Source organism: Streptomyces sp. NPDC100445, from assembly GCF_044759735.1.
Lineage (GTDB): Bacteria > Actinomycetota > Actinomycetes > Streptomycetales > Streptomycetaceae > Streptomyces.
In genome coordinates this window covers 343,730-401,400 of the sequence record NZ_JBIVZV010000007.1, presented here as the reverse complement: position 1 = coordinate 401,400, position 57,671 = coordinate 343,730, and the positions used below count along the sequence as shown (strand labels likewise).

At 73.7% G+C, this 57,671-nt stretch carries 37 protein-coding genes and 1 pseudogene (2 of these 38 running past the window's edge); 17 read left to right on the top strand and 21 right to left on the bottom strand.

Features of this window, described 5'->3' with window-relative positions; genetic code table 11:
* The 4 genes from ACIQVT_RS19680 to ACIQVT_RS19665 form a co-directional block, all read right to left on the bottom strand.
* Positions 1–7,640: the 5' portion of an SDR family NAD(P)-dependent oxidoreductase gene (locus tag ACIQVT_RS19680; RefSeq protein ID WP_403754892.1), read on the bottom strand. The gene continues 1,906 nt to the left of window position 1, outside the view; 7,640 of the gene's 9,546 nt are visible here — the first part of the coding sequence; the start codon lies at positions 7,638–7,640; the stop codon falls past the left edge of the window.
* A gap of 986 nt (positions 7,641–8,626) precedes the next feature.
* The gene (locus ACIQVT_RS19675; protein WP_403754889.1) at positions 8,627–11,161 is read right to left on the bottom strand and encodes an amino acid adenylation domain-containing protein; all 2,535 of its coding nucleotides are present in this window, start codon (positions 11,159–11,161) and stop codon (positions 8,627–8,629) included.
* Between the two features lie 42 nt (positions 11,162–11,203).
* Complete coding sequence (locus ACIQVT_RS19670) at positions 11,204–12,130, bottom strand: GNAT family N-acetyltransferase (RefSeq protein WP_403754886.1); 927 nt, start codon at positions 12,128–12,130, stop codon at positions 11,204–11,206.
* A 105-nt stretch (positions 12,131–12,235) separates the two neighbouring features.
* On the bottom strand, positions 12,236–12,673 hold the full coding sequence (locus ACIQVT_RS19665) for a type II 3-dehydroquinate dehydratase (protein WP_403754883.1): 438 nt from the start codon (positions 12,671–12,673) through the stop codon (positions 12,236–12,238).
* A gap of 303 nt (positions 12,674–12,976) precedes the next feature.
* On the opposite strand from ACIQVT_RS19665, the gene ACIQVT_RS19660 reads away from it, so the two are divergent.
* From ACIQVT_RS19660 to ACIQVT_RS19625, 8 genes are all read left to right on the top strand, one after another.
* Complete coding sequence (locus tag ACIQVT_RS19660; protein WP_403754880.1) at positions 12,977–14,140, top strand: DegT/DnrJ/EryC1/StrS family aminotransferase; 1,164 nt, start codon at positions 12,977–12,979, stop codon at positions 14,138–14,140.
* Complete coding sequence (locus ACIQVT_RS19655; protein WP_403754877.1) at positions 14,137–15,258, top strand: Gfo/Idh/MocA family protein; 1,122 nt, start codon at positions 14,137–14,139, stop codon at positions 15,256–15,258. Before ACIQVT_RS19660 ends, ACIQVT_RS19655 begins: the two co-directional genes overlap by 4 nt.
* 95 nt (positions 15,259–15,353) lie before the next feature.
* Positions 15,354–16,061: an HAD-IA family hydrolase gene (locus ACIQVT_RS19650; RefSeq protein ID WP_403754874.1), complete on the top strand. Its 708-nt coding sequence runs from the start codon at positions 15,354–15,356 to the stop codon at positions 16,059–16,061.
* A 414-nt stretch (positions 16,062–16,475) separates the two neighbouring features.
* Positions 16,476–17,702, top strand: coding sequence for a 3-deoxy-7-phosphoheptulonate synthase (locus ACIQVT_RS19645; RefSeq protein WP_403754871.1), 1,227 nt, complete (start codon positions 16,476–16,478; stop codon positions 17,700–17,702).
* A 212-nt stretch (positions 17,703–17,914) separates the two neighbouring features.
* Complete coding sequence (aroA, locus tag ACIQVT_RS19640; RefSeq protein ID WP_403754867.1) at positions 17,915–20,926, top strand: 3-phosphoshikimate 1-carboxyvinyltransferase; 3,012 nt, start codon at positions 17,915–17,917, stop codon at positions 20,924–20,926.
* A 79-nt stretch (positions 20,927–21,005) separates the two neighbouring features.
* Positions 21,006–22,175 (top strand): acyl-CoA dehydrogenase family protein, encoded by a 1,170-nt coding sequence (locus ACIQVT_RS19635; RefSeq protein WP_403754864.1) that lies wholly within the window; start codon positions 21,006–21,008, stop codon positions 22,173–22,175.
* A complete protein-coding gene (locus ACIQVT_RS19630) occupies positions 22,172–23,023 on the top strand; it encodes an SDR family oxidoreductase (RefSeq protein ID WP_403754861.1) in 852 nt (283 codons plus the stop codon). The genes ACIQVT_RS19635 and ACIQVT_RS19630 overlap by 4 nt, the downstream gene beginning before the upstream one ends.
* A 28-nt stretch (positions 23,024–23,051) precedes the next feature.
* Positions 23,052–25,184, top strand: coding sequence for an FAD-dependent oxidoreductase (locus ACIQVT_RS19625; RefSeq protein WP_403754858.1), 2,133 nt, complete (start codon positions 23,052–23,054; stop codon positions 25,182–25,184).
* Positions 25,185–25,246: 62 nt separating this feature from the next.
* Here ACIQVT_RS19625 and ACIQVT_RS19620 read toward each other — a convergent pair whose 3' ends face one another.
* On the bottom strand, positions 25,247–28,036 hold the full coding sequence (locus ACIQVT_RS19620) for a LuxR C-terminal-related transcriptional regulator (RefSeq protein ID WP_403754855.1): 2,790 nt from the start codon (positions 28,034–28,036) through the stop codon (positions 25,247–25,249).
* Positions 28,037–29,207: 1,171 nt separating this feature from the next.
* A complete protein-coding gene (locus ACIQVT_RS19615) occupies positions 29,208–30,110 on the bottom strand; it encodes a cytochrome ubiquinol oxidase subunit I (protein WP_403754852.1) in 903 nt (300 codons plus the stop codon).
* Between the two features lie 404 nt (positions 30,111–30,514).
* Here ACIQVT_RS19615 and ACIQVT_RS19610 point away from each other — a divergent pair, with 404 nt between their 5' ends.
* Positions 30,515–33,130 (top strand): LamG-like jellyroll fold domain-containing protein, encoded by a 2,616-nt coding sequence (locus tag ACIQVT_RS19610; RefSeq protein WP_403754849.1) that lies wholly within the window; start codon positions 30,515–30,517, stop codon positions 33,128–33,130.
* A gap of 80 nt (positions 33,131–33,210) precedes the next feature.
* On the opposite strand, the gene ACIQVT_RS19605 is transcribed toward ACIQVT_RS19610, so the two are convergent.
* On the bottom strand, positions 33,211–34,077 hold the full coding sequence (locus tag ACIQVT_RS19605; protein ID WP_403754845.1) for an LLM class F420-dependent oxidoreductase: 867 nt from the start codon (positions 34,075–34,077) through the stop codon (positions 33,211–33,213).
* An 87-nt stretch (positions 34,078–34,164) separates the two neighbouring features.
* Positions 34,165–34,767, bottom strand: coding sequence for a dihydrofolate reductase family protein (locus tag ACIQVT_RS19600; RefSeq protein ID WP_403754842.1), 603 nt, complete (start codon positions 34,765–34,767; stop codon positions 34,165–34,167).
* A 267-nt stretch (positions 34,768–35,034) separates the two neighbouring features.
* Between ACIQVT_RS19600 and sigK the strand changes: the two genes are divergently transcribed.
* Positions 35,035–35,622 carry an ECF RNA polymerase sigma factor SigK gene (gene sigK, locus ACIQVT_RS19595; protein WP_403754839.1) on the top strand — a complete coding sequence of 196 codons (588 nt, stop codon included), beginning with the start codon at positions 35,035–35,037 and terminating at the stop codon, positions 35,620–35,622.
* Positions 35,619–36,368 (top strand): anti-sigma factor domain-containing protein, encoded by a 750-nt coding sequence (locus ACIQVT_RS19590; RefSeq protein ID WP_403754836.1) that lies wholly within the window; start codon positions 35,619–35,621, stop codon positions 36,366–36,368. The genes sigK and ACIQVT_RS19590 overlap by 4 nt, the downstream gene beginning before the upstream one ends.
* Positions 36,369–36,495: 127 nt before the next feature.
* Here the strand turns inward: ACIQVT_RS19590 and ACIQVT_RS19585 are convergent, their stop codons facing one another.
* Both ACIQVT_RS19585 and ACIQVT_RS19580 read right to left on the bottom strand, forming a co-directional pair.
* Positions 36,496–37,155, bottom strand: a complete 660-nt coding sequence (locus ACIQVT_RS19585) for a fasciclin domain-containing protein (RefSeq protein WP_403754833.1) — start codon at positions 37,153–37,155, stop codon at positions 36,496–36,498.
* Between the two features lie 107 nt (positions 37,156–37,262).
* Positions 37,263–38,894: a molybdopterin-dependent oxidoreductase gene (locus tag ACIQVT_RS19580; RefSeq protein ID WP_403754830.1), complete on the bottom strand. Its 1,632-nt coding sequence runs from the start codon at positions 38,892–38,894 to the stop codon at positions 37,263–37,265.
* Positions 38,895–39,363: 469 nt separating this feature from the next.
* Here ACIQVT_RS19580 and ACIQVT_RS19575 point away from each other — a divergent pair, with 469 nt between their 5' ends.
* Positions 39,364–39,822 (top strand): Crp/Fnr family transcriptional regulator, encoded by a 459-nt coding sequence (locus tag ACIQVT_RS19575; RefSeq protein ID WP_403754827.1) that lies wholly within the window; start codon positions 39,364–39,366, stop codon positions 39,820–39,822.
* A gap of 70 nt (positions 39,823–39,892) precedes the next feature.
* On the opposite strand, the gene ACIQVT_RS19570 is transcribed toward ACIQVT_RS19575, so the two are convergent.
* The 3 genes from ACIQVT_RS19570 to ACIQVT_RS19560 all read right to left on the bottom strand — a co-directional run bounded on the left by ACIQVT_RS19570 (position 39,893) and on the right by ACIQVT_RS19560 (position 43,385).
* Complete coding sequence (locus ACIQVT_RS19570) at positions 39,893–40,285, bottom strand: hypothetical protein (protein WP_403754824.1); 393 nt, start codon at positions 40,283–40,285, stop codon at positions 39,893–39,895.
* A 187-nt stretch (positions 40,286–40,472) separates the two neighbouring features.
* Complete coding sequence (locus tag ACIQVT_RS19565; RefSeq protein WP_403754821.1) at positions 40,473–40,928, bottom strand: pyridoxamine 5'-phosphate oxidase family protein; 456 nt, start codon at positions 40,926–40,928, stop codon at positions 40,473–40,475.
* A 72-nt stretch (positions 40,929–41,000) separates the two neighbouring features.
* The gene (locus ACIQVT_RS19560; RefSeq protein WP_403754818.1) at positions 41,001–43,385 is read right to left on the bottom strand and encodes a phosphoketolase; all 2,385 of its coding nucleotides are present in this window, start codon (positions 43,383–43,385) and stop codon (positions 41,001–41,003) included.
* A 621-nt stretch (positions 43,386–44,006) separates the two neighbouring features.
* Between ACIQVT_RS19560 and ACIQVT_RS19555 the strand changes: the two genes are divergently transcribed.
* A complete protein-coding gene (locus ACIQVT_RS19555) occupies positions 44,007–44,474 on the top strand; it encodes a hypothetical protein (protein ID WP_403754815.1) in 468 nt (155 codons plus the stop codon).
* Positions 44,475–44,668: 194 nt separating this feature from the next.
* Here ACIQVT_RS19555 and ACIQVT_RS19550 read toward each other — a convergent pair.
* The 6 genes and pseudogenes from ACIQVT_RS19550 to ACIQVT_RS19525 all read right to left on the bottom strand — a co-directional run bounded on the left by ACIQVT_RS19550 (position 44,669) and on the right by ACIQVT_RS19525 (position 52,554).
* Positions 44,669–46,446: pseudogene (locus ACIQVT_RS19550) on the bottom strand (cation:proton antiporter).
* 100 nt (positions 46,447–46,546) lie between these two features.
* On the bottom strand, positions 46,547–47,467 hold the full coding sequence (locus ACIQVT_RS19545) for an aldose 1-epimerase family protein (RefSeq protein ID WP_403754812.1): 921 nt from the start codon (positions 47,465–47,467) through the stop codon (positions 46,547–46,549).
* A gap of 254 nt (positions 47,468–47,721) precedes the next feature.
* The gene (locus ACIQVT_RS19540) at positions 47,722–48,762 is read right to left on the bottom strand and encodes a cytochrome d ubiquinol oxidase subunit II (protein ID WP_403754809.1); all 1,041 of its coding nucleotides are present in this window, start codon (positions 48,760–48,762) and stop codon (positions 47,722–47,724) included.
* Entirely contained in the window at positions 48,762–50,246 is a 1,485-nt protein-coding gene (locus ACIQVT_RS19535; protein WP_403754806.1) for a cytochrome ubiquinol oxidase subunit I, read from the bottom strand. The genes ACIQVT_RS19540 and ACIQVT_RS19535 overlap by 1 nt, the downstream gene beginning before the upstream one ends.
* A 689-nt stretch (positions 50,247–50,935) precedes the next feature.
* The gene (locus ACIQVT_RS19530; RefSeq protein WP_403754803.1) at positions 50,936–51,328 is read right to left on the bottom strand and encodes an STAS domain-containing protein; all 393 of its coding nucleotides are present in this window, start codon (positions 51,326–51,328) and stop codon (positions 50,936–50,938) included.
* A 47-nt stretch (positions 51,329–51,375) separates the two neighbouring features.
* Positions 51,376–52,554, bottom strand: coding sequence for a PP2C family protein-serine/threonine phosphatase (locus ACIQVT_RS19525; RefSeq protein WP_403754929.1), 1,179 nt, complete (start codon positions 52,552–52,554; stop codon positions 51,376–51,378).
* A 448-nt stretch (positions 52,555–53,002) separates the two neighbouring features.
* On the opposite strand from ACIQVT_RS19525, the gene ACIQVT_RS19520 reads away from it, so the two are divergent.
* The 3 genes from ACIQVT_RS19520 to ACIQVT_RS19510 all read left to right on the top strand — a co-directional run bounded on the left by ACIQVT_RS19520 (position 53,003) and on the right by ACIQVT_RS19510 (position 55,700).
* A complete protein-coding gene (locus ACIQVT_RS19520; RefSeq protein WP_403754800.1) occupies positions 53,003–53,185 on the top strand; it encodes a hypothetical protein in 183 nt (60 codons plus the stop codon).
* Positions 53,186–53,212: 27 nt separating this feature from the next.
* Positions 53,213–54,235: a hypothetical protein gene (locus ACIQVT_RS19515; RefSeq protein WP_403754797.1), complete on the top strand. Its 1,023-nt coding sequence runs from the start codon at positions 53,213–53,215 to the stop codon at positions 54,233–54,235.
* A gap of 358 nt (positions 54,236–54,593) precedes the next feature.
* The gene (locus tag ACIQVT_RS19510; protein WP_403754795.1) at positions 54,594–55,700 is read left to right on the top strand and encodes a hypothetical protein; all 1,107 of its coding nucleotides are present in this window, start codon (positions 54,594–54,596) and stop codon (positions 55,698–55,700) included.
* A 46-nt stretch (positions 55,701–55,746) separates the two neighbouring features.
* Here the strand turns inward: ACIQVT_RS19510 and ACIQVT_RS19505 are convergent, their stop codons facing one another.
* On the bottom strand, positions 55,747–55,980 hold the full coding sequence (locus ACIQVT_RS19505; RefSeq protein WP_403754792.1) for a hypothetical protein: 234 nt from the start codon (positions 55,978–55,980) through the stop codon (positions 55,747–55,749).
* A gap of 89 nt (positions 55,981–56,069) precedes the next feature.
* Between ACIQVT_RS19505 and ACIQVT_RS19500 the strand changes: the two genes are divergently transcribed.
* Positions 56,070–57,128, top strand: a complete 1,059-nt coding sequence (locus ACIQVT_RS19500; RefSeq protein WP_403754789.1) for a helix-turn-helix transcriptional regulator — start codon at positions 56,070–56,072, stop codon at positions 57,126–57,128.
* Here ACIQVT_RS19500 and ACIQVT_RS19495 read toward each other — a convergent pair.
* Positions 57,119–57,671, bottom strand: the 3' portion of a protein-coding gene (locus ACIQVT_RS19495; protein WP_403754786.1) for an SDR family oxidoreductase. The gene runs 428 nt beyond the window's last position; the window shows 553 of its 981 coding nt (coding positions 429–981); the start codon falls outside the window, past its right edge; the stop codon is at positions 57,119–57,121. The genes ACIQVT_RS19500 and ACIQVT_RS19495 overlap by 10 nt on opposite strands.

Below are 57,671 nucleotides of genomic sequence, written 5' to 3'. Positions count from 1 at the left end.
CCGTAGAGGGCGGTGAGGAAGGCGACGGGTGCGGCGGCGGCCTGCGCGAAGCTCCAGCCGGCCGGGACGCGGACGAGCCTGCGGTGGTCGGTGACGGCCTGTGGTCCGAAGGCGCCGCCGGGGAAGAGGCCCATGACGCGGTCACCGGGCGCGAGGCCGGTGACGCCGGGCCCGGTGTCCAGGACGACGCCGGCGGCCTCGCCGCCGATCGCGGCGCGGCCCGGATACATGTCCAGGGCGATCAGGACGTCGCGGAAGTTGATGCCGGCGGCGCGTACGGCGACCCTGACCTGGCCGGGTGCCGGCGGGCCCGGTTCGGGGTCGGGCACGAGGGCGAGGTTGTCCAGGCTGCCGGGGCCGGTGGTGTCCAGGTGCCAGGTGCGGGCGCCGTCCGGGATCGGCAGGCCGTCGTCGGCGGCCGGGCCGAGCCGGGGCGCGAGGACCTCTCCCTCGCGGAGCGCCAGCTGGGGTTCCTCCAGGGCCGTGGCGGCGGCCGGGACGCCGGTGAGGATGTCGCGGGAGGCGGCGTGGGCGTCGAGGTCGACGAGGAGGATGCGGTCGGGGTGCTCGGACTGGGCGGAGCGCACCAGGCCCCAGACGGCGGCGCCCGCCGGGTCGGTGACCGTCTCGCCGTCGTGCACGGCGACCGCGCCGCGGGTGAGCACCAGCAGCCGCGCGGTGTCGTCGCCGGGGTCCGCGAGGAACGCCTGGAGGTCCGCCAGCACACGGGAGGTCAGCTCCCGTACGGCCGCCGCGCCGGTGTCCGTGCCGTTGGCGGTGGTGGTGTCGAGGACGCGGATGCCGTGGAGTCCGTCCGCGCGCGCCTCGGCCGGCAGCGGTGTCCACACGGTGCGGAACAGCGCGTCGTGGTGCGGTGCGGCGGCCGGGCTCAGTTGCTCGGCGGCCACCGGGCGCAGGACGAGGGAGTCGACGGCGGCGACGGGGGCGCCGGTGGTGTCGGTGATGCGCAGGGACACCTCGTCCGGGCCGGTCGGTGCCATCCGGACCCGCAGGGCCGTGGCTCCCGCGGCGTACAGCCGGACTCCCTGCCACGCGAAGGGCAGCAGGCGCCGGCCGTCGTCCGGTTCGGTGACGGCGCCGAGGGCGCTGGGGTGCAGGGCGGCGTCGAAGAGGGCCGGGTGGAGGCCGAACAGGGCGGCGTCCGCGTGGAGTTCGTCGTCGAGGCCGACCTCGGCGAAGACCTCGGCGCCGCGGGTCCACACGGCGCGCAGGTTGCGGAAGGCCGGGCCGTACTCGTAGCCGGCCGCGGCGCGTTCCCGGTAGAAGTCGGTCACGGGCACGGCGGTGGCGTCCGTGGGCGGCCACAGGTCGGTGCCGGTGTCGGTGTCGGTGGCCGTCCGGGTCAGGAGTCCGCCGGCGTGGCGGGTCCACGCGGTGTCGCCGCCGTCGGGCCGGGAGTGGACGGAGACGGGCCGGTCGCCGGTCCCGTCGGGCGGTCCGACGTGCACGCGGACCTGTACGGCGCCGCTGTCGGGCAGGATCAGGGGGCTGGCCAGGACGAGTTCGCGCAGGGTGCCGTGGCCGACCTCGTCGCCGGCTCGGACGGCCATCTCCACCAGGGCGGTGCCGGGCAGCAGCACCGCGCCGGCGACGGCGTGGTCGGTGAGCCAGGGTTGGGCGGCCGGGGAGAGGCGTCCGGTGAGGGTGACGGCGTCGGCCTCGGGCAGGTCGACCGTGGCGGTGAGCAGGGGGTGGCCGGTGGCGGTGATGCCCGCGGCGTCGAGACCGCCGCCGGCGCCGGGGCCGGAGGCGTCCAGCCAGTAGCGCTCGTGCTGGAAGGGGTAGGCGGGCACGGTGGTGCGGCTCGCGCCGCTGCCCGTGAACAGCGCGGACCAGTCGACCCGGGCGCCCCGGGTGTACGCGCGGGCGACGGCGGTGAGCAGCGTCCTCGGTTCCGGCCTGCCGTCGCGGAGCCCGGCCACGCAGTCGACGTCGTCGGGCAGGCAGTCCTGGGCCATGGCGGTCAGGACCCCGCCGGGGCCGAGTTCGAGGACGGTGCGGGCGCCCTGCTCGCGCACGGTGCGCAGTGCGTCGGCGAAGCGGACGGTGCCGCTGACGTGCCGTACCCAGTACTCGGGGGTGCACAGCTCGGCGGGGTCGGCGAGGGCGCCGGTCAGGTTGGACACGACCGGCAGGGCGGGGGTGCGGAAGGTGAGTCCGGCGGCGACCTCGCGGAAGGCGTCGAGCATCGGTGTCATGCGCGGCGAGTGGAAGGCGTGGGAGACCCGCAGCCGCTTGGTCTTGCGGCCGTCGGCCTCGAAGCGAGCGGCGACGGCCTCGACGGCGGGGGCGTCGCCGGAGAGGACGACGGCCTCGGGGCCGTTGAGCGCGGCGATCGCGACGCCGTCCCCGAGGGCGGGGGCGATCTCCTCCTCGGTGGCCCGGACAGCGATCATGGCGCCGCCGCCGGGCAGCCGCTGCATCAGCGCACCGCGGGCGGCGACGAGGGCGGCGGCGTCCTCCAGGGACCAGACGCCGGCCACGTGGGCGGCGGTGAGTTCGCCGATGGAGTGCCCGGCGACGAGGTCGGGCCGCACGCCCCAGGACTCCACCAGGCGGAAGAGGGCGACCTCCACCGCGAACAGGCCGGCCTGGGTGTAGGCGGTCCGGTCGAGCAGGTCCGCGTCCGGGGTGCCGGGTTCGGCCAGGACGATGTCGCGCAGCGGGCGGTCGAGCCAGGGGTCCAGGGCGGCGCAGACCTCGTCGAAGGCCCGCGCGTACACGGGGAAGGCGGCGTGGAGTTCGCGGCCGGTCCCGGCGCGCTGGGCGCCCTGCCCGGCGAAGACGACGGCGATTTTGCCGTCGGTGGCGGTGCCGGTCGTGCCGTCGCCCTCGGCGAGGGCCGTCAGGTCGCGCTGGGCCTCCTCCGGGGAGCCGGCGACGACGGCCGCGCGGTGTTCGAAGGCGGCGCGGCCGCTGAGCGTGAGGGCCACGTCGGCCGGTGCGGGAGCGTCTTCCTCCGCGAGGAGCGCGGCGACGCGTGCGGCCTGGGCACGCAGTGCCTGCGGTGACCTGGCGGACAGGACGAGCGGGACGAGTCCCTCGGGCAGGGCGCGCTCCCCCATGTCGCCGGGGGCGGTGCCGGCGGGGGCGGGTTCGTCGGCGGCCTGTTCCAGGACGACGTGGGCGTTGGTGCCGCTGATGCCGAAGGAGGAGACGCCCGCGCGGCGGGGACGGCCGGTCTCGGGCCACTGCCGGGCCTCGGTCAGCAGCTCCACCGCGCCCCGGGTCCAGTCGACCTCGGGGGTCGGCTCGTCCACGTGCAAGGTCCTAGGCAGCACGCCGTGCCGCATCGCCTCCACCATCTTGATCACACCGGCGACGCCCGCGGCGGCCTGCGTGTGCCCGATGTTGGACTTCAGCGACCCCAGCCACAGCGGCTCGCCCGTCCCGTCCCGCTGCCCGTAGGTGGCGAGGAGGGCCTGGGCCTCGATCGGGTCGCCGAGGGCGGTGCCGGTGCCGTGCGCCTCGACGGCGTCCACGTCGGCGGGCGTCAGGCCCGCGTTGGCGAGGGCCCGGCGGATGACGCGCTGCTGGGAGGGGCCGTTGGGGGCGGTCAGCCCGTTGGAGGCGCCGTCCTGGTTGACGGCGGTGCCGCGCACGACGGCCAGCACGTCGTGGCCGTTGCGGCGGGCGTCCGAGAGCCGTTCGAGCAGGAGCAGGCCCACGCCCTCGGACCAGCCGGTGCCGTCCGCCGCGGCGGCGAACGCCTTGCAGCGGCCGTCGGGGGCGAGGCCTCGCTGGCGGGAGAACTCCACGAAGCTGCCCGGTGTCGCCATCACCGCGACACCGCCGGCCAGCGCCAGGGAGCACTCCCCCGAGCGCAGTGCCTGGGCGGCCAGGTGCAGGGCCACCAGCGACGACGAGCAGGCGGTGTCCACGGTGACCGCGGGACCCTCGAAACCGAAGGTGTAGGCGATGCGGCCGGAGACGACGCTGCCCGCGCCGCCGACGCCGAGGTAGCCCTCGATCTCCTTCGCGGGCCGCACGGCCCGCGCGGTGTAGTCGTGGTACATGACCCCGGCGAAGACACCGACGTCCGCGCCGCGCAGGGCGGTCACGTCCAGACCGGCGCGTTCGAGGACCTCCCAGGAGGTCTCCAGGAGCAACCGCTGCTGCGGGTCCATGGCCAGTGCCTCGCGGGGAGAGATCCCGAAGAAGCCGGCGTCGAAGCCCGCGGCGTCGTCCAGGAAGCCTCCGACCTCGACGTAGGAGGTGCCGGCGGCGTCGGGGTCGGGGTCGTACAGCTCCGCCAGGTCCCAGCCGCGGTCGGCCGGGAACGGGGAGAGTCCCTCCGCGCCCTCGGCGACCAGCCGCCACAGCTCCTCGGGCGAGGTGACACCGCCCGGCAGCCGGCAGCCCATCGAGACGATGGCGATCGGTTCGTCGGAGACCGCGCCGGGCGTCGCGGGCAGGGGCCGGGCGGCCCCGTCGTCGGGTTCGCCGAACACCTCGCCCAGCAGCCGGCGCGCCAGGGCCGCGGGCGTGGGGTGGTCGAAGGCGCTGGTGGCGGGGAGCCGCAGTCCGGTCGCGGCACCGAGCCGGTCGCGCAGGGCGACGACCATGACGGAGGTGAAGCCCAGTTCCTTGAAGGCCCGGTCGGCGGGGACGCCGTCGGTGCCGGTCCGGCCGAGGACGGCGGCCGCCTCGGCGCGCACCAGCCGCAGCAGTGTCTCCTCGCGCTCCTCGGCGGGCAGGTCCGCCAAGCGGTCGCGCAGGTCCGCGGCTTCCGCGGGGGTCCGCCGGGCCGTGGTGTCGACGAGGCCGCGCAGCGGGGCGGGGACGGGCCCGCCGAGCAGGGCGGCGTTGTCCAGGCGCATCGCGACGAAGGCCGCCTCGCCGGCGGCGTGCGCGGCGTCGAACATCACCAGGGCCTGCTGTTCGGTCAGTTCACCGGCCGTGCGGGGGGCCGCGTCCCCGGCGCTCCCGGTCGCGCCGTCCCGCCAGGGGCCCCAGGCCAGGCAGAGCGCGGGCCGGCCGTGGGCACGCCGGTGCTGTGCCAGCGCCTCCAGCGCGGCGGACTCGGCCGCGGCCTCGCCGGCGCCGGGAGCGCCGAGGACGCCGACGGGCGAGGAGCACAGGACGAACGCGGCCAGTCCGACGCCGGCGGTCAGGTCGTGCAGCAGGTGTGCCGCCCGGACGGAAGCGCCGGTGCCGGTGCTCTCCTCGGCGTGCACCACGGCCGTCAGCGGTGGCCGGTGGCCGTCGGCGAGCAGCGCGGCGAGCGCGCCGGGTTCGTCCGGGTCGCAGGCCACGGCGGTGACCCGGGCCCCGGTCGCGGCGAGTTCGGCGCGCAGTCCCTGCACGGTCTCGTCGCCGTGCCCGGGGGCGGAGGTCAGCAGCAGGTGCCGGGCGCCGTGCGCCGCGACGAGGTGCCGGGCGAGCGCGGTGCCCTGGGGGGTGGCGGCGCCGGTGACCAGTACCGTGCCGGCCGGATCGAGCGGCCCGGGCGGCGGTTCCTCCCGGTCCGTGGAGACGCGGGCGAGGCGTGGCAGCAGGACGACGCCGGAGCGGACGGCGAACTGCGGCTCGCCCGCGGCCACGGCGGCGGTCAACGGCCGCGCCCCGTGCTCGCCGAGCCCGTCGACGTCGAGGTCGGCGAGGACCAGCCGGCCGGGTTGCTCGGTCTGTAACGCGCGTACCAGGCCCCACAGCGGGGCGTGCGCGAGGTCGTGCACGTCCTCGCCGTCCCCGGCGGCCACGGCGCGCCGGGTGAGGACGACGAGGGTGACGTCCGCGGTGCGGTCGTCGGCGAGCCAGTCCTCCAGGGCGGCGGCCGTCCGCCGCACGTCCGCCCCGAACGGGTCCGCCGGGCCGGGCGCGCCGGACGTCCGGTCCACGAGGAGGACGCCGGGGCCGCCCTGCGCCGGGGGGCGGGCCGCCGCGTGGGCGGCGGCCAGGTCGGGGTGGACGTCGCACGGCAGGCCGGCGTCGGCCAGGGCGGCGGCCAGGCCGAGGGGGTCGGGGCCGGCCAGCGCCCAGCGGACCGGTGCGCGCTCACGGCCCCCGAGGGACAGCGGGGAGCTGGGGATCCAGTCCACGCGGAACAGCGAGTCGTACAGGCCGCTGCTGGTGGCGCGCAGCCGGGCGTGCGTCTCCAGCAGCCGATGGCGCATGATCTTGCCGGAGGCGGTGCGCGGGACCGACTCGATCTCGTACAGCTCCTCGGGCACCTTGAAGTAGGAGAGCCGCTCGCGGCACTCGGCGAACATCCGTTCCGTGTCGGGTCCCTGGGGGCCGGGGACGATGAACGCGACCGGCACCTCGCCCAGGACGTCGTGCGGCTTGCCGACGACCGCGACGTCGGCGACGCCGGGCACGGTCCGCAGGACCTCCTCCACCTCGCCGGGGTGGATGTTCTCGCCGGCCCGGATGATGAGTTCCTTCTTGCGGCCGGTGATGGTGAAGTAGCCGGCGCGGTCGCGGCGGGCGAGGTCGCCGGTGCGGTACCAGCCGTCGTGGAAGGCGGCGGCGGTGGCCTCGGGCTGGTTGTGGTAGCCGGCCATGACGCCCGGCCCGCGCACCCACACCTCGCCCTCCTGGCCGTCGGGGACGTCCTCACCGCTCTCGGTGTCCACCAGCCGGACGCCCAGGCCCACCACCGGCAGCCCGCAGGAACCCTCGGGTCGCTCGCCCGAGGGCCAGTTGACGGTGATGGAGCCGCAGGTCTCGGTGGAGCCGTAGGCGTCGATGAGCGGGACGCCGAAGACGCGCTCGAACGCCTGGCGCAGCGAGGCGGTGGTGACCGCGCCGCCGACCAGGGCGACCCGCAACCGGGGTGCGGCGAAACCGCGTTCACGGGCGGCGTCGAGGAGGTAGTGCAGCAGCGTGGGAACGCCGGCGAGCAGGGTGGCGCGCTCCTCGTGCAGCGCGGTCAGCACGTCCTCGGCCGAGAGGCCGTCGACGATGCGGGCGCTGGCGCCCACGGCCACGACGGAGAGCACGCAGGCGATGTGCGACAGGCTGTGGAAGAGGGGCAGCGGCCACACCACGCGGTCCTCGGGGCCGAGTCCGGGCACCGGCACGTAGCAGGCGGCCACCGACCACAGGCAGTTGCGCTGGGTGGAGAGCACGCCCTTGGGCCTGCCGGTGGTGCCCGAGGTGTAGAGCATCCACGCCAGGTCGTCCAGGCCGAGGTCGTCGCGGGCCGGGGTGGCCGGGTCGCGGGTCGCGAACGTCTCGTACGGCAGGAAGCCGGACGGCACCCGTTCGTCGCCGACGAGGACGACCGTCAGGTGCGGGCGCTCCGGCAGCAGCCGCCGCAGCTGCTCCACGTGGAGGTGGTCGGTGATGACGATCCGGGCGCCGCTGTCGTCGAGGATGTGGGTGAGTTCCACGTCGCTGCTCTGCGGGTTGACGGGGACGCCGATGGCGCTGGCCCGGGTGATCGCGTGGTAGCTCTCGACGGTCTCCACCCGGTTGCCGAGGCAGATGGCCGCGCGGTCGCCGGGTTGCAGTCGCAACTCAGCCAGGTGGCCGGCCAGCCGGCGGGTGCGCAGCTCCAGCTCGGCGTAGGTGACACTCCGGCGGGCATCGCTGTAGGCGACCTTGGTCCCGAAGCGACGGGCCTGAAGGGCCAGCAGTTCGGGAAGCGGCCGGATCAGCTCCGTGCGCAACATGTGGCGTCATCCCTCCGGGGCGACAGCGGACGGGCAGCCCGCAATGGCAGATGGTTCGCCCTACCCGAAATTGTTGTGCCGGTCCGCACTGCCCGGCAGCCCCCTAACCCCCCCTACATTTCTCGGTCGGATGGGGGCCAGAATTCACCGCGGAGAAGTTTGGGGCGACGGACCGCCGGAAATAGGCTCCACCACCCCACGACCAGCCATTACGTTATCTGCCGTCCGCCCGAATACGCCCGTTGTAAACGGCCGGTGATTGCCGGGGGCTTTCGGGGAGAATAAATGTCGTCCGGGTCTTCCGTCGGCGGCGGGACGGGCGGAGAACGGACTCGGACGGACATGACACATTCGGCGCGTCGGTACACCCGGGTCCGGGTGGATGGGCCCGGGTGGATGGGCCCGGGTGGATGGGCCCGGGTGGATGGGCCCGGGTGGATGGGCCCGGTGGATCGCGGTGGGCGTGGCACGCGGGGCGCGGATCGCCTCCGGCGGCGCAGTGGTGCTGGCGTGGGGACCGGCACCGTGTCCCCGGGCGGCTCGCCCGGACGCCGAGCCGGACCGGCGGGCGGCCGGGGCGGCGCGGGCGGCAGGGTCGGGGCCGGGGGCCGTCCGGGACGGCGGCCCTCCGGGACGGGAGCCGTCCGGGACGGGAGCCGTCCGGGGCGGGAGCCGTCCGGGACGGGAGCCGTCCGGGGCGGGAGCCCTCCGGGGCGGGAGCCCTCCGGGGCGGGAGCCCTCCGGGGCGGGGGCGGGGCCGTCCGGGGCGGGGCCGTCCGGGGCGGCGGGCTTCGGGGGCGGCGGCGGGCTTCCCACGCCCCTCGCGCGCCACGGCCGCCCGGCGCGACCCGGGAGGGTCTCGGGGGCGGCGCGGGGGCGCGCGGGGCGGGGACGCCGCGCTTCCCGGCTCGTCGCCGCGCCCCGTGGCACACCCGCCGCCGACCGGGCCGGCACCGGCCCGGTCGGGGTGCCCCGCGAGGCCCCGGTCAGTCCCTCAGGTGCTCGGTGACGATCGCGGCGGCCCGGCGCAGCACCCGGGGACTGCTGAGCATCTCCTCGTGTCCGCAGCCCAGTTCGTGACGGACGATGTCGCCCGCGACGTAGGGCGCCCAGGCCTCGCTGGAGGCCGTCTCGGCGACCGGGCTGGGGTCGGCCGCGAACAGGTGCATGGTGCCGCTGTACTTCTCCGGCCGGTGGCCCTTCCACGCGCCGAGGTCGGTGAGCATGGTCTCGACGAAGGTCTCGGCCGCGCTCTTCCGGCCGTGCCAGGCGTAGTTGGTCGCCATGTCGGCGAACTCGGCGATGTCCTCGTACCGGAGCGGACGCTCGTAGCCGGCGAGGTCCTTGCCGTTGATCAGCAGGATCAACTCGATCAGCCCCTGCTCGTCCCGGTCCTCCTTGTCCGTGATGTGCGGGTTGGTGTTGAACACGCCGAGGAACTCGACGTCATCCCCGCGCTTCTGGAACTCGGTGGCGACGGCGTGGGCCAGGACGCCGCCGAAGGACCAGCCCAGGAGGCGGTAGGGGCCGCTGGGCTGCACGGCGCGGATGCGGTCGGCGTAGTCGGCCGCCATGGCCGCGATGCTGTCGACCGGGGTGTCGAACTCCTGGAAGGTGTGCGACTGGAGGCCGTAGATCGGGTAGTCCAGGTCGAAGTGCTGGGCGAGGACGCCGTAGCACCAGGCGGTGCCGCCGAGGTGGCGCAGGCAGAACAGCGGCCGCGCGGAGCCCTTCGTCATCAGCGGCAGCAGCACGGCGAACGAGTCCTCGGGTGTCTCACCGGTCAGCTGCCGGGACAGCTCGGCCGGGGTCGGCGACTCCACGAGCATCCGGATCGGGAGTTCCAGGTCCATCTCGGCGCGCACCCGCGCCATCAGCCGGGCCGCGAGCACGGAGGAGCCGCCGAGGTCGAAGAAGCTGTCGCGCGGGCCGACCTGCTCCACGCCGAGGACCTCGGCGAACAGCCGGCTGAGCAGCAGCTCCGACTGGGTCAGGTGGGTCTCGACCATGGCGGTGTGCTCGACGACGGGCGCCGGCAGGGCCTTGCGGTCGAGCTTGCCGTTGGGGGTGAGCGGGAACTCCTCCAAGGCGACCACGGCGGACGGCACCATGTACAGCGGCAGGGTCCGCGCCACGGAGTCCCGCAGCTCCCTGACGTCGGGCGCACGGCCCGTCGCGGCCGTCACGTAGGCCACGAGGCGCCGGTCGCCCGGCCGATCCTCGCGGACCGTCGCCGCGGCCTGGTCCACGTCCTCGGAGCGCTCCAGCGCGGCCTCTATCTCGCCGAGTTCCACCCGGAAGCCGTGCAGCTTGACCTGGTGGTCGGCGCGGCCGACGTACTCCAGGTCGCCGTCGGGGCGCATCCGCACCACGTCGCCCGTGCGGTACATCAGGGAGGTGCCGTCACCGGCGGGGTCCGGCAGGAAGCGCTCGGCGGTCAGTTCCGGCCGGTTGAGGTAGCCGCGGGCCACGCCGGCGCCGGCGATGAACAGCTCGCCCTCGGTTCCCGGCGCGACGGGCGCGAGGTCCTCGTCGAGGACGTACAGCCGGGTGTTGCGCAGGGGCTTGCCGATGACGGCCGCCGACCCGGGCCCGGTGACGGGGTGCACCGTGGACCACACGGTGGTCTCGGTGGGGCCGTACCACTGGACGACCTCGGCGCCGAGGTCGAGCAGGGTCGCCGCCAGCTTCTCCGGCAGCGCCTCGCCGCCGATGAGGACGCGCAGGCCGCGCAGTGCCCCGGGGCTGACGGTGGCCAGCATGTGCCAGTGGGTGGGGGTGGCCTGGGCGGTGCCGATCCGCCGGCGGACGATCAGGTCGCCCAGTTCCCGCGGGTCCTGCCCGGTGGCGCGGGGCGCGACGACCGCGCGGGCGCCCGTGTAGTACGGCAGGAACAGTTCGGGGACCGACATGTCGAAGGTGGCGGTGGTGACCGACAGCATGCGGTCGCCGGGTCCCAGCGACAGCCGTTCCCGCATCGCCTCCAGCAGGTTGTGCAGGGCGCGCACGGGGATCTCGACGCCCTTGGGGGTGCCGGTGGAACCGGAGGTGTAGATGACGTAGGCGAGGTCCTCGGCTCCCGGCGGGGCGGTCCGCTCGGCGTCCGTCAGGTGACCGGCGGGCAGCGCCGCCAGCGTCCCGGCGGTCTCGGGATCGTCCAGCACGATCCGGGTGGGGCCGAGGTCGGTGCGGGCCGGGTCGATGCGGGCCGACGTCACCAGGACGGCCGGGGCGGCGTCACGGACCTGGAACGCCACGCGCTCGGCGGGGTGTTCCGGATCGAGCGCGAGGTAGGCCCCGCCCGCCTTGAGCACCGCCAGCAGCGTCACCAGCAGGTCCGTGGAGCGGGGCAGCATCACCGCGACGACGCTGTCCGGCCCCACCCCCAGGGAGACCAGGTGGCGGGCGAGGCGGTTGGCCCGCTCGTGCGCCGCCCGGAACGTCACTTCCTCGCCCTCGCATTCGAGGGCGATGTGGTCGGGAGCGGTGTCGGCCCGCTCTTCCAGCGCCTTCACCAGCATGTTCACTCCACGGGGCTCGTACGGATGGTCGCCACGGTGCGGTCAGACGGCCGGGGTGCGCACCCAGCGGTTCCAGTACGGGCGCCAGCCGAGGCGGTGCCAGAACGGCATGGAGACCGGATTGAACATGGCGTGGTACCCGACCGCCGCGCCGATGCCCATGGCGTCCAGCTCCTTGTGGACGTGGTTGGCGAGGGAGGTGCCGACGCCGAGGCCGCGGTACTCCTCCTTGACGGCCTGGCAGACCAGGTGCGCCACCGGCGTGGCGGTGATCTTCGTCGCGAGCCAGGCCTGCTGCGGGTCGGAGGGGTCCTCGCCGCGGTGCATGCCGACGATCCCACCCTGGTACTCGGCGACCCAGATCAACGGTTCGTCGAGCGCGAGCGACTCGGCGAGCTGGGCGCGCAGCAGCTCCTCGGTGTTGGCGCGTTCGACGGCGCCGCTGACGGCGGCGTCGAAACGCGTCTCCACCATCTGCAACGCGAACACCTCGTCGCTGTCCTCGGTGGTGGCCCGGCGCACACGGACGTTGCCCGGCTCGGCCACGAGGTCGTTGCCCTTGAGCCGGCCGATCATGACGAAGTCGGGGACGAACCCCGAGGCGCGCAGGACGGCGGTCATCGCGACGTCGCGGCTGGGCCATTCGACGGCGGCCATGGAGTCCCCGCCCGGGCGTTGGGGATGGCCCGCCAGGTACTCGTCCAGCCGGGCCAGCAGCGCGGCCATCGCGTCGGGTCCATCGACCCGGGGGGTGAGTTCCCAGCGGTCCAGCGGGCCGAGCACGGCCTCCAGCTCGTCGGCGGCGACCCGGGTGTGGGTCAGCAGGCCGTGCGCGCCGTCGACCTCCAGGATGTCCTGGCCGTCGGCGGGCTCCGGCAGCGGATCGGCCTCGGGGATCATCCGGTCGACGGGGCGCAACCGGTCGCGGTGGGCGGCCAGTACGGAGTCCGCCGTCTTTCCCTGGTGCATCGTGTGCTGTCCTCGGCTTTCGGTCGTGTCCGTGGCGTCGGCGCGCGGGCGCCGCGCCGCCGGGCGGGGGGGTCGTGGCGCCTTCGCCGGGGTGCGGGCGCCGCGTCAGCTGTCGGTGACCTTCTCCAGCAGCGCGCGGGCCGCGAGCCGGTAACCCGTGGCGCCCAGGCCGAAGATGACTCCGGAGGCGAGCGGGCCGGTGACCGACTCGTGGCGGAACTGCTCGCGCGCCCAGACGTTGGAAAGGTGGACCTCGATCCACGGGCGCGGATAGTCGGCGAGCGCGTCCCTCAGTCCCCAGCCGGCCATCATGAGGGCCGCCGGGTTGATGATCGCGCCCACGGTGTCGTAGTGAGTCTGGATGGTGCGGATCATCTCCGCCTCACCGTCGTGCTGGAACGCCTCGACTTTCCAGCCGCGGCCCGCGACTTCCTCGGCGACCCATCCTTCGATGTCGGCGAGCGTGTCCGTTCCGTAGATCTCGGGCTGACGGCTACCGAGTATGCCGAGATTCGGCCCGTTCAACAACAGGAGCCTGCTCAATGCGCACCTCGCCCTATACGGGTCTGCTCGGGAAGTTTTTTTTATAGCACGGCATCGGCGCGTGAACCTCGGGGTCACAGGCAGCAAGGGGACACATAGGGGGGTGCCCAGGGGAATACGCCGTTTCGGCCACTGGGTTAGCGTGCCGATCGCGGCGACCGGGCCGGGGCGGCCGCCGAGGGCGTCCTTTGCCACCGGCGCCGGTGTGGACACCGGTACGCCGGAGGCGGGCGCTGCCGTACCTCCGTGACGACCGACGCGGAAGTGATTCGCATGCGCACAGACCGAGGAGTAGGGGACAGCATGAGCAGTGGTGTGCGACTGGGCTCGGACCTTCCGGCATGGCCGCAGTACGACGACGCGGAACGCACCGGGCTGATCCGCGCGCTGGAGCAGGGGCAGTGGTGGCGCATGGGCGGCGGTGAGGTCGACGCCTTCGAGCGGGAGTTCGCCGCGTACCACGGCAGCGAACACGCGCTGGCGGTCACCAACGGCACGCACGCCCTCGAACTGGCCCTGGAGGTCATGGGTGTCGGCCCCGGCACCGAGGTGATCGTCCCGGCCTTCACGTTCATCTCCTCGTCCCAGGCCGCGCAGCGCCTCGGCGCCGTGGTGGTGCCGGTGGACGTGGACCCGGACACCTACTGCATCGACCCGGTGAAGACCGAGAAGGCGATCACGGCGAGGACCCGCGCCATCATGCCCGTCCACATGGCCGGCCAACTCGCCGACATGGACGCCCTGGAGAAGCTCGCGGCCGACTCCGGCGTGCCGCTGATCCAGGACGCCGCGCACGCGCAGGGCGCCACCTGGAACGGCCGGCGCGTCGGTGAGCTGGGCTCGGTCGCGGCGTTCTCCTTCCAGAACGGCAAGCTCATGACCGCGGGCGAGGGCGGGGCGGTGCTGTTCCCGGACGCCACCACGGCGGAGCAGGGCTTCATCCGGCACAGCTGCGGCCGTCCCCGTGACGACCGCGGGTACTTCCACCGCACCTCGGGCTCCAACTTCCGGATCAACGAGTTCTCCGCGGCCGTGCTGCGCGCCCAACTGGGCCGCCTGGACGGGCAGATCGCCACACGTGAGGAGCGCTGGCCGCTGCTGTCCTCGCTGCTCGCCGAGATACCCGGCGTGGTGCCGCAGCGGCTGGACGGCCGCTGCGACCGCAACCCGCACTACATGGCGATGTTCCGGGTCCCCGGCATCACCGAGGAGCGGCGCGCCCGGGTCGTCGACACCCTGATCGAGCGTGGTCTGCCGGCCTTCGTCGCGTTCCGTTCGGTCTACCGCACCGACGCCTTCTGGGAGTCCGGGGCGCCGGACCTGTCCGTCGACGAGCTGGCCCGCCGCTGCCCCCATTCCGAGGCGCTCACCTCCGACTGCCTGTGGCTGCACCACCGGACCCTGCTCGGTAGCGAGGAGCAGATGCACGAGGTCGCCGCCGTCATCGCCGACGTGCTCGGCTCATGAGTGCCGCGCGCCCCGGCGGCCGGCCGGTCCGCACCGCCGTGGTGGGCCTCGGCTGGGCCGCACGGTCCATCTGGCTGCCCCGGCTGCGCCCGCACCCGGACTTCACCGTGCGGGCGGTGGTGGACCCCGATCCGGTCTCGCGGGCGGCCGTCGCCGCGGACCACGCCGGCATCCCGGTCCTGGCCGCCGTCCACGACCTGGACCCCGCGCAGGTGGACCTGGCGGTCGTGGCGGTCCCCAACCACCTGCACTGCGCGATCGCGAGCAGCCTGCTCCGCAAGGGCATCCCGGTCTTCCTGGAGAAGCCGGTGTGCCTGACACCGGCGGAGGCGGAGCTCCTCGCCGAGGCCGAACGGGCCGGCGGCGCCCGGCTGCTGGCGGGCAGCGCCGCCCGTCATCGCGCCGACGTCGGGGCGCTCCTGGCGAGCGTCGCCGGACTGGGCCGTGTCCGGCACGTCGAGCTGTCCTGGGTGCGCGCCCGTGGCGTGCCCGACGCGGGCGGCTGGTTCACCCAGCGCCGGCTGTCCGGCGGCGGGGCCCTGCTGGACCTGGGCTGGCACCTGTTCGACATCGCCGCGCCGCTGCTGGGCCGGGCGGAGTTCGTCCAGGTCGCCGGTGCGGTCTCCGGCGACTTCATCGCCCGGGACACCGCGCGGGTGTCCTGGCGTGCCGAGGAGGGCGGGGCGGACGGCGGCACGCCCGCCGGCCCCGTCGACGTCGAGGACACCGCACGCGCGTTCCTCGTCACCGGCGACGGCATCTCGCTGTCGCTGCACGCCAGTTGGGCGTCGCATGAGGAACTCGACGTCACCCGGGTGCGGGTCGACAGCAGCGAGGGCAGCGCGACCCTGCGGTGCACGTTCGGTTTCAGCCCCAACCGCCTGGCCCGCTCGGAGCTGACCGTCACCCGTGACGGCGGCACCCACAGGCTCCCGGTGCCCGAGGAGCCCGTCGGCACCGAGTACGACCGCCAGCTCGACGAACTGGCCGCCCGGTTGCGGGACCCGTCCGGGCCGGGCCGGGTGATCGAGGAGGTGCGCCGCACCGTCGGCGCCATCGAGCGGGTGTACTCCGCGGCCCGCGCCGGGCGGGAGACCGCACCGCCGACGCGGGTGTGACCGGCCGCCGGGTTACGCCGGTGTCCCTGCCCGTACCGCCGCGGCAACGGCCCGTCGCCGCCCCGCCGTCCCACGAGAGAGAGCGCCACAGCGCCATGGACAGTCTTGTCACCAGTCAGGACCACGCCGCCACCGGCACCCGCGCCCACCGGGCGGGGCCCGTCGGCGCGGTCGTCTTCGACCTCGACGGGGTGCTCGTCGACAGCTTCGCCGTGATGCGCGAGGCGTTCCGGACCGCCCACGCGGAGGTGGTGGGGCACGGCGAGCCGCCGTTCGAGGAGTACGAGCGTCACCTGGGCCGCTACTTCCCCGACATCATGCGGATCATGGGCCTGCCGCTGGAGATGGAGGCCCCGTTCGTCCGTGAGAGCTACCGGCTGGCACACCTCGTCACGGTCTTCGACGGCGTGCCGGAGATGCTGAGGGAGCTGCGGGCGCACGGGATCGGGCTCGCCGTGGCCACCGGCAAGAGCGGTCCGCGGGCCCGGTCGCTCCTGGAACAGCTCGGTCTGCTCGACCTGTTCACCGTCGTCATCGGCTCCGACGAGGTGGCGCGCCCCAAGCCGGCACCGGACATCGTGCTCAAGGCCCTCGACGTGCTCGGCTCCGACCCGGCGCGGACGGTCATGATCGGCGACGCGGTCACCGATCTCGCCAGCGCGCGGGGCGCCGGTGTCGCCGCGATCGCCGCCCTGTGGGGCGAGGGCGACGACGAGACCCTCCTGGCCGAGCACCCCGACGTCGTCCTGCGCGCCCCCTCGGAGCTGCTGGGGGTGTGCGTCGGCCCGTCGCGCACCCCCTGACCGACCGGTCCCCCGAAGACCCCGCCCACCAGGGCGGGGTCTTCGCGTTTCCCGCCGGCCCGACTGCCCGGGACGGGCCGGGGCCCGAGGCTCACCTGGACAGCACACCTAGGGGGGACGTAGGGGATCCCCAGGGGATTGGGGCGGCGGCTACATCGGTGAGAGGGTCGGACAGAGCCATTCGCGGGGCGCCGGACTTCCGACCGGGCCGTCGCGAGGAAAGGGTTCCGGCCCCCTGGGAATCACCGCTCCACCACCCGGGGGCGGAGCTCCGGTGGCGTGCACCGGCGGGGGTCACCGACCGTCCGTTCCCGGCCCGTCGCGGCGCCCGGCAGAGGCTGCCGAAGGGCCTTCGAGGACCGTCCGCCCATGAGCGCAGTCATATCCCGACCGACCTTTCACCGGAGACCCGACGTGGGAAAAGCCGTCACGGAATTGCGCAAGCCGGCCGAGCAGCAACCCGAGTGGGACGACCCGTCACAGGTGCGGCGCATCCGCGAGGTGCTGGCCGGCCGCCCGCCGCTGGTCGAGGTGGCGGACGTGCGTCGGCTGCGGGCCTCGCTGGCCCGGGTGGCCCGCGGTGAGACGCTGGTGATCCAGGCCGGGGACTGCGCCGAGGACCCGGGCGAGTGCGGCGCGGAGCACGTGGGACGCAAGTCCGCCGTGCTCGCCCTGCTCGCCGGGACCCTGGAGGCGGCCACCGGCAAGCCGGTCCTGCGGGTCGGGCGCATCGCGGGGCAGTTCGCCAAGCCCCGCTCGAAGCCGGTGGAGCGGGTCGGTGACCTGGAACTGCCCGTCTACCGGGGGCACATGGTCAACGGCCCGGAGCCCGACCCGGAGAGCCGCCGGCACGACCCGGTGCGCATCCTGACCGCCTACATGGCGGCGAGCGACGCCATGCGGCACCTGGGGTGGCGCGGCCCGGCGGTCCACGGTGCCGGGCCCCGGGTGTGGACGAGCCACGAGGCGCTCGTCCTGGACTACGAACTGCCCCTGATCCGGGACCTGGGCGACGGGCGCCGCTGGCTCGGCTCCACCCACTGGCCGTGGATCGGCGAGCGGACCCGCCGGCTCGACGGCGCTCACGTCGACCTGGTCGCCGGCGTCGTCAACCCCGTCGCCGTCAAGGTGGGCCCCACCACCACCGCCCAGGAGGTCACCGCCCTGTGCGAGCGGCTCGACCCGCTGCGGGAGCCGGGCCGGCTGACCCTCATCGTCCGTATGGGTGCCGACGTGGTCACCGACCGGCTGCCCGCGCTGGTCGAGGCGGTCCGGCTGGCCGGGCATCCGGTGATCTGGCTCAGCGACCCCATGCACGGCAACACGGTCGCCGCCCCGGGCGGCCACAAGACACGCCTGCTGGGCACCCTGGCCCGGGAGATCCGCGGCTTCCGCCAGGCCGTGGCCGCCGCCGGCGGTGTGGCGGGCGGGCTCCATCTGGAGACCACGCCCGACGACGTGCTGGAGTGCGTCACGGACCTGTCCGCGCTCGACGGACCGGCCGTCCGGCGGACCAGCCTGTGCGACCCGCGCCTCAACACCGAGCAGGCGGTCGCGCTGATCTCCGCCTGGTCCGGCCCGGAGGCGCCCGCGGCCCGGGACCTCTCCGAGGCGCGGCTGCCCCGGGCCCGGCAGCGATGACCACGCGGCCGAAGACCCGGATCCCCATGGCGTTTCCCCCACCGGCGCGGCGAGTCACTGATTCTGCGGTTATGTCATCGGCCACGGCAGGTCGGCTTCCGGTTCTCGCGCCCGCGTGTCCGGCGTTCCCGCGCCGGGGCGCGGCGCGTGACCGAAGCGGTTCCCTTTCCTGTTCCGGCCACCTGTCCACGGTCAGGGAGTAGCGGGTCCCCATGCATCTTCTGGTCAACGGAATCCGGCGCCGGGTCACCGGTGAGATTCTCGTCCCGAACTCGAAGTACCACGCGCACCGCGCGCTGATCCTCGCCTCGCTGGCCGACGGCGTCAGCCTCGTCCACGGGCTGTCCGACGCCCGGCACGTCGGGTACACCGTACGGCTGCTGCGCGACCTCGGCGTGCGCATCGCCAAGGACGGCGACACCTATGTGGTGCACGGTCTCGGCGGGCGCTACAGGCCGCGCCGGGACACCGTCTCCGCGGGCAGTTCCGGCACCACCCTCTACTTCATGATCGGCCTGGCCTCGCTGTCCGACCGTGCCGTGTCGGTGACCGGGCAGAAGTACTTCCGGCGGCGTCCGGTGGGCCCGCTGCTGCGCGCGCTCGAACAGCTGGGCGTCGGCCTGGAGTCGAAGGACGACTGCCCGCCCGTCCACGTGCGGGACCGGCTGCCCTCGGGAGGGCGGGTACGGATCGCGGGGACCCTGTCGCAGTGGATATCGGGTCTGATCCTGCTGGCGCCGTTCGCCACGGGGCCCACCACCATCGAGGTGGAGGGGGAACTGAACGAGCGCTCCTACCTGGAGCTGACCGTGGCGATGATGCGGCGGTTCGGCCTCAGGGTGACCGTGTCCGCGGACTGGCGGCGCTTCGACGTCGAAGGCGGCCAGCGGGCGCGCGCCGTCGAGCTGACCCTGCCGCCCGACATCGGTTCGGCCGCGTTCGGCATCGCGGCCGCCGCGCTGCACCCCTGCGACGTACTGCTGCGCGGCGTGACGTCCCTGCGGGGCGGGCCGGCCGACCACCCCGAGTTCCACTTCCTGGACATCGCGCGCTCCATGGGCGTACCGATGGAGGTGGACGAGGGAGCCGGCGGCCTGCGCATGCGACAGGACGCGCCGCGGCTGACGGCGGTCGACGTCGACTGCCGCGACGTGCCGGACATGCTGCCGATCCTGTCCACGCTGGGCACGTTCGCGGACGGCGAGTCGGTGTTCCGCAACATCGCGCACACCCGGCTCAAGGAGTCCGACCGCGCCGCGGCCATGCTCCAGCTCAACGCCATGGGCGGCCGCCTGGAGCTGTCGGCCGACGAGTTACGGGTGCGGGGCGTTGAGGGGCTGGCCGGCACGAGGCTGTCGTCGTTCAACGACCACCGGGTCCTGATGTCGCTGGCCGTAGCGTCGTCCCGGGCGCGCGGCAGTTCGACGCTGACCTATCCGAACGCGTACCGCATCTCCTACCCGACGTTCCTCGACGCGATGAACACCCTCGGTGTCCCGATGTCGGTGGAGAGCGGCCCGGTGGGTCCCGCCGGGGCGGGCGGGCGCGCCGCACGTCCGGGGCGCGGGGCCGGCGACCCGGAGGCGGAGTCGCGGATCACGCTGACGGAGCGGCTGCGCCGGCACGCCGCCGGCCGGCCCGACGATACGGCGGTGGTGGACGTACGCTCCGACCACGACGAGGTGGTCACCTGGCGCGAGCTGGCGGACCAGGTGGACCGCGCGGCGGCCCTGCTGCTGCGTCTCGGGGTGCGGCCCGGCGAGCACGTGGCCTACCAGCTGCCGAACCGCGTCGAGTTCGTGGTGCTGTCGCTGGCGGCGCTGCGCGTCGGGGCGGTGTGCTGTCCCGTCATCCCGTTCTTCCGGGAACGCGAGGTCGGGTTCGTGCTCCGGCGGTCCCGGGCCCGGGTGCTGGTGGTGGCGGACCGGCACCGCTCGCGCAGGCCCGCGCAGGAGGTGCTGGACCTGGTCGCCGAGGACGGCGCGGACACGCGCCTGGAGCACGTGGTGGTGCTGGCCGCGTCGGGCGGCGCCGCCCAGCTGCCCGAGACCTCCGTGCCCGGCACGACCGTGCACGACTGGCTGCGGGCCCTGGAGACGACCGAGACCGACCGCGCGGCGCTCGACGCGATCGTGCCGACGCCGGACATGACGGCGCAGCTGTTGTTCACGTCGGGCACCACCAGCGAGCCCAAGGGGGTCACCCAGCCCACGCGCAATCTGGTGCGGGCCGCCTCGATGGAGGTGCGGCACCTCGGGCTCGGTGCGCGGGACGCCGTCTGGGTGCCGTCGCCGCTCGCCCACCAGACGGGTTTCCTGTACGGCATGGTGCTGGCGCTCGTGCTGGGCGTGCCGCAGATCCTCCAGCCGGACTGGGACGCCAAGCGGGCGCTGCGCTCGCTCGACGAGCACCGGGCCACGTTCGTGCAGGCGGCGACGCCGTTCCTGTCCGACCTGGTCAAGGCGGTGGAGGAGAGCGGTGAGACACCGTGCCACCTGCGGATCTTCGTCGCGACGGGCGCGATGGTGCCGCGTGCTCTGGCCGAGCGGGCGGGGCAGGTCCTCGGCACGGAGGTGTGCGGGGCGTTCGGCACCACCGAGACGTGCCTGGGCGCCCTGTCGGCGCCCGGGGACGAGCCGCGGCAGCGCTGGGGCTCCGACGGCCGTGTGCTGGACGGCGTCGAGCTGCGGATCACGGACGACGAGGGGCGTGTCCTGCCCGCCGGTGAGGAGGGCAACTTCGAACTGCGCTCCCCCACGGTCTTCGACGGCTACCTCGACCGTCCCGACCTGACGGCGCAGGCGTTCACCGACGACGGCTGGTACCGCACGGGTGACCTGGCGACGATCGACGACGCCGGCTACCTGCGGATCACCGGCCGGGTGAAGGACGTGATCAACCGCGGCGGGGAGAAGATCCCCGTCGCGGAGATCGAGCAACTGCTGTTCGGGCACCCGCTGGTGGCGGACGTGGCCGTGGTGGCCATGCCGGACGAGCGGCTCGGCGAGCGCGCCTGCGCGTTCGTGGTGCCGGCCGGCGCGACCGGGCCGACGTTCGAGGAGATGCGGCGCCACCTGGACGGACACCAGGTGGCCAAGCAGTACTGGCCGGAGCGCCTGGTGCCGGTCGACGCGCTGCCGCGCAACCCGATCGGCAAGGTGAAGAAGTTCGAGCTGCGGGCCCTGGCCCGAGGGCTGCGGCCGCAGGACGAGGACACCGTCTGACACCCCGCCCGCCCCGCCGCGGCGACGGACGGGGCGGGCGGACACCACACCGCGACGAGGAAGAGGACAGAGGCAGCAGATGACGGACGAGGAGCGGTTCCACGCGTTGCGCGCCCAGGTGGAGCACTGGGTGGAAGGACCGGGCGAACGCTGGGCCGAACGCATCGAGGAGACCGGGGAGGTCCCCGATGAGTTGTGGGCCGAGCTGAACGGCCTGGGATTCCTGCGGCTGGCGGCCCCCGGGGAGTACGGCGGCCACGGCCTGGGTTTCACGCGCTGGATGGAGCTGATGGAGATCTTCTCCCGCTCGCACGGCTCCGTGCGCATGATCGTGCACGTCGTCAACGGCATCTGGCGGGCCATGGACGGCCACGCCGACGACGACCAGCGCAAGCGCTTCGTCATCCCCTCCGTCACCGGCGACATCAAGATCGCCTTCACGCTCACCGAGCCGGGCAACGGAACCGGCGCGGACATCACCACCTCCGTGGTCCGCGAGGGCGACACCTACCACCTGTCGGGGCGCAAGCACCTGATCACCTTCGGGGTGCGCTGCGACTACTACCTGCTGGCCGCCCGGGTCGCGGGCAGCACCGGTCACGCGGGCACGGTGGCGCTGCTGGTGCCGCGCGACGCCCCGGGCGTCACCGTCGAGGACACCTCCCGCACGATGGGGGTCACGGGCACCGAGCACGCGTCGCTGACCTTCGACCGCACCCCGGTGCCGGTGGACCACCGGCTCGGCGCGGAGGGCGAGGGCCTGGAGGTGTTCCTCGGCGGGTTCCTCACCCCGTCGCGGATCTCCGTGGCGATGAGCTGCGTCGGACTCGCCCAGCGCGCCCAGCAGCTGGCCGTCGGGTACGCCCGGGACCGGGTGACCTTCGGCAAGTCGCTCACCCAGCGCCAGGCCATCCAGTTCATGCTGGCCGAGAACGCGGCGGACATCGAGGCCGCCCGGCAGCTGACCCTGCACGCCGCCCGCCGCTTCGAGGAGGGCGCCGACGACGCGTCGATGCAGTCGTCGATGGCGAAGATGCACGCGGTGACGATGCTGACGACCGTCACCGACAAGGCGCTCCAGGTGCACGGCGGGCTCGGTTACTGGAAGTCGCAGAAGATCGAGCGGGTCTACCGCGACGCCCGTGCGCAGCGTTTCGAGGAAGGCACCAACGAGGTGCAGAAGGCAGTGGTCTTCCGCGAGTTGCTCCAGCGCGCCGCGGCCCGTGACGGGGAAGGGACGATCCGATGAACGACCGGCGGGACGAAGCGGACCGGCAGCCGTCGGAACGCGAGCGGGTGTCGCTGATCACCGGCGCCTCGCGCGGCATCGGCCGCGCCCTGGCCCTCACCCTCGCCCGGCAGGGCGGCACCGTGGTGGTCAACTACAAGAAGAACGCCGACCTGGCGCAGAAGACGGTCACGGACATCGAGGAGGCCGGCGGCCGCGGCTTCGCCGTCCGGGCGGACATCGAGACCACCGAGGGCGTCACTGCGCTCTTCGACGAGGTGGCGCGGCGCTGCGGGCGGCTCGACCACTTCGTCTCCAACGCGGCGGCGAGCGCGTTCAAGAACATCGTCGACCTCGGCCCGCACCACCTGGACCGCTCGTACGCGATGAACCTGCGGCCGTTCGTGCTGGGGGCGCAGCAGGCCGTACGGCTGATGGACGACGGCGGGCGGATCGTCGCGCTGTCCTCCTACGGTTCGATCCGCGCCTACCCCACGTACGCGATGCTCGGCGGCATGAAGGCCGCCGTCGAGTCGTGGGTGCGGTACATGGCGGTGGAGTTCGCCCCGTACGGCATCAACGTCAACGCGGTCAACGGCGGACTCATCGACTCCGACTCGCTGGAGTTCTTCTACGGCATCGAGGGCATGCCGCCCATGCGGAGCGTCCTGGACCGCATCCCCGCGCGCCGTCCGGGCACCGTGCGGGAGATGGCCGACACCATCGCCTTCCTCCTCGGTGACGGGGCCGGCTACATCACCGGGCAGACCCTCGTGGTCGACGGCGGGCTCAGCGTCGTGGCGCCGCCGTTCTTCGCGGAGGCGGGCGACGCGCTCGCGCTGCCGCCCCGGCCGGTCCGCGACGTCTGAGCCGAGTCAGCGAGGAGGGGGACCGCGGGTGTTCGATCATGTCTTCAGGCCCTGCGACATCGGCGGTCTCACCGTGCCGCACCGCATCGTCATGGGCGCCATGCACCTGAACCTGGAGACCCTGGACGACGGTGGTGCGGCCCTGGCCGCCTTCTACACGGAGCGCGTGCACGGTGGCGCCGGGCTGATCGTCACCGGCGGCACCGCCGTGAACCGGGAGGCTGCCGGCGGACCCGGCTACGGCGTCATCGACGACGCGGGCCACCGGTCCGCGCTGCGCCGGGCGGCCCGCGCGGTGCACGACGCCGGCGGCCTCATCGCCCTCCAGCTCTTCCACGCCGGGCGGTACGCGCTGCCCGGCGGGGACGGCGGTGCGCCGCTCGCGCCGTCCGCCGTGTACAGCCGGTTCTCCCGTGCGGTGCCGCGGGAGATGACCGGGGAGCGGATCACCGCGACCACGGCCGACTTCGCGCGGGCCGCGGCGACCGCCCGCGAGCTCGGCTTCGACGCCGTGGAGGTGATGGGCTCCGAGGGCTACCTGCTGAACCAGTTCACCGCACCGCTCACCAACCGGCGTGAGGACGGCTGGGGCGGTGACGCCGAGGGGCGCCGCCGGCTGCCCGTGGAGGTGCTGCGGGCCGTACGGGCGGCGGTGGGTCCGGGGTTCCCGGTGCTGTTCCGGATGTCGGGCGCCGACCTCGTCGCCGACGGCACCCCGTGGCAGGAGACGGCCGCGCTGGCCGTCGCGCTCGCCGGGGCCGGTGCCGACGCGCTCGCGGTGGGCGTCGGCTGGCACGAGTCGCCGGTGCCGACCGTGCAGGCCCAGGTGCCGCCGGGGACCTGGGCCGGGTACGCCGAGGGGGTCAAGCGGGCGCTGCGGGAGGCGGGCCACGGCGGGCTGCCCGTCATCGCCTCCAACCGGTTCAACCAGGTCGCGCAGGCGGAGGAGGCGCTGGCCAGGGGTGACATCGACCTGGTGGCCATGGCCCGGCCGTTCCTCGCGGACGCGGCCGTCGTCGCCAAGTCCCGCGCCGGCCGCGCCGCGTCGGTGGACCTCTGCGTCGCCTGCAACGAGGCCTGCATCGACCGGTCGTTCGGCACCGAGCGGGTGTCCTGCCTGGTCAACCCGCGGGCCGGGCACGAGCGCGAGTTCCCCCGCCCGCCGGCCCGCCGCCCGACCCCCCGCCGGGGCCGGTACGCGGTGATCGGGGCGGGACTCGCCGGGCTGGAGGCCGCCCGCACCCTGGCGGGGCTCGGGCAGGAGGTCGAGGTGTACGAGGCGGCCGACGAGCCCGGCGGCCAGTTCCGGATGGCCGCCCGGGTGCCGGGCAAGGCGGACTTCGGCGAGACCGTACGGCGGCGGGTCCGGGAGTTGGCCGAGCTGCGCGTGCCCGTACGTCTGGGCCACCGCGTCGGGGTCCGGGACGTGCCCGCGTTGCGCGCCCTGGACGGTGTCGTGGTCGCCACCGGGGTCCGTCCCCGCCGGACGCGGTTGCCCGGCCACACCCTGCCGCACGTCCTGGACTACGCCCGGGCGTTCGCCGACCCCGACGCGCTCGGCCCGCGGGTCGCCGTCATCGGTGGCGGCGGGATCGCCGTCGACCTGGCCCACCTCCTCACCGAGCCCTCCCTCGCCGCCCCTACCCCGGAGGAGTTCCTCGCCTCCCACGCCGTCGTGATGCCGTTCCGGGCGGCCCCGGCCGGCGCGGCGGACGCGGTGGACGGCCCGCCGGCCCCCGGGTCCCGCCAGGTCACGGTCATGCGACGCGGCGGCAGGATCGGCGCCGGCATCGGTCCATCCACCCGGTGGGTGGTGATGGAGCGGCTGCGCGCGGCCGGGGTGTGTCTGCTCACCGGCGTCGCGTACCAGGAGATCACCCGTGACGGTGTGATCGTCGTCGGTGCCGAGGGCGACCGGCGGCTCGTCGCCGCCGACCACGTGGTCCTCGCCACCGGCCAGGAGAGCGAACGGGACGTCGCCGCCGTACTGCGGCGGGCCGGCGTCCCCTTCGAGACCGCTGGCGGCGCCGCCGGCACGGACGGCCTCGACGCGGTGCGCGCCACCGCGCAGGGGCTGCGTGCCGCTCACCGCGTCGTCCGGGACGCGGCGCTCCCGGAGGGGCGGCGCGCACTGCCGTCGCCCGGGCGGCCGCGGCGGTGACCGCCGGGCCGCGCGCCGGACGAGCGGGAGTCGCCCGGTGCGGACCGGCCGGCGCCGGTGGGTCAGCCGGCGTCGCTGCGCAGGTAGCCCGGCAGGCTCTGCCGGTTCTTGACGGCCAGCTTGCGGTAGACACGTGTCAGGTGTTGCTCCACGGTGCTGGGGGTGATGAACAGCTTCTCCGCGATCTCACGGTTGGTGTAGCCCTTGACCGCCATCGAGGCGATCCGCCGCTCGGAGTTGGTGAGCGACGCGAGGGCCGTCGTCCCTTCCGCGTCCTCCGCCGGCCGCGCCTCGCCGCTCATGTCCGGCAGCAGTTCCTGGCACAACGGTTCCGCCTTGCACAGGTGCGCCACGTGCCAGGCCCGCCGTACGACCACCCGTGCCCGGCGGTGCTTGCCCAGCGCGTGGTGGGCCCGGCCCAGGTCGGAGAGGGTCCGGGCCAGTTCGTAGTAGCAGTCGGCCCCCTCCAGGATGTCGGCCGCCTCGCCGAGCAGCCGGGGGCGCTGCCCCAGCGAGCTGAACACCGCCATCAGCCGCAGCGCGAGGGCCCGGCTGACGGCGTCCTCCGGTCCGGGGATGGCCAGTTGGTCCTTGACCAGGCGCTTGGCGCGGTCCCGGTTGCCCTGGAGCAGCCACGCCTCGGCCGCGCTGGTCCGCCACGGCACGATGCCGGGCAGGTCCAGGCCCCACTTGCGCATGAGTTCCCCGCACGACAGGAAGTCCCCGAGCGCGGCTCGCGTACGGTCGGTGGCGAGGTAGTAGTGCCCGCGCGCGTGCAGGTAGTGCAACCCGTACCGGCTCTGGAACATGTCGTCGGGGACGCTGCGGGTGACCAGCGCGGTGGCCTCGTCGAACTCGCCCATGCGGGAGTGGGCCAGGATCAGGGTGCCCAGGGGCAGCCCGACGGCGGTGCCCCAGCCCTGGGCCGGTATGTGCTCCAGGGCCGACCTGGCGCGTTTCACGGCCTCGGGGAACTCGCCCCGGCGCAGCCGGATCTCCGCCTCGGCCGCGTCGAAGACGCCCTGCCACGTCGGGGGGGCGGACCCGGTGCGGCGCTCGGCCAGGCCGCGGCACCGGTCGGCGGCCTCGCCGAGCCGGCCGCTGTACACCAGCGACATCAGCGCCAGGAGGGTGGCCTCCTCGGCCCAGGGGGCATGGTGGTCGAGGTCGAGCTGCCCGAGTGCGTGCGAGGCCCATTCCTGGGTCTCGCCGCCGCGCCTGCGGATGAGCCCGCCGGAGAGCGCGCCGATCGTCTGGAGCCAGAAGGTCCTGCCCCGGGTGGTCGGCGCCCCCTCCGGGCCGACCGGCGCGGCCCCGACCGGCACCCGTCCCGCGAGCGGCGGGTAGGTGCAGGCGAGCCAGAGTTCCATGTCGTGCAGCTCGGCCGGTACCTCCGGGGCGCCGGGCGGGGCCGGGACGGTGGCGGACTGCTGCCGTACCGCCCGGGTGCGCAGCAGTGCGAGCACCTCCGTGGCCTCGTGCGCGCGGTTGAGCCACAGCAGTTGCCGTACGAGGAGGATCGCCTCGTAGTGGTCCAGCCGGCCGGCGCGCGCCGCTTCCGTGAGGGCCATGAGGTGCCGCAGCGACGCCAGGGGGTTGAGCTGCCATTCGGCCTGGGCGAGCTTGGCCTGGATCGTCGAGCGGTCCTCCTCGCTGGTGCAGGACCGCTGGGCCGAGTCCAGGTACCGCACGGCCCGGTGCACCTCGTCGTGGAGCAGTGCCTCGGAGGCCGCCTCCAGCAGCGCGCGCAGCGCCCACGGCTCCGGTATCCGGCCGGCCTCGGCCAGGTGCGGGGCGATGTCGGCCGCGGGGGCGCCCTGCCCGCGCAGCAGTCCCGCGGCCCGGTGGTGCAGTTCCGCGCGGTCCGGGGCGAGCAGGTCGTCCAGCACGGTGCGCGGGGCCAGGGCGTGCCGGAAACGGTCGAGTCGCAGCAGTCCGGCCTCCGTCATGGAGCGCAGGGCCCGCTCCACGGTCGCGACGTCCGTGTCGACCAGCGTCCCCAGCTCCTTCGGCGAGGCGTCGTCGCCGTAGACCGCCATGGCGCGCGCCACCCGCAGCGTCTCGGGTCCGCCGCGGTACAGGCAGGCCAGCAGCGCCCGGCCGTAGCCCTGCTGGCGCACCTGGCCGTACAGCCGCTCGTCGTTGATCAACGCGTCGAGCAGCAGCGGGTTGCCCCCGCTGTACTCGGTGAAGCCCTCGCACAGCCTCCGGGCCGCCTTCTCGCCGAGACGCGAGGCGATGACCGCCCGGGTGCCCTCCGGTGAGAGCGGCGCGAGCCGTGTGGAGACGAAGCAGGACTGGCGCAGGAGTTCGGCGTGGAACGGCGAGTGGGTGCGGCGGGGCTCGGCGAGTTCGGTGAGGACCATCAGCAGGGGCGCCGAACTCATCCGGCGGACCAGGTGCAGCAGGCACTGCTGCGACGCCACGTCCATGTGGTTGATGTCGTCGACGCACACCACGAGCGGGGTGGTGGCGGCCAGCTCGGTGATCGGCGGGAAGAGGTCGTACAGGATGGTGGCCCTGTGCTGCTCCACGGCCTCACGCATGTCCTCGGCGCGGGCCGACTCCATGAGGCCCCGCAGCACGGGCGCCACGCGTTTGCGCACGTCCGCCGGCAGCGACGGGCTGTCGAACAGCTGACGGAGGATGCCGAACGGCAGGTCCCGCTCCTCGGGCGAGCAGACGGCGTGCAGCAGGGTCGCGCCGGCCGACAGGACCCGGTCGGTCACCGCGCGCAGGTACTCGGTCTTGCCCACGCCCACGGTTCCCTCGAGCAGGAGCACCTGCCCGGTCATGCGCTGGGGATCGGCCAGCCACGCCCGCACCGGCGCGATCTGCTCCTCGCGTTCCATCAGCACGGGGTCCCACGACGGATCGGGGCCGGGATCGACGGCCGGACCGTCCGACGACCGTCCCGGGGTTAAGGACTCCGCTGCTGTCGCCTCCAGGACAGCGCCGCCGGCAGGGCGGCCTTCTCCTCGCGTCACATCTCCCCCCGCGCCGTATCCGGGCTGTCGACACACCCACACAACACCGAAATGAGGATCATGAATCCAATATAGCCAGAGCTTCTGTCCGGCCCGTTGTCGCAATTTCCCTGCACGGCCGTCACCCAGAGACAATGAGTTCACACCGAACGTGGAGCCGCGCCCCTCGGGGCGACGAGCGGACGGCAACTCGTCCGCGATATCCACGACATCGACGGTTAAGTTTCGGACGATGTTTCGTCAGCTCCGCGACGCTGCGGAAGACAGGGGTACGAAAAGATCTTTGAATGACCGGAACCTACGCAGCAAGCCGAATTTCGGCCACGCCTTCCCCTCCCACCTGCCCGTCCGGCCCGTCGAACCCGTGTCCCACCATTCTTACGCAGCGCGTGCCTTCCTCTCTCGAACAATTCCGAGTCGATCAAAAGCGGATCGACGACACGGCGTCTCGTCGACGCCGCCAACACCCCGCGAGAGGCCGCCGGTTCGCTTGTGCATCAAGTTTTTGTCAGGTCTTGGCGGCGTGTTGTCGAGCCCCCCGGTCCGCACCCGCCGCAAACCGGCACAGACATGCTCGTCGGCCACGACGGCTGAGCGACATGGCCGGAATCTCCTGCCGCTGTCCGCTCGCGGACGACTCACGGCCAGATCTCTGCCCAACTGCGCGGCGTCTAAGACCCCGAGGTGTCGAAGACCACTTTTCCACGACCTTCGGCGAGGCCGTCGGCGGCAGCACCGGAGCCCGGCCCGCCGCCTCGGCGCGTCCGCCGCGCCCGGGGCCCGGGCCCCGCCCCGCCCGGCGTCCACCCGCCTCCCCGACCGTGTGACCTGCGGGGCGGCGGGAGGCACGGCCCGGCCGTGACGGCTCGGGCCCGACACCGGCCGGCCCGGCCCGCGCATCCGGGCAGCCGGCCTCCGCCGGGCGGGGTGGGACGGCACCGCCTGCGCCGGCCGCCCCGCGAGCACCACCGGACCCTCGCGGTACCGTACTTCCGGCCTTTCTCCCCCGCGCCGGGGACGGCGTCCGGCCGAGGGCTCAGCGCGGCTGCCGGTGGCTGTTCCACGGGGTCTCCGCGCGCTGGAAGGTCGCGTAGAGCAGCCACAGGGCGGGGACCAGCAGCAGCGCGCCACAGGCGCGCGCGATCAGACAGGCGGAGAGGACGGCCGGCTGGGAGGCGCTCCGGGCGACCGTGAGACTGCCGACGAGCATGGCCGGGTACTGGGCGACGCCCCAGGACCACAGGATCGCCGCCACCGCCGGCGCGGCTGCCGCGCGCGCCGCCAGATAGCGCCGGGTCGCCAGCAGTCCGAGTCCCGCCACGCCGCTGACCGCGCTGAGCACCACGAGCGGCAGGGCCCGGTGCGTGAGGCCGTGGAACAGCTCCGGGGCGTCCGCGTGCGGCACGGCCGTGCCGGCCAGCGCCACGGCGCCGCTCGTCGAGACCGGTGACGACCGCCCGCCGGGCGAAGGTCCGGGCCAGCTCCGGGTCCCCCTCGCGGGCCACGTCCGCGCACAGGTAGACGGCGGCGAGGTGGGCGCAGGTGAGCACGGCGAGGACGAGCACGGATGTCGGGGCAGGGAGAGCCCGTCGGGCACCTCCAGGCCGTACTCCAGGTCGTACTCCAGGCCGTTCTTGCCCGCGACGCCGCCGACGGTCAGCGGGATGTGCGAACCGGTGCGGTAGACGCCCTCGATCGCGGCGAGCTTTGCGGGCCGGTAGTCGGCCAGGAACCGGGCCGCCCAGTCGCCGGCCGGGATCTGGAAGGGGGCCGCCACCGCGCCCAGGACGAAGGGGATCGCGAATCCGGCCCGGTGGTAGTGGTCCCGGCAGCCCCGCAGCAGGGCGACCGCGTGGACGGAGGCGGTGAGGAACGACGCCACCATGAAGGCGGCCGGGATCATGTGCACCGTCTGCGGCGGGCTCGCCGGGTTGAGCATCGCCGCCCAGGGGTCGACACGGACGACCGTCCCGCGAGCCGCGCGACCCGCACGGCGGTGTCCAGGGTGGAGCGCGCGGGGTCGACCGCCAGGTCGTAGGTCTCCCCGGTGCCTCCGGCACCGGTCACGGTCCTCAGCGTTCTGGGCTGCTCCACGCTCATGCGCCCTCCTTCTCGCGTGCGTCGGTGACTCGGGCGGAGCGGACGTCCGGGTGCGTATGACAACTCCTTGTCAGTCATGTGTACGGAGGGCTGTTGACGGACTCCGCGGACACCCTAAGATCCTGCTGCTCGAAGTACCGATCGCTGTTCGAAATCACGGACGAGGTCAGCTGACAGCTCGGACAGGCTGCCCCGTTCCCGCCGGTACGCCCCACAACGGTCTGTCACAAAGGAATGAGCCGCATGCCTTCATCAGCCGGAGTGCCACGCAGAACCGTCCTCGGTGTCCTGGGCGCCGCCTCCCTCACCGCGACCTTCGCCGCCGCTCCCGCCCGGGCCGCCGGGCCCCCCGGCATCGCCGCGCGCGCCGCCGCCGCGGACCTCCCCGCCGCGGCCGTCCACTGGACCTTCGACGAGGGCTCCGGCACGTCCGCCGCCGACTCCTCCGGCCACGGCCGCACCGCGACGCTCCAGGGCGCGGCCGGCTGGGGCACCGGCAGGGCCGGCACCCACAGCCTGGACCTCACGGCGGGCGGCAGCGCCACGGCGTCCGGGCCGGCCCTCGACACCTCCGCGGCGTTCTCCGTGGCCGCCTGGGTCAACCTGGCCCGGCCCGGCGGCTACCAGACGGCCGTCAGCATCGACGGCAAGGCCGTCAGCTCCTTCTACCTGGGGCTGCGCGACGACACCGGCACCCTGGCCTTCGCCCGGCTCCCCTCGGACGCCGCCCAGAACGCCGCGGTGGCGGCGGCCGCCTCGGCGCCGGCCACCGGCACCTGGACCCACCTGGCCGGCGTCAGCGACCCCGCCGCCGGGGTCATCCGCCTCTACGTCGACGGCGTACTGGAGGGGGAGACCGCCTGTCCCGCGGGCTGGGCCGGCGGCGGCGACACCGCGATCGGCCGCGGCCTCTACGGCGGTGGGCACGTCGACCAGTGGCACGGCCTGATCGACGACGTACGGCTGTTCCCGGCCGTCCTCACCTCCGGCCAGATCGCCGCGCTGGCCGGGGTCCCCGTGGAGAACACCACACCGCTGCTGAGCGTGGACGTCGCCAACCCCGCGCACGCCGTGTCCCCGATCCTCCCCGGCCTGATGTTCGAGGACATCAACCACTCCGGTGAGGGCGGCATCTACGCCGAACTGGTGCAGAACCGCTCGATGATGGCCGACGCCACCTCGCCCGTCCACTGGTCCGCCGTCGGTGGCACGACCCTCGCGCTGGACCGGACCACCCCGCTCAACGCCGCGCTCGACCGCTCCCTCAAGGTGGTGCTGCCGGGCGGCACCGGTGCCGGACACCGGGCGGGCGTCGCCAACGACGGCTTCTGGGGCATACCCGTGCGGCCCCGGACCACCTACACCGCCCGGCTGTTCGCCAAGGCGTCGCGACACCTCGGCCCCCTCACGGTGGCCGTCGAGTCCGCGGACGGGGCGACGGTCTACGCGTCCGCCCGTGTGCCGCACATCGGCACCGACTTCCCCGGCCGCCCGTTCGAACTGACCCTGCGCACCGGTTCCCGCACGCCGGTGGACGGCGACGCGAGGCTCACCGTCACCACGGCGGACCCCGCCGCGGCGGGTGAGACCCTGTGGCTCCAGCACGTGTCGCTCTTCCCGCCCACCTACCGCGACCGTCCCAACGGCCTGCGCGTCGACCTGATGGAGAGACTGGTCGCGCTGAAGCCGAAGTTCCTGCGCCTGCCCGGCGGCAACTACCTGGAGGGCGACACCGTCGCCACACGGTTCGACTGGAAGCACACCATCGGTCCGGTCTGGGAGCGCCCCGGCCACGCCGACGACGCCTGGGGCTACTGGTCCACCGACGGCCTGGGGCTCCTCGAATACCTTCAGTGGGCCGAGGACATGCACGCCCAGCCGGTCCTCGCCGTCTACGCCGGCTACTCGCTGAGCGGCGAACACGTCACCGGCGACGCCCTGCGGCCCTTCGTCCAGGACGCGCTCGACGAGATCGAGTACGTCACCGGTCCCGTCACCAGCACCTGGGGCGCACGACGCGCCGCCGACGGGCATCCGGAGCCGTTCCCGCTGGAGTTCGTGGAGATCGGCAACGAGGACTTCTTCGACTCCTCCGGGTCGTACGAGGAGCGGTTCGCGGCCTTCCACGACGCGATCAAGGCCAAGTACCCGCGGCTGAAGCTGATCGCCACGACGTCCGTGACGAGCCGGACCCCGGACCTGATCGACGAGCACTACTACCTGGCGCCGTCCGCCGCCCAGGCCTCCACCCACAAGTACGACAACCGGGACCGCGCCTCGACGAAGGTGTTCGTCGGGGAGTGGGCCGCGCAGGAGGGCCGCCCCACGCCCGACCTCGACGCGGCACTCGGCGACGCCGCCTGGCTGGCCGGCCTGATCCGCAACTCCGACCAGGTCCTCATGGAGTGCTACGCGCCGCTCTTCTCCCACGTCGAGAACAACGTCTGGGCCACCAACCTGATCGCCTACGACAACCTGACCAGCTACGTGTCACCGAGCTACTGGGCCCAGCACATGCTGACCAGCAGGCTGGGCGACACGGTGTTGCCGGCCACCGCACGGGCGCTGCCCGGCCTCGCCGCCGTGGCCACCCGCAAGGGGAAGCGGCTCTACCTCGCCGTCGTCAACTGCCGTACGGAAGAGATGAGTCTGCCGATCGAACTGGCGGGACTCGCCAAGGGGGTCAGGAAGCACGCCACCGCGACGGTCCTCACCGGCCCCTCGCGCGACACGACCAACACGCTGACGGACCCCGACGTGCTGGTGCCCCGGACGACCACCGTGACCGGCGCGGCAGCGTCCTTCACCCGCGTCGTGCCGCCCCTCTCGGTCACCGTGCTGGAACTGATCCTGACCTGACCGGTCCGGCCTGACCGGTCACCGCGCGCCGCCCCGGCCGCCGGCATCCCGGCCTGGATCCGCCCCGGCCGACCCGGCCGTCACCCGGGGCGGATCCAGGTACGGGCGAGGTCCGCGACCCAGGCCGCCGCCGCGTCGGGCGCGGCCGGAGGCGCGCCTACGACGACCAGTTCGGTGACGCCCGCCGCGTCGAGTCCGGGGAGGTGTTCCGGGTCGCCGTCGCTGAGCGCGACGGCGACGGTGAGCTCCTCCGGCGCGCGACCGTGGCGGACGCACTCGTCGGCGAGGACCGCGATGCGCGCCGGCACCTCGGCCACCGGGACGCCGAAGCCGTACCAGCCGTCGGCGAACGTGACCGCGCGGCGCAGGGCGGCGTCGCCGTTGCCGCCGACCACGACCGGGAGCCGGCCACCGCGCGACGGCTTCGGGTTGACCCGGATCGCGTCGAACCGGGTGAACTCTCCCGCGAAGGAGGCCGGGTCCCGCGTCCGCAGGGTGCGCAGCACGGCGAGGTGCTCCTCCGTGCGCCGTCCACGCCCGGCGAAGGGGACACCGAGGGCCGCGAACTCCTCGGCGGACCAGCCGATCCCCACGCCGAGGGCGAACCGTCCGCCGGAGAGCACGTCGAGGGTGGCGGCCTGCTTGGCGACCAGGACCGGGTTGTGCTCGGGCAGCAGGAGGATGCCGGTGGCGAGTTCGATGCGGCTGGTGACGGCCGCATCGAACGTCAGGGCGAGCATCGGGTCCAGCCAGTCCGCGTCCGGGGCCACGGCGATCCGGCCGTCCGGCGAGTACGGGTAGCGGGAGACGGGCGCGTCCACGAGCACCACGTGCTCGCCGCACCACAGCCTCGCGAACCCACACGCCTCCGCCGCGGCGGCCACCGCGCGGATCACCTCCGGGCGAGCACCGACACCGATACCTAGCGCGTGCAGACCCACTCGCATCCCGCACCTCCAAGCGCCACCCTAGGGTCATGAAGATCTTGGTGAGGGGAACGCTCGCGCCGTGGCGACATGCGCGCCCGGCCCGGATCACCGGCCGGCCCTCCCCCGGGTGCGCGGGCGAGCCGGCTGACGTACGACGCGGTGGCGCAGGTGGACGACTCCCGAACCGAAGGCGCGGGTCTCGACGAGTTCCAGGTCCACCCGCCGCTCGTCGCGGGGGAAGAACGGGATGCCGCCGCCGACCAGCACCGGGTGGACCCTGGTCCGGTACTCGTCGATCAGGCCCGCCGCGGCGACCTCGGCGGCCAGGGTCGCGCCGCCGATCGCGATGTCGCCCTCCCCCGGCTCGGCGCGCAACCGCTCGATCTCCTGTGCCGGGTCACCGGAGGCCAGACGGGCGTTGCCCCGCACCGACGACAGCGTGGTGGAGAACACCACCTTCGGGAGCGGCTTCCACAGCGCGGTCCACTCGCGCATCGGGGCGTCGAGCGACGGGTCCTGGTCGGCGGTCTCCCAGTACAGCATCGTCTCGTACAACCGTCGCCCCATCAGGTGGACGCCGACGCCTCGGATCTCGTCGGTGACGAAGCGGAAGAGTTCCTCGTCGGGCGCCGTCCAGTCGAAGCCGCCGTCCGGCCCGACGATGTAGCCGTCGAGCGACACGCCCATCGAATAGGTCACGCTGCGCATCGGAGGTCCTCCTCGGTCACGGGTTCGCGACACTACGACCGCCGGACACCGCGGAACTCATCGCCGCTCGCGGGACCGCACGGTCCCCGCCCACCCGGCTCCCCGGCACGTCCGGTGGCGCCGGCCACCCCCGGCGTGATGAGAAGCTGGTCGGGGCGGACGCGGGGCGCCGCCCGCCACCTCACCTCCGCGCGACCAATCCGCGGCCGACCCGGACCCGGATTACCCGGGGCTGTTCCGCCTCGCCGCGCCCATGGGAGAGCCATTGTGAAGGAACCTGTACATATCGGCGCCAGTAGTCCGACCGCCCGGCCCGATCTCCAGCAGCTGGTCCACGAGGTGGCGCTGGGTGACCAGGAGGCCTTCGCCGCGCTCTACGACGCCGTGGCCGGCTCCGTCCTCGGCGTCGCCCGGGCGGTCCTGCGCGACCAGGCCCAGTCGGAGGAGGTGGCACAGGACGTGCTGGTGGAGGTGTGGCGCACGGCCCCGCGCTACCGGCCCGACCGCGGCACGGCGATCAACTGGATCCTGACCCTCGCGCATCGGCGGGCGGTCGACCGGGTCCGGTCGGTGGAGGCTGCGGCGGCCCGTGACACCAAGGCCGCCCTGCTCGACCATCGGCCCGCCTACGACGAGGTGACCGAGCAGGTCGAGAGCCGACTGGAACGGGAGCAGGTGCGGCGCTGCCTGCGCACCCTGACCGAACTACAGCGGCAGTCGGTCACCCTCGCGTACTACCGCGGCCTGACCTACCGGGAGGTCGCCGAAGCGCTGGCGCTGCCGCTCGGCACGGTCAAGACCCGCCTGCGCGACGGACTCATCCGGCTCCGCGACTGCCTGGGGGTGACCGCATGACCACGATCGACCCGCACACCCTGACCGGCGCCTACGCGGTGCACGCACTGCACGGCGAGGAGCGCGCCGCCTTCGAACGCCACCTGGCCGGGTGCGCCGCCTGCGCGCAGGAGGTCGCCGAGTTCACGGCCACCGCCGGGCGACTGGCCCTCGCCGCCACGGTGCCCACCCGCCCGGTCATGCGGGAGCACGTACTGCGGCGCGTCGGCACCGTACGCCAGGTCTCCCCCGGCATCGCCCCCCTCCAGGAGGTACGCCGCGGCGTGCGGCGCGGACGGAGCCTGGCCCGGTGGTCGCTGGCCGCCGCCGTGGCCGTCGCGGCCGCTCTCGGCGGTACCGCGGTGTGGCAGTACGAGCGCGCGCAGGACGCCCAGCACCGGGCGGCGCGGGCGGAGCGGCACGCCGAGGACGTGGCGGCAGTGCTGGCCGCGCCCGACGCCAGGTCCCGGTCGGCGCGGATGGCCGGTGGCGCGGGCACGCTGGTGGTCTCCGCCGGGCGTGACCGGGCCGTGTTCGTGGCGTCCGGGATGGCCGCACCGCCGCGCGGCAAGGTGTACCAGCTGTGGTTCGCCGACGGCGGGAGGATGCGCCCGGCCGGCCTGCTGGACGCCGGCCGCTCCAGCCAGGCCGTGCTCATGCGCGGTGCGGTCGACGGCGCCTCGGGCATCGGTGTCACGGTGGAACCGGCCGGCGGATCGAAGCGGCCCACCTCGGCACCGATCGCCCTGCTCGGCGTGCCGGCCTGAGTGGGCGCGTGGGGGCCCACCGATCGGCGGGCCCCCACGCGGCCGTCCGTCCCGCACGGTCGAACGGCGACAGCGCGGTGCCGGCGCACGGCCTTCCAGGGCCGCGTGCCGGCACCGCGCACGGGTGTCAGCTCTTGGGCATGAGGACGGTGTCGATGATGTAGACGTCGGCGTTGGCGGTCCTGACGTTGCCGCAGACCACCTTGGCGGTGTCGTCGACGGTGTAGGACTCGCCCGAGCCGGACGTCGTCACCCTGGACTTCTCCAGCGTGGTGAAGGAGCCGTTCTCCAGGTCCTTCGGTGTCAGTTTCCGGCCGACGACGTGGTGGGTGAGGATCTTCGTGAGGGTCGCCTTGTCGTCGAGGACCTTGGCCAGGGCGGCCTTCGGGATCTTCTTGAAGGCGTCGTCGGTGGGTGCGAACACGGTGATGTCCTGTGCGTTGTTGAGGGTGTCGACCAGGCCCGCCTTCTTGACCGCCGCCACCAGGGTGGAGAGCGCCGGGTTGTGCGAAGCCGCGGTGGCGACCGGGTCCTTGGCCATGCCGTCGAAGGAGCCGGCGCCGTTGCGCGGCACGGCGGAACAGGCCGGACCGAACGGCTGGTTCACGCTCTCGGCGCCGCTGTTCGAGCCGTCCACGTCGTTGCCGGCGGTCGCCGTGGCCGACGACTTGTCCGACGCGTCGGACTTCCCCGAGTCACCGCTGTCACCGGAGCAGGCGGTCAGGGCCAGGGGCAGGACGGCGGCAGCGGCGAGAAGGCCGGCGGTACGACGGATACGGTTGTTCATCTCGTTCTCCTGAGGGGACGGCGCAGCGCCGATGCGGCTGCGTGCGGGGCGTTGCGGGAAGGTGGTTCGGGTAGGTCCGGGGGCCGTTGTGGTGGCGCGGTGGGTGATCACTCGACGGTCACGACGACGGAGTGCCGGCCGGCGGCGCCGTCGGGGATCGTGCGGGTCCGTCTGCCGGTCTGCACCGCGCCGGTCCGGTCGGTGGCGCGGACGGTGAGGGTGTGGCTCCCCTTGGTGGCCTGCCAGGGGAAGGACCACTGGCGCCAGGTGTCGCGGGTGTCCTCGGCGGCCAGGTGCGCCTGTCGCCAGGGGCCGTCGTCGACACGGACCTCGACCGCGTCGATCCCCCGGTGCTGGGCCCAGGCGACACCGGCGACCATCACCGTGCCGGCCCCGAACCGGGCGAAGGGCCCCGGCGTGTCGATGCGCGACCCCGTCTTGACCGGGGCCCGGGGGGCCCAGCCGCGCCTGACCCAGTAGGGGTCGTAGGAGTCGAAGGTGGTCAGCTCGATGTCCTGGATCCACTTGCAGGCCGAGACGAATCCGTACAGCCCCGGGACCACCATCCGCACCGGGAAACCGTGGGCGAAGGGCAGCGGTTCACCGTTCATGCCGAGGGCGAGCATCGCGTCACGGCCGTCCATGACGTCCTCGACCGGGGTGCCGATCGTCATGCCGTCCACCGACCGGGACACCAACTGGTCCGCCGGGCCCCCGCGGGACGGCGGCTCGACCCCGCACTGAGCGAGCAGGTCGGCCAGTCGTACGCCGGTCCAGCGGGCGTTCCCCACGTACGGGCCGCCGACCTCGTCGGAGACGCAGGTCAGCGTGATGTCCCGCTCGATCAGCTCCCGGCGCAGCAGGTCGTCGTAGGAGAGGACCACCGGACGGCCGACGCCCTTGCCGTGGAGGCGCAGCCGCCAGGTGGTGGCGTCCACCTTGGGCACCACGAGCGCGGTGTCCACCCGGTAGAACCGGTCGTTCGGGGTCAGGAAGGGACTGAGGCCGGCCACGCGCGGCGCGGCCCTCCCGGGCACCGGTTTCGCCGGTGACCCCGGACTCGGCAGGACGACCCTCTCGCGTGACGCGACCGCGTCCCGGCCGTGTGCGGCGTTCAGTGACCGGCCGACCGCGCCCACCGCGGCGGAGGCCGCCGCGGCCGACGCGGCCGCCACGATGAAGCCTCTCCGGTCCCGGTCCTCGCGGCCGGGCGGGCCGTCCGTGGCCTCCCCGGTGGCGGCTTCGTCCGCCGGGGCCGGGGGCCGCCTCCCCGCGGTCAGGCAGCCGACGAGCAGGTACAGGAGCGAGGCCCCGGCGACGGCTCCCACGACGGCGGGCAGTGCGTCGGTGACAGAGGTGGAGTCGGGACGGCTGACGGCGGCCGCCGCCCCCACGCCCCCGAAGAGGAGGAACCCGGCGGCCCCCACCCGCCGCGCCCGCACCGCCGACATGCCCGACGCCACTGCCAGCAGCGCCAGTACGGCGAGGATGCCGAGCTGGAGCACGAGCTTGTCGTCGGTGCCGAAGTGACGGATCGCCCAGTCCTTGACCGGAGCGGGCGTCGCGTCGATGGACGCGCCGCCCACCGCGATGACCGGGCTGGCCTGCGGACGCACCGCCGCCGAGGCCAGTTCGGCCACCGCCAGCGCGGCGAAGCCGGCCAGCGCCCCGCTCAGCGCCCCCAGCGCCGGCCGTGACCGACCCGGCCGTACCCGCGGTTCCTTCTCCTCGTTCCTCACGCGGGGAATCCGGTTCTGCGCCACCGCGCGGATTGGTCTCACACCTGATCAGGTGAGAAGAGTTCCGGGACCAATCCTCCCCACATTCCGCAACGGATTACCCAGTTGACCGCCGACGACCACCACCCCCGGGCGCTCCACCCTCGCCCCGCACCGCGAACCCGCTGGTGCCCACCGGCGCCCGAGCCACCACGGTCCCGGGCGGGCGGCACACCCTCCGGGTGCGGATGACGGGTGAGCACGACGGACCGTCGCAGGTGTCGTTCGTCGCCGTCGGCCGCGCGGAGGTGTGGGTGGACCGGCGGCGGCCGGGTGGCCCGGAGGTGGTCCTCGGTGGGGCCGACCGGCCCTTCGAGGGTGCCGAGTGGCCCGTGGTGTCCGGGGCAGGCCGGGCGGAGGCTGGAGTCGGCGACAGCCGCCCGCACCTCTCGGCCGGAGAGCGGCCGCCCGAACGGAAGGAGTCGGTCCGATGACCTCCACCACCACCCTGACGGCGGCGCTCCCGGTCGATCATCGCGAGCGGCTGATGCGGCTCGCGCGCGAGGTCTCCTTCCCCGTGGACACCCGCCTGTTCGAGGAGGGCCGGCGCGCCGACCGCTTCTGGATCGTCCGGACCGGGACCGTCGCCCTGGACCTGCACGTGCCCGGCCGCCGCGCCGCCGTGGTCGAGACCCTCGGGCACGGCGAACTCCTCGGCTGGTCCTGGCACTACGCGCCCCGCACGTGGCAGTTGGGCGCCGGGACCACCAGTCCCGTGCGCGCCTGGGAGTTCGACGCGGAGGCCGTGCGGGACCTGTGCGCGGACGACGCCGAGTTCGGCCGCGCGGTCGCCACGTGGGTCGGCCGGGTGGTGGCCCACCGCCTGTACGCCGCGCGTGTCCGGCTCCTCGACCTCTACGCCCCGTACGGCAGCGGCTGCCCGTCGTGACCGTGTCGCCGCCCACCGCCCGGGCTCCCCATCGGTGGGCACCCGCCGGCACCCCTTGCCGTCCGGCGGCTCACCCGGCCACCGCGTCCTCGCAGCTCTCCAAGACCCTGACCACGCCGAAGACCACCGGGTGCCCGGTGATCCGCTGGTTCGGCCCCGGCTGCGAGGTGCAGATCTTCCACAGAGCGAGGTGGTCCACCGGACGGCCTCGTCCGCTCACGTCCTTGAAGGTCATCTCCAGCCCGGAGCGCATCTGTTCGCGTGCGCGCCCGGCGTTGCCGCCGATGACGTCCGGCATGGTGGCGGTGACCGGCGCCGAGTTCGCGGAGTGGCGCGTCACGGCGGGCCGGGAGGCGGTCGCGGTGCTCGCCGGGGCGCCCGGCGCGGACGACGCGCCGCAGGCGGTGACCGGGGCGAGGAGTGCGGCGGCGAGGGCGGGTGCCCAGAGCTTGGTGACGGTCAAGTCTCCCCCGGCGTGACGGCGGTGCGCTTCCTGGTGCGGCGGGCGTCCGATGACAAGGACACCGGCTCGGTGCGGTACCGCGTGGACGTGTCCTCCAGGGCACCGCCGACAGGAAGTACGGATCATAGCGGCGCCACCGTGCGCCGCCCGCCACCCACCGGATCGGACTCCCCCGCCGCCGGCCGTGTCACGGCTCGCGTTCCCACGGCCCGAGGTCCACTCCGTGGAGAGTCCGCCCGGCCACGAGTTCCTGCCCGGTGACCAGCTCGGCGTCGACGCGGACGAACACCTCCTCGACGGACGGCGCCCAGGAGCGCGGACCGGTCCGGGTCAGTCGTTCCCGCTCGGCGGGGTCGTCGACGACCGTCGCCCGGCCGGTGACCACGACGCTCCACCCCGCGGATCTCCCGGTGTCGATCTCGTCCGCCTCGAAGGCGACGACCGCTCCGTCGACCGCGCGGGCCAGCTCGGAGGCCGCCGAGGTGCGCAGCAGGACCGCGCCGTCGCCGTCGAGGCAGAAGTTCACCGGGAGCACCGCGGGCAGGGCGTGCCGGGTGTGCACGATGCGGCCGACCGGCACCTTCGCCAGCAGACGGAGGCACTCGTCGCGGTTCAGCTCGCGAAAACCGTCATTCGGATACATCGCCGGTCCGCCTTCCCTCGTGTACCGCGGTGTCCCCACATCGCCCGGCGGGCCACCGGGCCGGGAAACCGTTCAGTCCTGCCACGTCCAGTCGACGACCTCGGGCAGGTCCGTGCCGTGCTCCCGGATCCAGAGGTGATGGCGCTCGCGGGTGTCCACCATCCGCTGCCGGACGCCCGCCGCACGCACCGCGAGCCCCGGAACACGGTCGATGACGTCGATGACGAGGCGGTAGCGGTCCAGGTCGTTGCGGACCACCATGTCGAACGGGGTGGTCGTGGTACCGATCTCCTTGTAGCCGCGCACGTGCAGCTGGCGGTGACCGGTGCGGCGGTAGGCCAGCCGGTGGATGAGCCAGGGGTAGCCGTGGTAGGCGAAGATCACCGGTTTGTCCGCGGTGAACAGCCCGTCGTACTCGAAGTCGCTCATGCCGTGCGGGTGTTCCTCGCTCGGCAGCAGCCGGGCGATGTCGACGACGTTCACCACCCGCACCACCAGCTCGGGGAGGTGGCGGCGCAGCAACCGGGCGGCGGCCAGCACCTCCTGGGTGGGCACGTCGCCCGCGCAGGCCAGGACCACGTCCGGTTCGCGCGTCCCGTCCTCCGTGCCGGCCCACTGCCAGACGCCGGCGCCGCGGGCGCAGTGGACCTTCGCCTCCTCCATCGACAGCCAGTCGAAGCAGGGCTGTTTGCCGGCCACGACGACGTTGACGTAGTCGCGGCTGCGCAGGACGTGGTCCGCGACGGACAGCAGGGTGTTGGCGTCCGGCGGGAAGTAGACCCGCACTGCCTCGGGGCTCTTGTTGAGGATGTGGTCGACGAAGCCGGGATCCTGGTGGGAGAAGCCGTTGTGGTCCTGGCGCCAGACGTGCGAGGTGAGCAGGTAGTTGAGGGAGGCGATGGGGGCCCGCCAGGACAGACGACGAGTGGTGCGCAGCCACTTGATGTGCTGGTTCACCATCGAGTCGACGATGTGCGCGAACGCCTCGTAGCAGGAGAACAGTCCGTGCCGGCCGGTGAGGAGGTAGCCCTCCAGCCAGCCCTGACAGGTGTGTTCGGAGAGGATCTCCATCACGCGGCCGTGCCGGTCGAGGTGTTCGTCCACGTCGAGGAGGTCGGCCTGCCATGCCTTGCCGCTGGCCGCGTAGACGGCCTGGAGCCGGTTGGAGGCGGTCTCGTCGGGGCCGACGAGGCGGAAGTCCCGGCGGTCGGTGGTGGCCCGCATGACGTCTTCGAGCAGATCCCCCAGGACCCGCGTGGGTTCGTGCAGGGTGGCGCCGGGCTTGTCGACCGCGACGGCGTACTTCTCCAGGGGCGGCAGGGGCAGTTCCCGCAGCAGGAGACCGCCGTTGGCGTGCGGGGTGGCGCCCAGCCGGCGGTCGCCCTTGGGAACGCAGGCCAGCACGTCCGCGCGGGGTGCGCCGTGCTCGTCGAACAGCTCGCCGGGCCGGTAGGAACGCAGCCACTGCTCCAGTTGCCCCAGGTGCTCGGGGTTGTCCCGTACGGCGGACAGGGGCACCTGGTGGGCGCGCCAGGTGCCCTCCACGGGCAGTCCGTCGACTTCCGCCGGGCCGGTCCAGCCCTTGGGCGTGCGCAGCACGATCATCGGCCAGCGGGCCCGCTCGGTCGCGCCGTCCTCGCGGGCCGCGCGCTGGATCGCCGCGATGCGGTCCAGGGCGGTGTCCATGGCTCCGGCCATCGCGCGGTGGACGGCCATGGGCTCGTCGCCGGTGACGTGGATCGGGTCGTGGCCGTAACCGCGCAGCAGCTCGTCGAGCTCCGTCTCGGGAAGCCGGGCCAGCACGGTCGGGTTGGCGATCTTGTAGCCGTTCAGGTGCAGGACCGGCAGGACCGCGCCGTCGTGCACCGGGTCGAGGAACTTGTTCGAGTGCCAGGAGGCGGCCAGCGGCCCGGTCTCGGCCTCACCGTCGCCGATGACGCAGGCGACGAGCAGGCCGGGATTGTCCAGGGCGGCACCGTAGGCGTGGGAGAGCGCGTACCCGAGTTCACCGCCCTCGTGGATCGACCCCGGCGTTTCCGGAGCGACGTGGCTCGGCACCCCGCCCGGGAAGGAGAACTGCCTGAAGAGCCGCGCCATGCCCTCGGCGTCCCGGGTGACGTCCGGGTACGTCTCGGTGTACGACCCCTCCAGCCAGGAGTTGGCCAGCACGGCCGGCCCGCCGTGCCCGGGGCCCCAGACGCACAGCGCTTCCACGCCCCGGGCCTTGATGACACGGTTGAGGTGGGTGTGGACCAGGTTCAGGCCCGGAGAGGTGCCCCAGTGACCCAGGAGGCGCGGCTTGACGTGCTCGGGGCGCAACGGTTCGGTCAGCAGGGGGTTGGCCATCAGGTAGATCTGCCCGACGGCCAGGTAGTTCGCGGCGCGCCAGTGGGCGTCCAGCCTCCTCAGCTCGTCCTCCTCCGGCCGAGCGGGCGCCTGCTGCGTGTCGACGGACATCCGGGTTCCTTTCCGTGCCGGGACAGCGTTCACGGTGTCGTGCGCGCCGGCTGCTGCACGACCCACCCTCCCCCGGCGCGCCGGGGGCCCGACAGGGCCGTTCGGGCCACCCGGCACAGCGGATCGGCCCACCGGGCGCGGTCGGGTGACTCGACGACCGGGGCGGCCGCGGCCGTCGCCGGCCGTGCCCGCCCGGAGCACGTGGCCTGCCGCGGGGAGCGACCGCGTCCGTGCTCCGATGGTGACCCGGACCCGTCGGCACCGCTCCCGGAACGACCGTGGGGCGCTCCGCGTGGTGTGGTGCGACCGTGGGGCGCTCCGCCTGGTGTCGTGCGACCGTGGGGCGCTCCGCCTGGTGTCGTGCGGTCCGGCGTGCGCTGCGACCGGGGCCGGCCGGTGTCGCAGCGGCCGCTCTCCGGGCCGAGCCGCGGCTGGGCGCCGTGGACCCCGTTCGGCGACCGGCGGCGGCCTCCGAGTACGGCCTCACACCGGCGTACGCCCACGCACATCGGCCGCATGTGGGCGCCCCCGGTCTTCCGGACGGGTTCCGCGTCCATAGCCGGTCGCGGTCGTCCACGGACATCCCGGTTCGGGACCGGGCGCCTGGGAACTCGGCCCGACATGATCCAGAGCATTGTGCGCGGCGGCGTGGCAGGTGCCGCCGGAACGACCGTACTGAACGCCGTCACCTACGCCGACATGGCCCTGCGGGGCAGGCCCTCCAGCCAGGTGCCGGCTCAGGTCATGGACACACTCGCCCAGGAAGCCGGGCATCCGGTCCCGGGGGAGGGAGAGACACGCGACAACCGGCTGTCGGGTCTGGGCGCGCTGTCGGGCATCGCCGTCGGATGCTGCACCGGAGTCGCCGTGTCGCTGCTGCGCCAGGCCGGCGTCCGGCTGCCCTGGTGGCTCGGTGGGCCGGCCACGGGCGCCCTGGCCATGGCGGCGACCGACATACCGATTGCGCGACTCGGCGTGAGCGATCCGACGACCTGGTCGGCGAAGGACTGGGGAGCGGACGTGGTGCCGCACCTGGTGTACGGGATGACGACCTACGGGATCGTGACGGCCCGCGACTGCGCGGCGTGACACCGACGGTGCCGGGGTCCGGAGCGTGGGCGCGCTCTGTCCGGGGTCCCCGCGGGTGAACCCGGCGGATGGATCAGCGCGCCCGGCTGGGCGGTCATGCGAAGGGGCGCCGGTCGCGTCCGCGGAGCGTGCGTACCCGCGCGGGCCGCGCCATGGTGCCGTGGCCGTGGCCCTCCTTCCCTCCCCCCACGCCGCTATTGCGGCGGACCCCCGGGCCGCCGTGCGCCCGGGACCAGCAGGACGGCCGTGTCCCCCGGCCGGGCCCGTGGCGTGCCGCCTTCCGTCACCGGGTCGAGGCGGCCGTCCCCGCGCACGAGGAACAGCAGGTGGCTGTCCGCCGGCGGGACGTCGGCGCCGGGCCGTCCCAGAACGGCTGCCCCGGCCTCGTAGGCGCGGGAGAACGCCGGCCGGGTCAGCTCCGCGCCGAACAGCACCTCGCCGCCGATGAACGGTGCCACCACGCCGTGGCTGTCGGCCGGTGCGCCGAGGCGGTGACCGGGCCCTCCACGCTGCCCCGCAGGAGCATCGCCGCGAGTGCGTTGAAGTCGTCCTCGGCGGTGAGGAGATACACCGCCGTGATGCCTTCCAGCTCGGCGGCCCCACCCGTGGCGGCGCCGAGCAGCTCACCGGGGGCGAGCTCGATCCCGGCCCGCCCGATGTCCTCGCGTTGCGCCTCCTCCCCCGCCCACATCAGGACCTCCAGCCCCGCCGCCCTGAGGGCCACGCCCAGGTCGACCACCCAGGGGTCGCCGCCGACCAGCAGGGGCCGCGAGCGGGACGGGCGCACGACGCCCAGGCGCCGGGCGAGGGGCGCGGCGGTCAGCCCGTAGAGCGTCACCGTCGCGACGATGACCACGAACGTGGCGGGGAGGATCTTCGGCGCGCCGCCGATCCCCGCGGCCACCAGGTCGGCGGAGAACGTCGAGGCCGTGGCGGCCGCGACGATGCCGCGCGGCGCCATCCAGCCGATGAAACCCCGCTCGCCGCGTGACAGTTCGGTGCCCAGGGTGGACACGACCGCGACCAGCGGCCGGACGACCAGCACCAGGAAGGCCGCGAGTCCCAGCGCGGGGAGCCACACATGGCGCAGCGAGTGCGGGGTGACGGTGGCCGAGATCGAGATGAACAGCAGGCCGAGGATCAGGCTGACCAGGGTCTCGAAGAACGGCCGGCGCGCGGGTGCGTCCATACCGGGGAGGTTGGCGACGGCCAGACCCATCACCACGGCGGCGAGGAGGCCCGTGTCGTCGCGCAGGACGTCGCAGCACGCCGCCACCCCGATCACCGCGGCGAGCTGGGCCGTGGTGCCGAGGACCTCGCCGAGCCGCAGCACCCGGAACAGCACCCACAGCAGAGCCGCCCCGACCACTCCCCCGGCCGCTCCGACACCCACGCTGACGAGGAAGCGCGCCGTCCCACCGCCGAGGTGGTGGCCCGAGCTCGCGACGACCGCGTGGAAGACCAGCGCCCCCAGGACGCCCCCGACCGGGTCGATGAGGGAGCCCTCCCAGACCAGGATGTGCTGGAGCCGGCCCTTCGGTCGTACGAAGCCGAGCAGCGGCCCGACGACCGTCGGACCCGAGACCACGAGAATCGCGCCGATCATGACGGCCGCCGGAGCCGACATGCCCAGCAGCGGCGCGGCGAGGAGCGCGCCCACCAGCCCGGTGAGCGGCACCCCGACGCCGATCAGCCGGACGACGACGCGGCGGATGTGACCCTTCAGCCTCGCCAGGTCCAGCCCCAGGCCGGCGTCGTAAAGGATCACGGCGACGGTCAGCGACACCAGCGGCGAGAACGCCGTGCCCAGCAGTCGCGCCGGGTCGACGTCGCCGACCAGCGCGCCGGCGGCGAAGCCGACCGGCAGCAGGACGATGAGGGCGGGGACCCGGAGGCGGGCGGCCAGCAGTTGCGATCCGACGGCCAGTACCAGGATCAGCCCCACGCCGATGAGCACCTGGTCCGTGGTCACCCGCGGCCCCTGGAGGCGGGGCGGTGGGCGAACGGGTGCTCCGGCCGGCCGGGCCGGACGTCCGCGGACCGCCGCGGGTCTGCCGCGCCCCGTGGAGGCGTCACTCCTCCCACGGTGTGATGCCCCAGCGGACCGTGTGCCGCTCGCCGGGGCCGAGGCTGATCAGGCCGGTGCCGCTGCGGAAGGCGTCCGGCGGGCAGGTCATCGGCTCGACGGCGACCGCGCGACGGCGCTCCCCGGGCGGGAGGGTGTCACCGGTGTAGAGCTGCACGAAGTCGACGCCCTCCCCGAGCCACAGGTCCGTCCCGGACGCACCGGACGGCTGGGCCAGACGGACCACGGCCCGGCCGTCGGCGTCCCGGTCGAGGTCGGTGTAGGGGGTGTCCAGCCGGAGCGCGCCGACGGCTCGTGGCGTGCGCAGGTCGTACTCGGTGCCGTCGACCGGCTCGGCGGCGACCGGCAGACCCCGCTCGTCGGTGCGCAGCCGGGTCCGGGCGGGGACGGTAAGTACCGTCTCGTCGATCAGGGCGGTGCCCGCGGTGAGGTAGGGGTGCTGGCCGAAGCCGTAGGGCGCGGCGCTCGCGTCGAGGTTGCGGGAGGTGACGGTGACGTCGAGCCCGCTCTCACCGAGGGCGTACTCGGCTCGGACGTGGAGGTGGAACGGGTAGCCGGGCTGCGGCCACAGCGAGACCTCCAGGACGGCGCGACTGTCGCTCGCCTCCACGACCTGCCACGCCACCCAGCGGAGCAGCCCGTGCATGGCGTTGCCGCCGGCCGGCTCGGTGAGCGGCAGCTGGAGGTCCTGTCCGCCCCAGGGGTAGCGGCCGTCGCGGATCCGGTTGGGCCACGGGACCAGGATCTGGCCGCGCCCTCCGGTGATCGTGTCCTGTTCGGCGAACCCGTCGATCACGGTGCGCCCACCGAACGTGTACGACCGCAGTGCCGCGCCCAGCTCGACGACGACGGCGGTGTGCGGTCCGTGACGCAGGGTCAGCCGGCGTCCGGTGCGGCTCCCGTGCACGCGTGGTCCCCTCGGTCGGCCCGGCCCGGCGCCTCGGACGCCGGCGTGGTGGTGGCCCGTCTCTCCGGCCCTCCCGTCGGGAGCATGCGACCCCTGGTGGGCCCGGTCAAGCACGACACGTCACTGTAGGAGCGATCATCGGGCAGGTTCGCCCGCCGAGGGCGCCAGGGAGCCTTCCGCGCGTGCGGGACCGCGGCACATGGGCGCGCCCGGCTGCCCCGGCCGCGGACGGCGTCGGCTGCGGTCCGGGTGCGTCAAACACTGCCGCCGCTGAGGCCGTCGGACCGGGTGTCGGCGTCCGTGAGGGGCTCCAGCTCACCCCGTGTGTCGAGCCGGAAGAGGATCACCAGCGCGGGGCCGACCAGCACCACCGCGATCAGCGTCACGATGCCCAGCCAGCGCAAGGTGTGTGCCGCGCCCGCCGCCTGGGAGACCGTCATCGAGGTCGGCAGCAGATAGGGGCGCTGGGCGAAACCCCACGCCACGACGGCCGGCGCGACCGTCGCCGCCGCGGTGTACCGCACCCAGCGGTGGGCCCGCCGCAGCACCAGCAGCACCGTGGCCCCACCGCACAGCGCGGCGAGCACCACCAGCAGCAGGCCCAGTCCCCTGGTGAGGCCGTGCCAGACGTACGGGGCGTCATGGCGGGTGAGCGGCAGCGCGACCAGGGCCAGGACGACGACGGCGCAGAACGCCAGCACCGCCCGCGGCCGGAAGTAGTCCACGAGGTCGTGCGCGTCGTACCGCCGGGCATCGGCCATCAGGAAGACCGCACCGAGGAACGCGGTGGCCGCGATGGCCAAGAGCCCCGCGAGGATCGACGTGGCGCTGGTCCACACATGCGTGGCGGCGGGCGTGCCCACCGCCACGCGGCCCGAGGCGATCGCACCGAGCACCGTGCCGAGGAAGTACGGCGTGAGCAGCGAGGCGACGGCGAACACCGCTCCGTAGACGCGTCGTCGGGCCAGCCGACGGGTGGGCTTGCGCAGGGCGAAGCCCGCTCCGCGCAGGACCATGCCGACGGCCGCGAGGGCCAGCGGCAGCCACAGCGCGGTGAAGACGGCCTGGAACATCGTCGGGAACCCGGTCCACATGAGGATCAGCACGAAGATCAGCCAGACGTTGTTGACCTCCCACACCGGTGCCATCGCGTGGTCGATCAGCCAGCGCGGCCGCCTGCCGCGCTCGGCACCGCCCGCGAGCAGGTCCCAGAAGCCCGCCCCGTAGTCCGTTCCCCCGCCGGTGGCGTAGGCGGCGACGGCCACCACCATGGCCCAGGCGATCAGGTCGGCCATCACCGGGCACCTCCGGACGGACGGTCGTGGTCGCCGGCTGCCGCACCGGCGGTCGCGGGCTCCGGCTCGCCCCGGGGGCCGTACGGCGTGTCGACCTCGGGACCGGTCACGGCACGCCCGGCCGCGGCGGCCTCGTCGGCGGTCCGCCACCGGGTGCGCATCTTGAGCACCACCGCCAGGAAGGAACCGAACACGGCGACGTAGACGGCGAACACGATCCCGAGCATGGCCCAGATGCCTCCCGCCCGGGTGGTGGTGACGGCCTGGGCCACGCGCATGTTGCCGTAGACGATCCACGGCTGGCGTCCCACCTCCGTGGCGATCCAGCCGCATTCGACCGTGACCAGGCAGGCGACGCCGGCGACCGCCGCGCAGCGGTAGAACCAGCGCGTGCGCGGCAGGTCGCGGTGGCGCAGCCATGACCAGGCGTACCAGAGCGCCAGCAGGATCAGCAGGCTGCCGATGGTGGCCATGATGTCGAAGGCGAAGTGCACGATGGTCGCCTGGACCGGGGTCGGACGGTTCGCGGCCGGTACCGAGGTCAGGCCGGTGACCTTGGTGCTGGGCCTGAATCCGGCGAGGATCGAGTCCAGTTGCGGGATCCTGATGCCGCCGGCGATGGTCCCGTTGCCGTTCAGCCGTCCGAAGACGTACTCGGGCACGTGGGTCTCGGTGTTCCAGACGATCTCCATGGCGGCGAACTTGACGGGCTGCTGATGGAAGACGGCCCGTGCCGCGGAGTCCCCGAGGACGAACTGGACGGGCGTGAGGACGGCGGCCACGGTGAACGGCACGGTGAAGCCGAGCTTGTGGTACCGGTCACGGCGGCCCCTCAGCCAGCCGACCGCGTAGACACCGGCGACCACGTATCCGGCGGTGAGGAACATCGCCACGACGAAGTGCCAGTACTCCGGCCCGAACATCGGCGTGAACACGGCCTGCCGCACGTCGACGTCGACGGGGTTCCCCCGGGCGTCCAGGCGGAACCCCTGCGGGGTGTTCATCCAGGAGTTGGCCGCGATGATGCCGAAGGCGCCCATCAGCGCGGCGAACGGCAGCGGCACGGCCAACCAGAAGTGCGTACGGGGCTCGAGCCGGCGCCAGCCGTAGAGGTAGATCGCGATCAGGACGGCCTCGAGGAAGAACGCCCACGCCTCCACACCGAAGCCGAGACCGAACACATCACCCCAGCGGCCCATCATCCCCGGCCAGAGCAGGCCGAACTCCAGGGACAGCACGGTGCCGGTGATGATGCCGATGGCGAACTGCACGGCCATCACCGCCGACCAGCGCCGGGCCAGCAGCAGGGCGACGGGGTCGTCGCGGCGCAGCGCCCGCCGGTGCATGAGCAGCGTGATGAACGGCAGTGCGACGCCGAACGGGACCAGCAGGATGTGCGAGGCCAGGGTGAAGGCCATCAGCTCGCGTGCGGGCAGCAGTTGGGCCGGGGTGCTGTTCCCCAGGAGGGTTGCGGTACTGAGCATGTGCGCCTCGTTGGTCTGCCCTGCGCCGGGGCGGCGGGCTGCGGAGGGACGGGATGCGGACGGGCACGTCCGGGGGACCGGCCACCCGTCCTCAGGAGGGTGTGGGTGGGTGTCCTGGGCCCGGGCTCCGAGCCGTCCGGCGGAGGACGGGATGGGGAGGGCGGAGTGGGAGGGCCGGGGCGGCCGCCCCGTGCGGCCGGACACGTCGGCCGCGGGCGTTGCGGGCGGCGCTACCGACAGCCACGTACGGGGAGGACGCCCGCCGCTTCGCCCTGCCTCCCACCCGGCCGGCAGCGGGCCCGGCCATGCCGTCCCCGACGTACTCGAACGCCGTCCGCGTCACGGCCGGGGCCGGGATCGTGGCAGGGACGACCTCGTCCCGGGGTGGCCGTCACCGTCTCCCGCCACCACGACCTCTCCTTCCACGGTGCGGACGGAACGCCCGCGACGATCGACGCGGTGCAGGAGAAGAGCTGGACACCGGCCCGCCAGGACAGACACAGGAGCCGTCGCACACCTGCCCCCCGGACGAAAGCACCTCGCGGCGCGAAGGAGCCGGACCGACCCGCCAGCCGGCCGTACATCGGCCGGTACGTCACCCGGTCGGTCCACCACCGGCTGTCCGGGGCCGGCGCCCCGTGCCGCCGTTCCGGCCCCCGGCGGCCCGGGAACCTGGCGGGAGAGCACACCTAGTGCGCATCCGTCCCGTCGTGTGCGGCTCGCAGGTCGGGGTGGACGGTGAAGACCTGGCCGATGCCGGTGATGTCCGGCATGTGCGTCACGCGCGGACTCGGCGCGATCAGCTCCAGCCGTCCGCCGGTGCCGGTCACCGCCCGTTGGGCCTGAAGCAGGCAGGTCAGGCCGGTGGAGTCGATGAAGGTCACACCGGACAGGTCCAGCAGGACGGTCGGCGCGGGCGTCCTCGGTACCGATCGCAGGCAGTCGGTGAGCCGGGTGGTGGTGTGACGGTCGAGGTCACCCGTCACCGTGATCGCGAACCCCCCTTCGCCCCACCGTTCGGTGCGGGTGGTGAGCTGCCCGACGGTGGCCGGCGACGGGTCGTGGTCCTGGTGGTCGGGCATCGTCTCGCCTTCCTGGTTGCGCCGCTCCGGCCGTGCCGGGTGAGCGATCAGGGCGTGAGGTCTTCCTGGTCCGGGTCGCGCCATTCGACGAGCAGGACGGTGGCGTCGTCGTCGAGTCGTCCGTCGTGGTGGCCGAGCACGGCGTGGACGAGCCGGCGCAGCGTCTCGTGGACGGTGAGACGGTCGGCGTGATGGCGCACGAGGTAGTCGACGAAGCGCTCGCGGCCGAACTGCGCGCCGTCGGCGTCGCGGGCCTCGACGACGCCGTCGGTGTAGAGGATGACCCGGTCACCGGGCTGGAGCTGTTCCTGGCGGACGGTCACGGGCAGTCCGAGGTCGACGCCCATCGGCCCGGCCGGCGGGCACCGCAGCTCGCGCGACCAACGTCCCGCTCTCAGCAGCAGCGGGAGGGGGTGGCCGCGGTTGATCCAGGTCAGCCGGCCGGTGTTCATGTCGAGGTCGGCGAGGATGCCGGTGACGTAGCGGCTGGTGCCGAACTGCTCGATGAGGGTGTTCTCCACCGCCCGGGAGACCTCGACGAGGTCGGCGCCCTGACGGCGGGCGTTGCGGCAGGCGGCGACCGCGAGGTTGGCGGTCAGGCCCGCCCGCGCGTCGTGACCCATGGCGTCGAACACCGACAGGTGCAGCACGTCGTCGGCCACCGCGTAGTCGAAGGCGTCCCCACCGACGTCGTAGGCGGGCTCCGACAGCGCGGCGACGGTGGTGGTGCGGCCGGCGAACGCCGACGGCGGAGTGAGGTGCCACTGCATCTCGGCGGCCACGCTCATCGGCGCGGTCCGCATCAGGCGGGCGTAGGAGTCGCTGAAGTCGCGCTTGCTCAGCAGCAGCAACGCCACCATCGACGCAAGGCCGCGTAGCGCGCCGCGGGTGGCGTCGTCCTCCTGTTCGGTGTCCGCGCGCAGCATGCCCAGGCGTTCCACGCCGTCGGTGACGGGCACCCACCACCGGCAGCGCTCCCGCGTACAGGACGCGTCCGGCTCCACGACCGGCTCCACCCGCTGGAAGGCCAGGCCCGCCACCGTCGTGTCCACGGCGAGCCGCGTGCCGCCCGCCCCGGCGTCCAGCCCCTTGCCCGTGATCTCGTGCAGCACCTCGCCCTGCATGTCGACGAGGAACACCGCCACGTCGTGGAGGCCCACCGGCTCGGTGTGGTCGGCCACCATCCGCGGCAGATCCTCCAGCGTCGCGACATGGCTGTCCATCATCAGCTCGGTCAGCGCGCGGCTCACCTTCGCGGGATCGATCACCGGACGTGCTTCCCCTCGTCCTCCGCACCCCGGCCATCCGCGGGGACGGCAGCGGACCTACCGTCTACCCGCTCCGTGGTGAGTGCATCACGGGACCGGCGCCGAGGACTGCCCACCTCGGCCGGGCCCGGGGGCGTGGGAAATCTCTGTGTCGATATGGCCACACGCTGTCCAGTGTCGACAATGCCCACTTGTCTTAATTAGCACAGCTTCATATAAGTCCAAACAATACCTGACCAGGTGCTAGTCGGGCCGGTGAGTCACCCATTCGCCCCCGCATCCATCACCGAATAGCGGCGTTATCTGCGTTATGATCAAGGCAACCAGAGCACGGGCACTCGAAATCGCCACAGGGTGGTCCCACTCGAGTCTCAGGCGACCCGCACGACTGGGCTCCTACACCTACGTGCCCGCGTCGAAGCTGACCGGAGCCACCAAGGGAGTCCTGGTGAAGGGCGGACTCCCCGTCACGCTCGAGGTCATCGAGGAAACCCTCCAGGACTTCATGGACGCCATGAGTTCCCTGGAAACGGACATGTCGAGACGCTGGCCGAGTCCGGAAACCGGATCCCGTGTGCCGACGGAATGATCGGGCGGCGCTATGTACGGTGAATATATGGGGCATTATCCCGACCCTCCCGCCGACTTCTCGGACGGTTATCAGGACGACCTGGGCCGGTATCGGACGGTCGGCGACGACTTCCCGTCGCACCTGACACCGCCTGATGCGAACTGGGACCCCGCGGAAGAGCTGGCCTTCATGCTGCGGGACGCCGTCGGGCAGCAGCCGACGATCCCGGCGGCACGCCATGAGGACGTCCCCCCCGGTCCGGGTCCCATGGTCTTCGGCGAAGCCACGGTGGAAGTCACGACGGAAGCACCGCCGGCGAAGCCCGCGTCACAGGGACATCGCAGGGTGCGGGCACGGCAGCGCCCGAGCAGTATCCGGATCACCACGCGCTTCATCGCCGCGCTGGTGACCGCCATCGCGAGCGCGGTCAGCATCTTCGGCGGCCTGATCGCCTACGATCCGCTGCGGCTGGTGGCGGTGTCACGCATGAACAGCGACGTGGTGTCCTGGTGGCCCCTGCTGGTGTTCGGGCCCTGGCTGGTGGCGTCACTGTCCATTCTCCGGGCGGCCCTGCATCAGCGCCGGGCCCTGCACTCCTGGTCCATGCTCCTGCTCTTCTCCGCCATCGCCATGACGTTGTGCATCGCGCAGGCTCCGAGGAACCTCGTCGGCACCGCGGCCGCCGCCTTGCCGTGCTTCGCCTCCCTGGCCTGCTTCCAGCAGGTGGTCCGGCAGATCACCCTGACTCGACCACCCCGGCGGACCCTGCCCCGGCACCGGCTGCGGTTCTCCACGGCGCCCACCGCGCAGCCACCGGACGGACGACTGCCGCGGGGCGGTACACCTTCGGCCTACGGCGACCTCCCCGCGGACGACGCGGCACGCCGGGATCCCCGTGTCCACAGTCCCGGGCCCGTGACGCATCACCCGGTGGCGCATCACCCGGCGTCCATGACCGGCCTGACCCCGCCGATCGAGCCGGGGCCGTTCGCCTCCGGCGGCCAGCCGGTGTACGACCAGCGCCTCGTCGACCCGCGTTTCCTCGGACGGACCGGTGACCTCCTGTGAGCCGGCCCGGCGCACCGGATCGCCGCTTGTGGTACCGGCGCACCTGAGCGTTCCGGACCCCTCCGTCCGACCCGGCACCCGCCGCGTCACCCGGCCCGGCCGGGGTTCAAGGGCCTGGACCGGGGTCGTAGGGTACGACCGGCCCCGGGGCGGTGTGTCCCGGGCCGCCCCGGCGGCACGGACGACCGAGGGCCGAGGGCCGAGGGCCAGCTGGCGCTCGCGCCGCGGGGTCTCGGAGGCGGGCCTGCGGCTGTGGCCGGCGTCGGCCGCCGCGGGAACGGTCGTGGTCGACGGGAGAAATCATGTGGGCTGATCCCCGACCAGCTGCGAAGATGCGTCTTTCCCAGCTGGAGGACGCTTGTTCGTTTTCGTGTGTGCGGGATGTGGCGCCGAGTTGACCACCCCGCTGTCCGAGGTCTCACTGCCGGTCCACGCCCGCCAGAAGTACGGGAACGGGGCCCAGCTGCCGGTGCTCATGCAGTCAGGAACGTTCGCCGTGGATCCGGACCCCTGGGGAGGGCCGTGGCGGACGTGGGACGACATCGATCCCGGCGAGGCGGAATCGCGCGGGATCTACGCGCCGGTCCACGCCCTGTCCGACAGCACCCCCGGGGCGAGTGTCATCGCGCCCGGTGACATCCGTGGAACCCGGCTGATGCCTGAGAAGCGCGGCGGTGCCTGCTGCGGCCTCGACGGAGCCGACGGGCCCAACATGGCGTGCGCGACCTGCGACCTCCCGGTGGCGACCAGGATCGACGACTGTTCGCTCTGGCAGGCGGTGCGGCTCGGCTCGGACGCCGTGCACCGCGTCCCCGTCGACGGTACCCACGCCGCGACCCTCTCCTGGGAGGAGCTGACGGAGAAGGGGGAGAAAACGCCGCCGGTCGTGCCGATCGCCACGTGGGGAGGACGATTGGGGTCGAACCACTACTGGTCGTGGAGCCCACAGTGGGAAGCGGCAGCCGGCCAGGCGCTCGCCCATCTGCTGGCTGCCTCCCAAGGGCAGCCGGTAGACGTCCCGGGCGGTCTGACCGCGGACGTGTTCCAGCGCGCGCTCGACGCCCTGTTGCCGGCAGGCCCCCCGAAGCGGCGCGCCGTCCTGGCCGGGCCGGGACAGGTCGCCCCGGACGCGGGCGTCGACATCATCCTCGTACCGACCCACCCCCAGACAGGTCAGACCTGGACGCCCACCGGCCCGACTGCGTCGGCGTACCCGGTGCCCCTGCCCCTGGAGGTGTGGCTGTGGCTGGTCTCTCCTCAGTCGTACTTGCCGGTGCCCTCGTCAGGCCGCATACCCCGAGACGTCCTCCGCGACGACCCGCTCCCGCCGCGCCCCGATCACCCGTTCCGGGCCGACCGGGAAACGTTGCAGCACACCCTGGTCCGACTGCCGGCCGTGCGCAGCCCGTGGCTGCGCACGATCCTTGGGAACGTCACGAGTGGTGCCTCGGCCGACCTCTTCTGATGGGCGCGCTGAGCCGGTTCCCCACGCGTGAGTGGGGCATGCGGTATCACCAGCTGATCCAGTCACGGAACCGGGCGTGCCCAGGGGCGCCGCACCGGCCGGCCGCCGCCTCATGGGCCTGTGTCTTCGCGCCGCGGAACGTCGAGCCGTACGGCTCGGACGACAGCGAGACACATGGAGGGGTCACCGTCTGGAGGGCCCACCGGACGAACACGGCGGCGGCCACCACGACCGCCAAGGAGATCTGCCGGCGGCGGGCGGCGGGAAGGGGTCGCGTCACTCGACGGATCGTACGGAACTCGCCGGCGGGTCCGACGGCCGGGAGCGGTGTCGCTTCCGGGTGTTCGACGTGTCGGTGATCCTTGGGGGATGCGTGCCTCCCGCCTGATCCGTATGGCTCTCCTGATCCAGTCGAACCCCGGCCTGACCGCGGGCGCTCTCGCCCGTGAGCTGGAGATCTCCGAGCGGACCGTGATCCGCGACGCCCAGGCGCTGCGGGAGGCCGGCGTCCCCGTCCGGTCGGAGCGGGGCCGGGTGGGCGGGTACTTCGTCGCCGCGGGGTACCGGACCCGGCTCACCACGCTGCGTCCGAGCGAGGCGGAGACGCTCTTCCTGTCCGGTCTGCCCTCGGCGCTGCGGGATCTGGGGTTGTCGGACGCGGCGGAGACGGCCCGGCTGAAGCTGACCGCGACCCTGCTCCCGTCGGTACGCCAGGCCGCCGAGTCCTCGGTGCGCCGCTTCCACCTCGACGCCCCGGCCTGGTTCCGCGAACCCGCCACGCCGGCACTGCTGCCGGAGCTGGCCCGCGCGGTGTGGGCGGACCGGATCGTCGAGCTGTCGTACGCGCGGCCGGCCCGGGACGGCGCACCGTCCGGGGCCGTGACGCGGGTGGTGGAGCCGTACGGGCTCGTGCTGAAGGCCGGCACCTGGTACGCCGTGACCCGCGTCCCCGGTGAGCGGGAGGATCAGGGCGGCGGCTGGCGTACCTACCGCGTCGACCGGATCACCGCGCTCGGCCCCGCTCCCGGAGCGGAAGAGCCGTTCGTGCGTGACCCGGCCTTCGAGCTGGCCGCGCACTGGGAGGTCCGCTCGGCCGCCTTCGCCCGCGCCCTGCTGCGCACCACCGTCACCATCCGGCTGACCGACCGTGGGCTACGGCGGCTGCCCGCTGTCGTGGACGGTGCGGCCGTCGCGGAAGCGCTCGCCTTGGCGAGTGCCCCGGACCCCGCCGGCCTGGTCACCCTCGACCTGCCGGTGGAATCCCACGATGTCGCCTTCGACCAGCTGGCTGGGCTCGGAGCGGACGCCGAGGTGCTGACCCCGGCGTGCCTGCGCGCCCGCTTCCGTCGGCGCGCCACAGCCCTGGCCGCCCTCTACCAGGCCGACCTTCAGGAGGCGGAGGCGGTGGAAGCCGAGGATCAGCGGTAGTCCTCGGGGGAGCCTTCCTTGTCGCCCCAGACGACGTCCTCGAAGTATGCCCAGGCGTCCGGTCGGCTGCCGTCCACGTCCGTCACCCCGTACGCCCTGGCGAGTTCCCCGCTGGAGGTGGACCTGCCGTTCCACCGTTTCGCGCGGTCCGGGTCGGCGGCCAGCGCAGCGACCGTACGGGCCAGGTAGCGCGGGGACTCCGCGATGGCGAACGCCGGTTCCTGGGCGATCGCGTCACGCCAGTTCTCCTCACTCACACCGAAGTGGGAGAGCATCTCCTCCGAACGCAGGAAGCCCGGCGAGACCGCGACCGCCGCGCCCCCGTACTCCGCCAGTTCCTGACCCAGCCCGAACGCGAGGCGGATCGGGGCGTTCTTCGCCAGGTCGTAGTACATGTTCTCCCGGTAGCGGCGGTTGGAGTGTGCGGTGCCGTCGGTGACCTCCACGTGCAGCGGCGCGTCGGAGCGGATCAGCAGCGGAAGCAGCAGCGCCGCCGTGATCACGTGCGAGCGCGCGCCGAGCTCCAGGATCCGCAGGCCGTCG

Excerpts from the sequence above, each read along its gene's own strand:
- ACIQVT_RS19675 (WP_403754889.1), bottom strand. The coding sequence starts at position 11,161 with ATGCTGGTGAAGGCGCTGGAAGAGCGGGCCGACACCGCTCCCGACCAC.
- ACIQVT_RS19670 (WP_403754886.1), bottom strand. The coding sequence starts at position 12,130 with ATGCACCAGGGAAAGACGGCGGACTCCGTACTGGCCGCCCACCGCGAC.
- ACIQVT_RS19660 (WP_403754880.1), top strand. The coding sequence starts at position 12,977 with ATGAGCAGTGGTGTGCGACTGGGCTCGGACCTTCCGGCATGGCCGCAG.
- ACIQVT_RS19655 (WP_403754877.1), top strand. The coding sequence starts at position 14,137 with ATGAGTGCCGCGCGCCCCGGCGGCCGGCCGGTCCGCACCGCCGTGGTG.
- ACIQVT_RS19650 (WP_403754874.1), top strand. The coding sequence starts at position 15,354 with ATGGACAGTCTTGTCACCAGTCAGGACCACGCCGCCACCGGCACCCGC.
- aroA (WP_403754867.1), top strand. The coding sequence starts at position 17,915 with ATGCATCTTCTGGTCAACGGAATCCGGCGCCGGGTCACCGGTGAGATT.
- ACIQVT_RS19635 (WP_403754864.1), top strand. The coding sequence starts at position 21,006 with ATGACGGACGAGGAGCGGTTCCACGCGTTGCGCGCCCAGGTGGAGCAC.
- ACIQVT_RS19630 (WP_403754861.1), top strand. The coding sequence starts at position 22,172 with ATGAACGACCGGCGGGACGAAGCGGACCGGCAGCCGTCGGAACGCGAG.
- ACIQVT_RS19620 (WP_403754855.1), bottom strand. The coding sequence starts at position 28,036 with ATGGAACGCGAGGAGCAGATCGCGCCGGTGCGGGCGTGGCTGGCCGAT.
- ACIQVT_RS19615 (WP_403754852.1), bottom strand. The coding sequence starts at position 30,110 with ATGCTCAACCCGGCGAGCCCGCCGCAGACGGTGCACATGATCCCGGCC.
- ACIQVT_RS19610 (WP_403754849.1), top strand. The coding sequence starts at position 30,515 with ATGCCTTCATCAGCCGGAGTGCCACGCAGAACCGTCCTCGGTGTCCTG.
- ACIQVT_RS19605 (WP_403754845.1), bottom strand. The coding sequence starts at position 34,077 with ATGCGAGTGGGTCTGCACGCGCTAGGTATCGGTGTCGGTGCTCGCCCG.
- ACIQVT_RS19600 (WP_403754842.1), bottom strand. The coding sequence starts at position 34,767 with ATGCGCAGCGTGACCTATTCGATGGGCGTGTCGCTCGACGGCTACATC.
- ACIQVT_RS19590 (WP_403754836.1), top strand. The coding sequence starts at position 35,619 with ATGACCACGATCGACCCGCACACCCTGACCGGCGCCTACGCGGTGCAC.
- ACIQVT_RS19585 (WP_403754833.1), bottom strand. The coding sequence starts at position 37,155 with ATGAACAACCGTATCCGTCGTACCGCCGGCCTTCTCGCCGCTGCCGCC.
- ACIQVT_RS19575 (WP_403754827.1), top strand. The coding sequence starts at position 39,364 with ATGACCTCCACCACCACCCTGACGGCGGCGCTCCCGGTCGATCATCGC.
- ACIQVT_RS19565 (WP_403754821.1), bottom strand. The coding sequence starts at position 40,928 with ATGTATCCGAATGACGGTTTTCGCGAGCTGAACCGCGACGAGTGCCTC.
- ACIQVT_RS19560 (WP_403754818.1), bottom strand. The coding sequence starts at position 43,385 with ATGTCCGTCGACACGCAGCAGGCGCCCGCTCGGCCGGAGGAGGACGAG.
- ACIQVT_RS19555 (WP_403754815.1), top strand. The coding sequence starts at position 44,007 with ATGATCCAGAGCATTGTGCGCGGCGGCGTGGCAGGTGCCGCCGGAACG.
- ACIQVT_RS19540 (WP_403754809.1), bottom strand. The coding sequence starts at position 48,762 with ATGGCCGACCTGATCGCCTGGGCCATGGTGGTGGCCGTCGCCGCCTAC.
- ACIQVT_RS19535 (WP_403754806.1), bottom strand. The coding sequence starts at position 50,246 with ATGCTCAGTACCGCAACCCTCCTGGGGAACAGCACCCCGGCCCAACTG.
- ACIQVT_RS19530 (WP_403754803.1), bottom strand. The coding sequence starts at position 51,328 with ATGCCCGACCACCAGGACCACGACCCGTCGCCGGCCACCGTCGGGCAG.
- ACIQVT_RS19525 (WP_403754929.1), bottom strand. The coding sequence starts at position 52,554 with ATGATGGACAGCCATGTCGCGACGCTGGAGGATCTGCCGCGGATGGTG.
- ACIQVT_RS19515 (WP_403754797.1), top strand. The coding sequence starts at position 53,213 with ATGGGGCATTATCCCGACCCTCCCGCCGACTTCTCGGACGGTTATCAG.
- ACIQVT_RS19500 (WP_403754789.1), top strand. The coding sequence starts at position 56,070 with ATGCGTGCCTCCCGCCTGATCCGTATGGCTCTCCTGATCCAGTCGAAC.